Source organism: Caballeronia pedi (genome assembly GCF_001544915.2).
In the GTDB taxonomy this organism is placed as follows: Bacteria; Pseudomonadota; Gammaproteobacteria; order Burkholderiales; family Burkholderiaceae; genus Caballeronia; species Caballeronia pedi.
Window position 1 is genome coordinate 1 of record NZ_FCOE02000051.1, and the last position, 49,147, is coordinate 49,147.

A 49,147-nucleotide genomic window follows, 5' to 3' on the forward strand; every position below is an offset into this window, starting at 1 on the left:
ACGCAACGTCACATGTCCTCATCGATGACGAATCTGTTTCTCAAGGTATGCGCGGCGGGGCTCGTCGCGGCTTCGGTAGCCCAACCGGCTCGAACGCGGCGAGCCCGCCGACGCCGTCATCATGGTCGGCTATGCGCTCGATGAACTGATCAAGGCCGGCAAGGTCGCGCCCGGATCGCGCGTCGCCTCTTTCACTCCGCTGTCTCGTCTTCCCTCGCATAGATTTCCCAGGCTGACATGAAAAGCGCTGCAATGAGCGGTCCAATCACGAAGCCGTTAATGCCGAACACAGCCATCCCACCAAGGGTAGAAATGAGGACGCACCAGTCCGGCATTCCGACATCTTTTCCGACGAGCAAAGGCCGCAGCAAGTTGTCTACCAGTCCAATGACGACGACACAGAACAAGACCAGAATGACTCCCTTCGTAATCGCACCCGTAACGAGGAAATAAACTGCTGCCGGTGCCCACACGATCGAGGCGCCAATGGCGGGAAGTAGCGACAGGAAAGCCATTAGCACGCCCCAGAGCAAAGCCCCCTGAATCCCGAGGAACATGAAAATCAATCCGCCAAGCACCCCTTGCACGGCCGCAACGGCGATATTCCCCTTGACGGTCGCGCGCACGACGGTGTTGAACTTTGAAATGAGGTGCTCTTTATGATGGGACTCAAGGGGCAAGGCACGTCTGATCCGTCGCCCGATCTCCCCGCCGTCGCGCAAGAGGAAGAAGACAAGATAGAGCATCACACCAAAACTGATGACGAAATCGAAAGTGTTCTGCCCGATACTCACGGCCTGCGCTGCCGCGAACTGGCTGATGGCGGCAGCGCCGTCGGTGAGACGCTTTTGAATGCCCGCAATGTCAGTCAGCCCGAATTTACCTAAGGCCGCTTGCATCCACGAGGGCAAAGCGTGGACCGCATGTTGCAAATACTCGGTCATGTGCGGCTGGGCGGCTTTGAGCTGAGTGTATGCAAGCGCGATCTCCTGGACCATTGTTGCCGCCAGCACGGAAAGCGGCAGAATAACGATCAGTATGGTTCCAAGCAATGTCGTTAGTGCTGCCAGATTGCGGCTCTTACCAAGGCGAGCGGCTAGATAGCGCTGCATGGGTTGGAAGATGATGGCGAGAATCGTTCCCCAGAAAACTGCTCCGAAAAATGGCAGCAAGATCCACACAAGCGCACCGGTGACGACAGCCAGCAACAGGTAAAAGAACTTCTTGTGAACGGTATCTTCGGTCATGCGAGCGCCTGCATATTGAGAACCACGGGTTGAGATGTTCGGCCCCGACGCCAGAACCGTTTAAGCCATCATTGCGGCGCAAGCGCGACGTCTCCAGTTCACCTTGGGGAACAAGTTCCTTTCGGCGACTCCAAAGGCGTATGCCTTCATCTGCGGCGCGCGCGCGAAGAAGAGTAGAGAAGCCGATCGCGCGTGGTAGGCGCGCCAGGCGCTTAAACGAATGCTGCGTCTCGCACGCCGACTTAGGCGCCGACAGATTTGCGCGCACTGAGCCTTCGCAAATCGCATTCCCGCCTGGTTGGAATCGGCGCTACCAGCGAGACAAGGGAGCGACAGTCGCCCTCTGGTGCGTCACAGGCGAAAGCTTGCAATCGCGACGGCCGGGAAAGAGCAGCAGCATTTAAAAACATTAGGGCACACTGGGACTCAATCAACTGCGCCGGAGGTCTTCGCTTAACTGAAGAAACGCTTCGCGGGTGGTTTCACCGCGCGCATAGCCTTCCCGCAAAATCGCCCCGGCATTCGGCTCGTCCCAATCATGCTTTGTCGCCCCTTTGCCGACTCCACTGTCACGCGATTGCTTGACTTGCCAGACCGCAAGCGGCATCGCCTGCCACGTGTCCCCGCCTATAACTCCCGCGGGAATCGGCAATCCGCTCATTGGCTCACTGCGGCGGAGACGTTACTCCGGGTGCGACGGGAACGCCGGCGCTGGGAGGGACCCCGGGCGAGACCTGAGTCATCTGACCCGGCGTGCCAACGGCTTGAGCGTCGATTACCCGGCCCCAGGCTGTCGTCAACCCGCAGCCTTGAACGGCCAGCGTCTGCCCCGCAATCAATAGCGATGCGGCTTGCCAAGCTGCCGATGGCGGCATCCGCACGATTGTGCCGTCAGCGAGCAATGCACCGTTCACGTCACCTGCCGGTCCGTGGAGCGGTTGCAGCACTTTGCCCTGGACCGTCATCTGCTGCGCCCCTGGAGCCGCCATTCCCGGCGGTGGAGGCGGAGGCAAGAGTCCCGGGGCCGGTGGCCCTGTGTCAATCACGGTCGCACCGCTGCGGGTATCGGTGATAGACACTGCGACTACCAGAGACACTGCGGCTGCGCGATAGCCGCGCACGCTGACCGGGTCACCCGCCTTTACCGCGCTAGCGAGCTGAGATGTGAGGTGAGGCGGCAAATGAACCTCCGTGCCGTCCGTCAGAATGACGCCATCGATTTCGCCAATCGGCGTGAGGGTAAAGCGCTGAACGGTGCCGCGGGTTTCAGGCAACTGATTCGGATCCACTGTCCCGGGCGCAGGCACAAAGACCTGCGGCGGAGGCGGAGGCGGGGGTGCCACTCCGGGACCCGGCGGAACAGGCGCACCAGGCGCGGGTGGTGGGGGCACCTGCGCGCAGGCGGACACAAACACGATAAAACTCGCGGCACTTAAAGCAGAAAACTTCAGGCTGTGCTTCATGAGATCCTCCGTGACGAACGGGTCGACAAGTGTCAACGAAATGTCGTGGAGATAAATGCAATCTCCGCGCCAATTCGAAGTCCCTATCCGCCGGGCATGCAGCCGATAACGCCTTCGAAGATGTCTGGTTTCCGGACACCCGCTGTCCATTTTGTTGACGACTTCCCTCTCGTCTTCCATCTCTTCACAGATGCGAAGGTCGCGCACCAACGCGGTCCTCCTTAGTCTGGTCCACGGCCGAACCTGTCCTTCGCACGCCTATTCAGATGGCGCGCGTCATGTCCTTCCCAAGCTGCGCTCACCTAAGAAAAACAACCCCACGCGAGCTGCAATCGAAAGTATCGCGAGCACGATTGTGACCACAAGCATCCCTGGCTCAGCCCGAGACGCGCGCCCAGAGCGCTTGATCAACAGTTGAGTCTCGGCCTGGCGCGTTTGAGTAATCAAGAGTCGAATCCGGCCCATGTGCTCGCGATCCACGGTGCTTAAAATCAGTTCGCGGGCCTATCCTGTGCCTTCGCGATCGAGCGCGTCGAGCGTACTGGAAAGTTCGTCGAGTTTGTCTTTCAATGCCTGCTCGAGCGAATTCACACACGCAACCGTCACTTGATAGGCGTGTTCGATCAGGTCGCGCTGCGCAAGCAAAAATCGGTGATTGACCAAAGATGTCGCAGCCGCAAGGATCGCCGGGGCGACAAGCGAAAACACGCGCAATCGAACGTGTTGCGATCACACCGCCATCCGCGCGGAGGGCTCACGACACTCGTTCAAAAGCGCATGACGAGCGCAACTCCGGCCACCATCAGCAGCGTACCGAGAAATCGCAACCATGTGATTGGATGCTCCGCAACCCCAATCAAACCAAAATGATCAATCGCGACCGAAGCGACGAGATTCGCGCAGATGGTCAACCCGTTGAGGGTGCCGACCCCAACCTTCTGCACCAGTGTCAGACCAGCGAAGACGGCCACCGCGCCGACAATCCCTCCGAGCGGCGCCCACCATTTCATGTTGCGCAAATCGTCCAGTGTTGGAAGCGGGGTTGGTTGAATACAGAACAATGCAATGGCAATAAACGTCACCAGCAGGAAGGACACGCTAGAGGCCAGCCACGGATTGACTAGCGAGCCCTTCAGCTCACCATTGATCGGGGCGCCTGCGGCCTGAAGGATGCCGCCGATGATGATGAAGGGGTATATCCATGCAGTGCTCATTGTTCTTCTCCACTTGTTTGTTTCAATTACCCATGACGAGCCGGGCACCGAGTGCGAGCAAAAGCGCCGGCAGCATCACAGCCAGGCCAACCTTGAAGAACTGCATGAAGGTGACTTCTTCGCCTTCCCGACGAATGGACGAGAGCCAGAGAATCGTCGCGAGTGATCCCGTAATCGACAAATTCGGCCCTAGGTCCACCCCGATCAACAACGCATCAATCACGCGCTCGGGACTGTGCGCCTGTAGAGCGGTCGCACTGGCAATCAGCCCCGCGGGCAGGTTGTTGATCGCGTTACTGCCGAGTGCGATGACGACGCCCGAGACCGCTGCCGTCACCGACTGGTCCTGGTGCGTCGCCAGGGCCAACAAATGTGAGAGCCTGGCGATGACGCCCGTATGACCGAGCATCTCCACCAGTACAAAAAGACCGGCGACCAATGGCAGCACACTCCATGAGATCTCGCCTACAAGTTCGATAGGAGACTGACGCTCCTTCAAGAGCACGACCAAAGCCGTCAGAATGCCAAGGATGGCGGTCGGCAATCCGAGTTGCATGTCGAAAGCCGAGACTGCCAGCAAGGCAATCGCCGTCACTCCAATCCCCGCTAACGTAACTTTGCCGTTGGCACTGAGTTTTTGGACGGGCAAGTCACAAGCGCAGACACCTTTCAGCTCGCTGCTTTGAGTCCAGCGGAGCATTGCGAAGGTCGCGGCAATCGAGAGCACGGAAGGCAAGGCGAAGCGCGCAACCCAGAGCGCCAGGGCCGGCGTGTGATTCGCATAAAGCACGAGATTGGCAGGGTTCGAAATCGGCAACACGAAGCTCGCCGCATTGGCGATGAACGCGCACACATACAATAGCGGTAGCGGCTTCGTATCGGCCTTTTTCGCTGCGGCGAACACCGCCGGCGTCAGCACCACGGCCGCCGCATCGTTCGACAGAAACGTCGTAACAACAATGCCGACCAGATACACAAGCAAAAAAAGCTTGCGCGGTGAGCCCTTCGCATAGTTCACGGCGAGCACCGCGATCCAGTCGAACAAGCCTTCGCGGCGGCCAAGTTCAGATAGCAGCATCATGCCAATCAGAAAAAGGTAGACGTCCGTACCCTTCCCTACCGCCTCCCAAGCCAAATGCACGGGTAGAAGCCCAAGCGCGACCAGCATCAAGGCTCCGGCTACGGCCCAGATCGCCTCGGGCCATTTGAACGGGCGCAAAATGACGCCGGCAGTCGCAGCGAGCGCGATGCCCCAGGAAAGAAGAATCGGATTCATGTGGCGAGTGACGGATCGGGTGCAGAATCTGCGTGAATGCCGCAGGCTTTTTTGAGCGCGGCGCCAAAGAAGAGCCACAACGCGAGGGAGCCCATCGACACGGCGCCCAGCGCAAGAAAGGCGGTCGCATAGCCAAAGTGCTGCGCAAGCGTCCCTCCCAAGGCGGGACTGAACGCCGCGCCGAGGCCTTGTACGGTCATGACCACACCTTGACCGACGTTGACGCGGCCGGTCCCTTGCAGAAGCCGAACCACGAGCGCCGGCACGGCGACACTTTGCAGACCTGCCCCGATGCCGTCGAGTGCTTGTACCGGCCACACTCCCCAAGAAGTTATGAACATCGCGGCGACCACTCCGCGCAAGGGCAGCGCCAGAAAGGTCACGAGGATGACACCCCAATAGCCCATGCGCTGAATAAGCCGGTTCGCGAAGAATGCGGCCGCCACCATGACGAGTTGTGCCACCACAATGGTCTCCGCGGTGAAGGCGCTAGGATTACCCTTATGCGCGGCGACGACAGCGAGACCGTAGAGCGGCAACATTGCGGCATTGCCCAGGTGGAACATTGCGAGCGCGGCAGCAAGCAGGAGCAACGGCCTGCAAGTCAGCAAAACGCGAAATCCGCTTGCCTGTTCATGTTCAGAGGGCGATGACGCGCCCGCTAAGCCGCGTGCGCTATCGTCATCGATCGCGTCGCGGCGGATCAAGAGCGTGAAGATGACCGACATCACGCCGAACACGCCAGCCAATGCGAACACCGCGCCGAATCCATAGCGCCATCCCATCCACCCTGACAACGCGGCGGCCACAACATTGCCCGCGTGGTTGGCTACCTGGTTGCGCCCGAACTGCCGATCGAAGCCCTTCTCACGGACGATGCCCAGCGTTATCCCTGCCACAGCTGGCCCGAGCGCGGCACCGGTCACGGCGGTGAATATCTGTGACGCCGCGACCATCCAGTAAGTGTGGGAAATCCATAGCACCAGGGAGGCGAGTGTCGTCAGCACGCCCGCCACGATGATGATGCTGCGCTTGTGATGGGTCGCATCGACCAGCGCACCAGCGGGTGATGTGGCGAGCATGCCGGCGATGCCGCCGAGGGTCATGACCGTCCCAATCGCTTCCGTATGCCAGCCGTGAGCCTGGAGAAAGACACCAAGAAACGGACCGATGCCAGCCTGCACATCGGCCATGAAGAAGTTCAGTCCTTCGAGCGCGTATTGGGGGTTCATGAGCCGCTCACCAGTGTCGTCCGTTCTTGTTCGGTCCCAGTTGCGATCCCAAGATGCCATGCTCGGGCCACGCTTCCACCACGTGGGCGTCCGAACCCAGCGGACCTGCTTGCGGCGAGAGCCTGGAGGCGGCATGAGCGGCCGGCAGTTCGATCGAATCCTGGCCGGTTCGGCCATCGGCAGTCTGCGCGGTCACGGTCAAACGCAGCCGCTCGGACGTCGCAATCGACGGCAACGGCGCCTGCCACATCCCCGTTTCGTTGGCGTCAGGTGCGAGTGCGATCCGGACGCCGTCGAGGTCCGCTGCCACGGCGACGACCTCGTCATCCGACACCAACACGCGAACGAGCGGCTTCGCTTGCGTGGCATTTAATGCAACGCGTCTGCGATAGAGACGCCAGTCACACGGGTGCGTAATCATGACGAAGGGAGGCTCGGCATCGAGGCGATGAAACTTCCAGCTCACTGCTGCGCCGTCTACCGCGACTATCGAGAATCCAGGCTGACCCTCATCCTCTTCGATCTGTCCCGTCGAACGGGTTGCGGCGTAAATGACGTAGCCGTCGTTCAAGAGTTCGTTGTAGTGGGTGTGCCCCGTATCAACGACGGCGACATTTGCCCGGGCGAACGCGAAAGCGAGCGATTCGCCGTCGACAACGTCCCCCGGATATGCATGCATCAACACCACCGGCGCTGCCCGATCAAGGTTCGACCGGTCCAGTTCCTGATCGAGCCAGTTGCGATCCTGCGTGGACAACCGAAAATCCGGCCCTCCGCGTCCTGCCGAGACAATGTCGAGAAAGATGCATCGGTGACCCTTCACCATGCGTGACATCGGCAATCGTGTGCCGGAAAAGGCATTAAAAGCGTCGAGTTGCCCCGCCTCATAGTCGTGATCGCCCGGGATAGCGTACAGGGGCAGTTTCAGTGCGCGGAGCACGGCGAGAATCCGCTGAAACTGCTCGGTTGTTCCGTTGTTTGCATTGTCGCCAGGCAGATACGCGAAATCGACGCGGTCCGAGAAACGGCGGTTCACCTGTTCGATCATCGACTGCAGATGATTCAGACTTCCGAAATCATCATCAGACGATGCATGAAGGTCCCCAAAGTGCACCCAACTCAGCATGTCGGTTACTCCTTTGTCTTGAGCAAAGGTGAATTGCAAAGGTTGTGCCATTCGCTCGAGTTCCGACCACTCAATAACTTGCGTGTTATTTCGATCGAAGTGTGTCAAGAAACCCGACAGCATGTGTCGGGTTTGTTGACACCTGGAAGCTACGAAGCAGAATCCGACCTACCGAGGGCTTGAGTTGCATATCTTCCGGTCGCGTCTGGACCGGTACAGAAGGGTTTTCAGAAAATTAAAAGTCTCGTCAAACGTTTTCCGGTTCGCGTCCACCTTCCGTTCATCTTTAGCCACGCTGCAAGTTGCCGTAAGCAAGACAGCACAGCCTCAGGCGATCAATAGCCTCGCGGTAAGTCTGTGCGATCGACTGCCATCCACGAGACAAGGACGAGAGTGAGATGAACTTCCAGGGAATGCGAGTAAAAACCAGACTCGCGATCGGCTTCGGCGTACTCACGGGCGCACTGCTGGTTGTCGCGGCGCTCTCGATCGAGGCGCTCCACGAATCGAATCAGCGCTTCACGTCGTTTGTCGACGGCATCAACGCGCGGGCGGAACTCGCCGCGAGCGTGCGCACAGCAGTGGATCGTCGCGCCATTGCTGCACGCAACCTCGTGCTCGTCACGAAGCCGGCTGACCTCGAGGTAGAAAAAGCCGCCGTCGTACAGGCGCACGAGGACGTGCAGCGCGATCTGCGCAAGTTCAACGAACTGGTTTCGAGCGCGACGGATGTGCCGCCGGAAGTGCGCGCGCGCGTCGCCGAAATCAATCGTGTCGAGTCGCAGTATGGACCCGTCGCGCTCGACATTGTCGATCTCGCACTCAAGGGCAAACACGCCGAGGCGATCGCACACATGAACGACGAATGCCGGCCGCTGCTCGCCGCGCTCGTCAAGGCAACGCAGGAATACTCTGATATGACGCACGCGCGCGAAACACAGCTCGTTGCGGAATCGGCGGCGCATTACGCGTTCTCGCGCATGCTACTGCTCGGCGTGTGCGCGCTCGCGGTGTTCGCGGCGATATTCGCCGGTCTTGCGATCACGCGAAGCATCCTGCGCGCGCTCGGCGCGGAGCCCGACACGCTGAGCGACGTCGCGAAACGCGTTGCGGACGGTGACCTCAGACCCGTCGCGGACGCGGGCAAGGCGCCCGCCAACAGTGTGCTCGCGTCGATGAGCACCATGCAGTTGAACCTCGTGGAGCTTATCGGCAACGTGCGTGCTTCGGCCGAGAGCATCGCGACCGGTTCAAACCAGATCGCTACAGGCAACGTCGACCTGTCGACGCGCACCGAGGAGCAGGCAGCATCGCTCGAAGAAACTGCGGCGAGCGTGGAGCAACTCACGTCCACGGTGCGGCAGAACGCCGAGCACGCGCAGCATGCCAACACGCTGTCCGCCGATGCGTCGGCCATAGCCCAACAGGGCAACGCCGCGGTGAGCCGCATGATCGAGACGATGTCCGATATCAGCGCACGCTCCGGGCAGATCGCGGAGATCACCGGCATGATCGAAGGCATCGCGTTCCAGACCAACATTCTCGCATTGAACGCGGCCGTGGAAGCCGCACGCGCAGGCGAGGAAGGACGCGGCTTCGCGGTGGTCGCGGCGGAAGTGCGCAGCCTCGCGCAGCGCTCGTCGAGCGCCGCGAAGGAGATCAAAGAGCTGATCAACGCTTCAGTGGGCCGCATCACGGAAGGTTCCAAATTCGCCGGCGACGCCGGAGCGACCATGACTGACGTGTTGCACGCCGTATCGAAGGTGCGCGACATCATGAACGAGATCGCGGCGGCATCGAACGAACAGAGTCGGGGCATCGAGCAACTGAGCCAGGCGATCGCACAAATGGATCAAGTGACGCAGCAAAATGCGGCGCTCGTCGAGGAAGCGGCAGCAGCATCGCAATCGCTCGACGATCAGGGGCGCCGCTTGACCGACGCTGTGTCGTTCTTTCGTCTCGCGACACACTGATTCACCGAAGAGCAACAAAAACAGCGCCCGCCGGATTTACATGCTCTGCGGCGGGAATTGGACACCAGCGTATGGAAACGCCAACGCATGCCTTCGGCGAAGCGAGCGAAAATTGAGTGCACCGAGACGCCCCCTTCAGAACAGGCCCGTCGCGTAGTAGACGGCGATGACAAAACCCACCGCGAGCGTCTTGATCAGCGTGATTGCGAAGATCTCCCGATAGGACTGCCGATGCGTCAGGCCAGTCACGGCAAGCAACGTGATCACGGCGCCGTTATGCGGCAGCGTGTCCATGCCGCCGCTCGCCATCGCAACCACGCGATGCAGCACATCCATCGGAATGTGCGCAGCCTGTGCGTTTTTGATCAGTAAATCGGATGTGGCGGCAAGCGCGATGCTAATGCCACCCGACGCGGAACCCGTGATTCCGGCCAATGTGCTCACCGACACGGCGGCATTGACGAGCGGATTCGGAATCGTCTTTAACGCATCGCTGACCACCACGAAACCCGGAAGCGCCGCGATCACCGCGCCAAAGCCGTATTCCGATGCGGTGTTGATCGCAGCGAGCAAAGCGCCAGCCGCCGCCGCCCGGCTGCCGTCCGCAAGCGCCGCGGACACGCGGCGAAAGGCCGTGCAGACAACGAGTGCGATTCCGAGAATCAGCGCAGCCTCGACCGACCAGATGGCGGTCACCGTCTTGATTGAAGTCGTTACCGGGACGTGCACGCCGGGAAGCACCTCCGGTGCAACGGTGTACGAAGGCCCATACCAGAGCGGAATCCACTTCGTGAAGCAATAGTTCGAGACGCCGACGAGGATCAGCGGCATGATCGCCAGCACCGGATGGGCCAGCATGCTCTCCGCCACGCGCTCCGGTTCGTTGACCAGCGACGTGCCGTAACCTTCGCCCTTTGCCATCGCGCTCTTTCGCCGCCATTCGAGATAGATCAATCCGATGACGAGCATGAATACAGAACCGCTCATCCCAAGCGCAGGTGCGGCCCAGCCGGTGGTCTTGAAAAATGTGGACGGGATGATGTTTTGAATCTGCGGCGTGCCGGGAAGCGCATCCATGGTGAAGCAGAACGCGCCGAGTGCAATGACGCCTGGCATGAGCCGCTTCGGAATATTGCTCTGCCGATAGAGTTCCGCAGCGAATGGATAAACTGCGAACACGACGACGAATACCGACACGCCGCCGTAGGTCAGCAATGCGCACACGGTGATGATCACGAGGTTGGCGCGCGAACGACCGATATATCGGATGGCGGCGGCGACAATGGCGGCTGCGAATCCCGATATCTCGATCAACTTTCCGAATAACGCGCCAAGCAGGAACACTGGAAAGTAGAGCTTCACGAAGCCAACCATCTTCTCCATGAAAATGCCCGAGAATACTGGCGCGACGGCTGCGGGGTCTGTGAGGAAGACCGCTCCGAGCGCGGCGATTGGCGCAAAAAGAATGACGCTGTAGCCGCGATACGCCGCGAGCATCAGAAACGCCAACGAACAAAGAACAATTACCAAGGCCATACCTGTCTCCGGACTCGACTATCTTTTTCGGTTTTGATTTTCAAACTATCTGTAAAAACTTCGGCTGTTTCAAAAATATCGTCTCTTTATTATTTAGCTATGCGAATTTAGTAGGAGTGAGATAGTGCGTCGAGCACTACGAGCTGGAGTCTCGCTACCTATTCCGCCCGCTTGTCGAAACGCTCATGCGATATCGACGTTTCCGCCCCGGTTTCCAGACACCGCATTGACAACTACATGCACGTTCGCGATGGACACCTCGTCGGCGCGGCCACCCTCGATCTCGATGCCCATCACGAGATCGAAAAGCCGCCGTCGATTGCGAAGATTTGCCCTGTCGTCTTCCTCGATTCGTCCGATGCCAGGAACAGCGCGGTCATCGCCACTTCGTCCGGCTCGACGAGGCCGAGCAACTGACGCTCGCTCGTTTCGTTCATCACCTCCGGTTGCGTTTCGATGAGACCGAGCACGCGTCGGGTCGTCGTTACCGCTGGCGCGAGCGCATTGACGCGGATGCGATGGGGCGCGTACTCGACGGCCATCGAACGCGTAATCGAAGCGATGCCGCCCTTGGCGGCCGTATACGCGTCCTTTCCTCGCGTGCCGACGAGCGCAAACACGGAGCAGCTATTGATGACCGACCCTCCGCCGGTTTCAAGCATGGCCGCAATCCCATACTTGCAGGCGATCCATGTGCCGAAAAGATCGAGTTTCACCGCTCGCCAAAACTCCTCGGCCGGGCAATCGGTGACGCGTGCGTCGATCGCGCTCGATCCTCCTGCGTTGTTATAAAGCACGTCGATCCTTCCGCCAAATTCGACCGCCGACTTGATGGCTTCGCGCACGCTATTCTCGTTCGTGACGTCGGTCCGCACGAACTTCGCCTTGCCGCCGTGTCTGAGGATGGTTTCGGCAACGGCTTCACCGCTGTCTGCATCGAAGTCCGCAATGATGACTGCCGCGCCCTCCAGTGCGAACCGCTCGGCCGCGGCCCGTCCAATGCCCGCGCCCGCGCCGGTGATGAACGCCACCTTTCCTGTGAGTCGGCCTTTCGCTTCGATCATTCTGCCTCCGGTTATGTGCGCAATGAGTTCCGTTCGTCGATAGAACTAGCGCAGCGTTCGTGTGCGTTCAGTTCGTACCGGCGAGACACATGACTCGCGCATCTGCATTACGTAGTCGTAGCGGCAGGATGTCCTGATAAGCAGTCGATGCATACCATTCTTGCGCGCGTTGGAGGCTTTCGAATTCAAGCACGACAATCGTGCCGCCATCCATTGTTCCTTCCAGCACGTTTTGCGTTCCGCCGCGAATCAGGAACACGCCGCCATATGCATCGAGTGTTGCCTGAACCTTGCTGCTGTATTCGTTCCACTCAGCGTTGACGGAGTGGATATTCACTTCGGCAAAGATATAGCCTTTGGTCATTTGGAGTTCCTCTGCGTTCGACATGTCGTTCAACGTTGGGAAGCGAAAGCCTCGGGCGGGTCGCACGCCACCGTGCCCATCTTTGCCGGCACGGACACTTCGAGAAGCTCAAAGTCTTTCGAGACGGCGATCTCGTTATGCTTGAGCCCGCCAGGAATAAGCAGCGATTCGCCTGCGCTCACGCGAATCTTGCGTCCATCCTCGATCAGGAGATCGACCCAGCCTCGCAACGTGAAGATGAATTGGGACTCGCACAAGTGGTAGTGCCAGCCGGTCTGCTGCATATCGCCCGTGGCAATCGTGAGTTGCGCGCGCATGCGGCCGCCCGTGGCATCAGTGACGCCAAGATCGCGATATCTGAAGAATTCGCGGCGCCCGGGCACCAGCGGTGCGGTCTCCGGAGTGGCATAGGCAAGTTTCGCAATCGGCTCGGCGGTGTCGCTGGCTGTCGCGGGAGAAGCGGCTTTATCGCTGTCGACGGAATTCATGATTTTCTCGGTTGGGTTCGAATAGTTGAGTGACGTAATGGAGGCGGCCCTTGGGGTTATCGTCGTGGTACGCCACGAACCGTCACGCCGCCTCGCGCTTCCACGATTTTGAGGATGGAAGTGAAGTCGTCGCTTCTCCGGCCTTGTTCGATGGCGCCGTGCCAGAGGTTTCGCGCTTCATGCAGCACAGGCACCGGGACATCGAGCGCTTTTGCTTCAGCAATGGCGAGTTCCACGTCCTTCGCCACGATCGACATGTGCGCACCGAAGTCGAATGCCCCGCAGATGGCGAAGCGGGCGAGAATATCCGCGGCCACGCTGTGGCCGGTGCTAGACCGGATCACCTCGACCATGGCGTCCGCATCGAGTCCCGCCTTCGCGCCGATCGTGAGTGCCTCGGAAGCCACGGCCATGTTGGCTGCGAGCATGATGTTGTTCACGAGCTTCATCGCCTGGGCCTGGCCGGGCTGTTCGCCAAGCCGGCAGATTGTCTTTGCGATGAGTGTGAGCCACGGCATGGCGGTAGCGACGACCTCGTCATTGCCGGACAGCATGATCGACAAGGTGCCCGCGCGCGCCGCAGCGGGACCGCCGCTGACTGGCGCATCGATGGTCGAGATGTTCGAGGCAGCGAGCCGCTTCGCATTCGACGAAACCACGGTCGGCCCTAGCGTGGACATCTCGATGTACGTTCGCACGGCCTCGCCCGCAGCCACGGCATCCTCTCCGAACAGTACGCGTTCGCACACGTCGCTGTTCGGCAGACAGGCCATGACAACGGTCGCTGCATCCGCCACTGAGCGCGGGCTGGCATGCGCGATCGCGCCAGCTTCGACGAGCGGCCCGACCGCTTCCGGATTCGGGTCGAACACATGTAGCGTCGAGCCTGGATGAATGAGCCGCAGGGCAATCGCGGCGCCCATATTTCCGAGGCCCAGAAAGCCGAGATGCGTGATATCGCTCACGATGTTGAGTCTCCGTGATTTGTTCAGATGATCAGTTCGATCAGGAAAGGCCCGTTCTGCTGGAAGCTTTGCTTCATCAGGTCCGCGCACGCTTCGAGTGTCGTTGCGCGTGCTGCTTCCACGCCCATGCCATTGGCGAGCTTCACCCAGTCGAGATCGGGATTGGAGAGATCGAGCATGCCCATCGCGGTCGGGCCAGGAATGGCGCCGACATTCTGGTATTCGCCAATCAGGATGTTGTATTTCCGGTTGCTGAGAAGGATCGTCGTGCACGGCAGTTTCTCGCGGGCCTGTGTCCACAAGGACTGCAACGAGTACATCGCCGAGCCGTCCGCCTGCAGGCTGATGACGCGCCTCGAACCACCGCTCGCCACCGCCGCGCCGGTCGCTACAGGCAGGCCGTCGCCGATGGCGCCGCCCGTCAGTTGGAGCCAGTCGTGCGGCGCGGCCCCATGAGTGAGCGGGTAAAAGCCGCGCCCGAACGAGATGCTCTCGTCGGACACGATGGCGTTCTCCGGCATCAGCGCGGCCAGCGTCTGCGCGAGGCCTTCCTGCGTCGGCGTGCCCCGGCCCGCTTCGGGTCGCGGACCGGCATCAGGCATGGCGGCAGGCGGCGCATCCAGCGCGTCCGCGAGCGCCAGCAATGCGGAAACGGAGTCCTGATCGACCCGCGACAAGGTGTGAATCTGCGCCGTGCTCGAATATTGAATGGAAGGCTTGCCGGGGTACGCAAAGAACGCGACGGGTGCTTTCGCATTGACCAGAATGATGTGCTGGAACGGCTCCAGCAGCTTGATGGCCTGATCGGTGTTGTACGGCAGGCGCTCGATCGGCAAGCGGCCACGTCCGCGTGCGACGCGCCCGTTCACATACTCGTACTTCAGTGTCGCGCCCGTCGCGCTCGCGATCCGCCATGCCAGCTCCTGCGCTTGCGGCATCGCGCTGTGTCCGCCGAGCAGAATCAGCACGTTCGAGTTGTGCCGCAGGATGCGCGCGGCCGTCTCGACCGCGAACGGATCGATGGCGGGCGCAGCGGGAACGGCCATCGCGCGCGCGGCGACGCCGCCCGCGTCCCACGACGTATCGGATGGCAGAATGAGTGTGGCGATCTGTCCAGGCGCGGTGCGCGCCGCAGCCACCGCCGCCGCTGCATCCCTGCCGACATCGGCCGCATTGCGGCTCGTGCGCACCCAGCGCGACACGGCACTTGCGAGGCCAGCGGTATCGGCGGTGAGCGGTGCATCGAACGGCTGATGATAGGTCGCCTGATCGCCCACGATATTGACGATGCCGCTATTGGCCCGACGCGCGTTGTGCAGGTTGGCCCAGCCGTTGGCGAGTCCCGGTCCGCAGTGCAGCAGCGTGCTCGCGGGCTTGCCGGCGACACGGTAGTAACCGTCGGCCATGCCGGTCACGATGTTTTCCTGTAGGCCGAGCACGCAGCGCATGCCCGGGATCTGATCCAGTGCCGCAACGAAGTGCATCTCACTGGTTCCCGGATTGGCGAAGCAGGTGTCGATGCCCGACTCCAGCAGTGTGGTTACAAGACTCTCAGCGCCATTCATGCCGTGCTTTCTCCAATTCAACGATATGCGACCAGGCCGGCAAGGCACGCCTGCCCGGTTCGCGATTGCAGCAGTGCCGCTCTTTCATACGATCGCGCGGTTGCGTAGCGCCTCGATATCGCCCGCACGCATCCCGCAGAGCGATGCGAGCACCTCGTCGGTGTGCTGACCGAGCGTCGGCGGCGGGGTGTCGTAGGTCATGGGGGACGCGGACATGCGGATAGGACTCGCCACGCTCGGCACGTTGCCTGACAACGGGTGCGCAATGTCCACCCGCATCTGCCGATGCTTCACCTGTGGATGCTCGAATGCCTCCGCGATGGTGTTGATCGGCCCGGCGGGCACGCTTTTCCGGTTGAGCTGGACGGTCCACTCGTCCACCGTGCGCGTGCGCATGATCTCTTCGAGTATCGGGATGAGCACGTCGCGATGAGCCACGCGTCCGGCGTTGGTCGCGAACCTCGGGTCGGCCGCGAGATGAAGGCAGTCACCCGTCTCGCAGAACTTCGCGAACTGGCTGTCGTTGCCGACGGCGATCACCATTTTTCCGTCCTTCGCGTCGAACACCTGATACGGCACGATGTTCGCGTGTGCATTGCCTTGCCGGCGCGGCGTCGTCCCCGAGACGAGGTAATTCAGGTTCATGTTGGCCATCGTCGCCACCTGAACATCGAGTAACGCCATGTCGATGTACTGCCCTTCGCCCGTTGTGGCCCGCTGCGCGATGGCCGCGAGTATCGCGACCGTCGAATACATGCCGGTCATGATGTCCGCAAACGCGACGCCGACCTTCTGCGGCCCGCCACCTGGACACTCATCGCGTTCGCCGGTGATGCTCATGAGGCCGCCCATGCCTTGCACGATGAAGTCGTAGCCGGCCATCCCGGCGAGCGGTCCGGTCTGCCCGAAACCCGTCACCGAGCAATAGACGAGACGCGGGTTGAGTTTCCGCAGGTCTTCGTAAGACAGACCATAGCGGGCCATGTCGCCCACCTTGTAGTTCTCGATGAATACGTCGGCCTGTGCCGCGAGCTGACGGACGATGGCCTGACCCTCCGCACGCGCTAGGTTCAGTGTCACGGACTTCTTGCCGCGATTGGCGGCGAGATAGTAGGCGGCTTCGCTCGTGGGTTGACCTTCGGGGTCCTTCAGATAAGGTGGCCCCCAGCCGCGCGTATCGTCGCCGCTTCCGGGCCGTTCGATCTTGATGACTTCTGCTCCCAGATCCGCGAGCGTCTGACTCGCCCAGGGTCCGGCGAGCACGCGCGACAGATCCAGCACGCGTACACCGGATAATGCTTTGGACATCGCTTGTCTCCTGCTTGAGTCGTGTTGCTGCATGGAACAGTCTTCAGGCATGCGCCCAGCCGGATACTGCCTTGACCTCGAGAAACTCTTCGATACCCCACACGCCACCCTCACGTGCGCGACCCGATGCCTTGATCCCGCCGAAAGGCGATCCGGCTCCACGCGGTTTGCCGTTCATCTCGACCATGCCGGAGCGCAGCCGCGCGGCGACGCGATTGCGTTTCTCGCCGTCCGTGGATTGCACGTAGTTGGCAAGGCCGTAGGGCGTGTCGTTGGCAATGGCGATGGCTTCATCCTCGGTATCGAACGGGATGATCGACAGCACCGGCCCGAAGATTTCTTCGCGCGCAATGGCCATCCGGTTATTCACGTCGGCGAAGACGGTCGGACGAACGAAGTAACCCGCCTCGTGTCCGTGTGGGCGCCCGGGACCGCCCGCCACGAGTCGCGCGCCTTCGTCGATGCCCTTTTCGATCATCTCCTGGACTTTCATGAACTGCGCCTCGGACGCAAGCGGCCCCATGTGCTTGCCCGGCTGATACGCGACGTCGACGGCCACGCTTTGCGCGATCTCGCGCGCTTGCTCGACCACACGCTCGTAGATCGACCGCTCGACCAGCATGCGCGTGGGTGCGTTGCAGCTTTGTCCCGTGTTCTTGAAGCAATGGAGCACGCCGCGCTTCACCGCGCCTGCATCTGCGTCTGCGAAGACAAGATTCGCGCCTTTGCCGCCGAGTTCGAGCGATACGCGCTTGAGGGTCTGCGCCGCCGCGATCGAAATGGCGATGCCCGCGCGCGTCGAACCGGTGAAGCTGATCATGTCCACATCCGGATGGGACGAGAGCCGTGCGCCCGCTTGCGCGCCATCGCCATTGACGAGATTGAAGACGCCTCGTGGAAAGCCGGCTTCGTCGACATACTCCGCGAAAAGCAGCGACGACAACGGAGCGATTTCCGAGGGCTTGAGCACCGCGGTGCAGCCCGCGAGCAATGCGGGCACGACCTTCAGCGCGACCTGGTTCATCGGCCAGTTCCACGGCGTGATGAGGCCCGCTACGCCGATCGGTTCCATCAGGATGCGGTCATTGGGAGCGTGCGGTCCCAACGGGCGTTCGAACCGAAAGTCGCGAAATGCGGTGATGAAGTTTTCGATATGGAAAGCACCGGCGCCGACGTGATCGTTCGCGGCCAGGTCGATGGGCGCGCCCATTTCCAGGCTGATCATCTTCGCCATCTCGGGCGCGCGACGCTTGTAGATCGCGAGGAGCTGCTTCGCGAGCGCGAGGCGCTCGTCCGGCGCGGTGCGCGACCAGTCGGCGAAGGCACGGCGCGCCGCATCGACTGCACGATCGATGTCGCGTTCATCGGCGGCTGAAATGATCGCGCAGGGCTGTCCGGTCGATGGATCGAGCACGGGAAGCGCGCGCGCCGTGAGCGGCTGGACCCAGCGCCCGTCGATATAAAACTTTCTTTTTTCAAGCACGATTTCTCTCAGGCGGCAGATTGCAAAATCGACGCTTCCCGCGATAAACGCATGCTCTCGATCGATACGAAGGAAGGGCGGGAAGTACCAATGGCCGAACGGTAAGCTCGCTCTTTCATCGTTGCAAATAGGGATAACCCGTTGTCTATAGGACAACGTTTAAGATGCCCGTCGGCCGGTCGTTTCACCGTGCCCAACATGGTCGAGTCGAACCAAAAGGAAACGCGGAAAACCGCCATTCCGCGAGAAAAGCGGGCCGCGCGCCGCGGAATCGAGGCAGCGCGCGGGCATCTCTGCATCGAACACCCAGCGTGCCGAGTTTTGCGAGTTCGTCAGGGAGGAAGCCTGGAAGGCGTCAGCCGGAGGAGATCGCCAAGGGGACAGCCTTCGTCATCGGCAGTGCTCGCGCGACGGGCGAATGCGCGCGCGAGCGTACCCTGAAGGGCGGCATCGGCCGGACCGGACAGCGTGGTGCAAATGGTAGAGTTAACCGCGCTCGGGCGCGGATCCCCACGTTACCCCGGCGTTTGCCGAAGCCCGTCCGCAAGAGGTCTCTTCGTTTTCCACTGGCCGAGGGACTCGCCCGTCGGATCAAATCGACGATCTGAACCAAGGAAATAACCGCATTGCCCACAACGAAAAGACGAGCCACGCAGACCTCGACGCCATCCAGGCAAGAATTGTCTTCCGGGTCCGCCGAGGGTGGCGGCGGCCGACGTCGCATCCAGTCGGCGGACAAGGCGACGGAAATGCTTCTTGCGCTCGTCGCCGCTGGAAAGGCTGCGCCGTTACGAGAGCTAGCGCGTGCGGCAGGCATGCCGAACAGCCTTGCGCATCGTTATCTCGCCAGTCTGACTGCGAGCGGTTTGGCGGTTCAGGACGAAATCACCGGACTTTACGACCTCGGTCCCGCTGCGATTCGCATCGGCGCGTCCGCGCTCGGACGGCTCGATCCTTTGAGGCTTGCCGGCGAAGCCATGCCGCAATTGGTCGCCGACACAGGTCTTCCTACTCTGCTCAATGTTCTCGGTGATCGCGGCCCAACCATCGTCCGCTGGGAGCGCAGCTTTGTTCCCTTCATCACGACGCTGTCTGTCGGATCGACATTCCAGTTGACCAACTCGGCAACGGGGCGCGCGATGCTCGCGTTCATGCCCTCTCAGATAAGAGATCATCTGATCGAACTGGCTGTATCGAAGAATCACGAAAAGCCGCCGTCAGATCTGCTCGACCGTCTGGCAACGGTTCGTCGGCGTGGGTATGACGAAGCGGAGTCCGTCCTCATTCCGGGCCTCGCCGCCATAAGCGCGCCAATTCTCGATGTGCAGGAAGAAGCAGTTGCCTGCCTGACGTTGATTGGCGCGAGCGTCGAAGTATCGTCGATCAAAGAAATGGCTATCGCGCGGCTGGTCGAAGCGAGTTCGCGCGTATCGCAGGCTTGCGGAAGCCGGTTCTCGCTTGGAGGCGGTGGAGTCGCGGACCTTTGACCCGCAGTAGCCGGCGCTCATCTGTGACATCGATCGGAATGCCCCGACTTACTGTTACGGAAGAGCTTCGAGGGGCGTGAGCACTGCACGAATGGTTCACGTGGGGCGGGGCCAACGGGCGGCAATTGCTTCGGACTGTTTCTGCACCGCAGCGATGAACGCCGTCATGCACTCGGCGCGTCGAAGTCATTCGCCTTCCTTCCGGGCTTTGGGATTCTCGGGTCGCCAACCCGTGCGCCATCTGGAACGTCACCGTGATCGACCTGAGCGCGTCGCTCGCCTCGTTGTGATGTTTTGGGATTGCACTCTGAACGTGAAGCCCGGTCTATCGCTTGCGACCAAAATTCGGCGGCCATGCACATCTTCTGCCACTCCCGCCATATCAACGCGATTCGTCGAAGGCAAGGTGCATATCGTGTGCACCATGTGGTAGATCACGACTGAACACCGCGTTGCGCGGCGACAGGAAGTAGCGTACATACGCGATCGCCGCGACTTGCCGGTCGCGCCCGGGCGTCACATTGAGATCGGCGAGCGCACCGATCTGCCAGTGCGCGGCCACCCGCAATGCCGCCGCGAACTGCACGTGTGCATACGGACCGCGATCGGTGCTGCCGCTGCAATCGATGGCCGGACCGGTATGCGCAAATGGGCTCACCGGGCAGGATCCCGCCGACTGCCTTGCGTAATTCCATCCCGTCTCTATGTTGCCCGAGACCTGCCAGGAACGCCCTTCCTGCGACAGAAACTGCAGCGCCGCACCCGCGCTGGTCGACATCTGCGGACTGTAATAGCCGCCTTGTGTGGGCACGAAGAAGTTTTCGTTGCGCCGGTATCCGAGATAGTGCAGCGCAGGCCCGATGCTCAGATAGTCGAATCCCGGCACGCGCAGATCGTAGCTCGCGGCGAGGTCGACGCCGAGTCCTTCGTTGCCGTCGACCTCATGGCCCGTCAGCCAGTCGAAGTGCCCGCCCGCACTCACGTTCCAGCGCGAGCCGATCTGCCACCGCGCGCTGCCGCCAGTCGTCGCGCGCGTGACACGTCCCCATTCGAAGGTTCTGCTGGCGTGCGCGCCAGTGGCCGGATCGACGCCGCTGTAGAGGACGCTCTCGCCGCGCCACGACAGCAGCGAATCGCGCACAGGCAACGCTGCCGCGTAGGCGGACCATGCGCCCCACGACGTCGTTTGCGCGACGCCCGCCTCGCCCTGCATCGAAGCGCCGAACGGCCCGCCCTGCGTAACACCGGCAATCGCGTGGACATCGAGCGTGCGGCCGTCGTCCAGATGCACAGTCTGCGTCAGCTTGCCCTGCAACTCCTCGGCGTTGACGGTGTTGATGCCATTGTTCAGGAAAAGTTGGCGGTAACGCATTTCGTACACACGCGACGCGTCGAACCATTCTGCGTCGAGCGTCGGCGAAAACACCGTCAGACGGTTCTCGCCCTTGGTCCCAGCGTGATTGACCCAGCCAGAACCGCCGGTGACCGACGGCGCGTCGATTCCGGTCAGATCGGCGGGCAGGTAGTGCGCGATGCGCTGTGCGTCGGCAGTGCCCGAGACCGCGTTGCGCCACGTGCGCTGCGCTTCGACGAACTGCTTCTCGTAGTACAGATTCTGCGCATCGACTGCCGCAATGTACGCAGGTAGCGGACCGGCGGGCGATGAAGGACGATGACGTCCCTGGGCCTTCACGCTCAACGCGATGCCCTCGGCGCTGTCGTCGTCGTGATGCTGTTGATAATGCGCGTCGAACACACGTTCCGCCTGCGCGTAATCGCCGAGCGCGAAGAGGTTCCAGCCGCGCAGCGGTTCGACTCGCTCATCGGACACACCCGCGTCGCGCGCGCCGTCGAGCGCCGCCAGACTGTCGCGATAGCTGCCCTGCCGATAGGCTTCGCTTGCGCGCGACATCGCGATTTCTCCGCGCAACGCACGCGTGCGCGAGTCATCGGCGATTGATGAGCGCGCAAGCAGGCCCTCGGCCGCATCGAGATCGCCTTGCGCGACGCGCACCTGGGCGAGACCTAGCGTCGCATCGTCCGACGTCCCTTCGCCGTACGCTACCGCGAGCTCGAACCATTGCGCGGCGGCTGAGTAGTCATGCAGCGCGAATTCGAGCCACGCCGCGCGTATCGCCGAAGCGCCATCACGTGAATCGCGAATCGATGGCGCGAGTTCTGCGAGCGTGCGCCTCGTGCTCGTTTCATCGGTCGCCCAGTTCGTCGACGCATCGAGCACACGTGCGTTGCGCAAGCGCGCAAAATCGCTTGCGGCCGCTTCGCCGCGCGCGCCCTGCTTCCATTCGACATCGATCAGCGCATCGGCCTGCGCAGGCGGCAACTGCTTCGCCGCGCGCTGCAAGGTCACCACGCGATTCACGTCGGGCTCACATGCGGCGACGATCGGACGATAGAGTGCATAGACCGCATCGGTATCGCCCGCTGCGGCGAGCAGATCCGCCGCGCTCCATGTGCGTTCGATATGCGCGCAGCCGAACGCGTCCGGGTCTGCTGCGATCTGCGCGCGCAGCAGCGCGACATCACCGGCGAGCGCACGCTGGATCTGCATGTCGTGCTGTTGACGAGTGCGCTCCGCGACGAGGCTCGCCGGAGGCGTCCAGGTCGGAAAGCGCCGCTCGACACGCGCGAGCATCGCGTCGAAATCGACGAGGCGCTTCGCGTGCAACAGATTCCAAAGAGGACGTTCGTCGGGCGTCGCGGGCGCTTTGGCAGCGGGCGCGCGCCCGCCGGAAGCGCCTGTCTCGACCGTAACGTCGGATGACGCGCGCGGCATCTCTGGCGCCAGCACGTTCGTCTGCACGCGCTGCTGGACGCCTCGAATCGCGTTCGTCGCGCCCGTACCTTGTTGCACGACGCCCTGCGCCGCGCCGCGTTCGGCCGACACCACGTTGCCCTGTGTGACAGCCGCATCGACGTGCGACGGCAACGCGGCCGCGCACAGCAATGCCGTCGCGAGCCGCCCGCCGCCGCGCGCTTCGCGCCGGTCAGCTCGACGAGTCGCCATGGTGCTTGCGGTGATAGCGGCGCAGCAGTACGGCCGTGAGCGCCGCGAGCACGGTCAGACACGCGGCCAGCACACCATAGGCGATCCACGGATGCGCGGACACCTCATAGCCTATGTGATCGAACGCGCCGATTTCCCCGACTTCATAGCGTTGGCCGACACGTGTCGTCCAAAGCGCTTCACTGTCGAGGCTGACCACGCTCACGTCGCCGTCGAGCGATTCCCAGTTCTGCGGCGCGACCAGTTGCTGCATGCCGCGCAGCAACTCGGCGGGCGTCTCTGCGGTCATCAGCGTGGCCGTCGCGCTGGCAGCGTTGCGGTACTGCATGACGAGCAACTGACGCGATAGCTTCATGTCGCCCTCGATCACCGTGTCGGGCGAACCGTTAGCCGCGTACGCCGGCTTGCCGAAGACGCTCTTCACACCCTCCCACAGGTTCGCCGGTGTCTCGGATTCGCCCTCCGCACGCACGCCGGCCGCGAGCCGCATCGACCTGCCGGGCGCCCACGGAGCGCCTTCGAACGCCGCGCGCGGCAAGTCCGCGCCCGCTGCGACGATGATCGTCTGCCGCCCGACGCCCGGTACGCCCGCGGTGATCTGCGCGCTCGTCAGGGGCCTGCCCTGCTTCTGCGCGAGCTTGCCGAGGAGCGACCACGCGGCGTTGAGCGTGTCGTTGTCGCGGGCGTTGAGCTGGATCGCGAGCTCGGCGCCGTCAGCGCGTCGCGTGTACGGAAAGCCGCTTTCCGCAAAGCGCCGCAGGTCCGGCAGATTCGTGAAGTGCAGCACCGGCGGCAGCTCGATGGTTGAATCGTCGAACACGGACAACTGCAGATTGCCCGACTGGCGCAGTTCGCATCGATCGGTGACGAGCGGCACCAGCACCGGACGCAGCGACAGCACGTTCGCGCCCGGCAGAAAGCGCCGCAAAGGCACGGACACGCGATAGCGATTGACCACCGCGCCCTGCTGCTGATCCAGCGCGACCGCCTGCACGAAGCGATCGTTCAGATACAGATTCAGCACCGAGTCCGCACGCATCTTCGCGCCTTCTGCGAAGTTCAGCGTCAGGACGGCCTGCGCGTTTTCAGGCGCGTAGACGTCGGCGGGCAGCGTCAGCTTCACGTCCGCGCTCGCGCCTACGCCGAGCGTTGTGCTGCGAAAGCCGAGATCGCGCAGACGATACGGCTTCGTGCCCGACAGCGCGTCGCGGCCCGTCGCGTCGCCGCTGCGTGCTTCGGCGAGCGCGTCTGCGTTCATCTCGTTGCGGCGCGGCAGCGGCACTTCCGCATGCGAGAACACGCGCGCGGCGAGATTGACTTCGTCATCGGTGCGGCCCGCGACGATCAGCACGAAATGACGCGGATCGCCGGGTTTCGGATAGACGCCGAGAAACGCGCCGCCGATGCGCTCGAGCGTGTGCGCGTCGAGGTATGGCGCGAGTGTGTCGAGCTTGCCGATCAGGAGCACGTCGGCGTCCGCGAGCGGCGTGAGATCGAGGCCGGGCAGCATGCCGCCGCCCTCGCCCGTTTGCGCGTCCTGTACGCGCAGATCAGCGCTCTTGTAACGCAGCCGCAACGCGACGCCTTGCGCGAGCAGGCCGCCGCTCGCGAGCTGCGTATCGGTTACCGGATGCGCGGCATGGACGATCGCGATCGCGCGCGGCGCGTTCTGCTTCGGATCGATGAGTTCATCGAGTCTGGCGAGCAGCGGCGGCGTACCCGTCAGTGGGCTCAATTCGGTCTGGATCGCAAGCGTCGATGCGCTCGTGTCGACTTCAGTCCACAGTTCAGGTGAATTCGGCTCTTCACAGTTTTCGGTCGAATGCTGCGCGACCTGAAAGCTGAGGGTGTTGTAGCCGGCGCGCAGCAACTCGGCGGGCACGCGGATGTCGGCGGTCAGTTCGGGCTGACGCGGCGACAACTGGAATTGCGCGATCGCGCGGTCATTGACGCGCACGACGAGTTGCGAGCGCTCCCCCAAAAGCGATACCGAGTTCGACGCGACCAGATGCAGCGTTGCGCCGCGTACCGCTTCGCGCGCGGATACCGGCACGCTGATCGAACGCGACGCGGACGCGCCTGCAATACGCATCGGCCCGGACAGATTCGCGTAAGTTGCGAGCGATACAGCGGTTGCCGCCGTCGCACCGGGATTCACCGCAGAGGCCGCCGCCGGCGCGGACGCACTCTTCCCGGCATACGTCGCAGCCTGGGCCATCGTGCTGAAAATCGCGCAGGCCGTCCAGCCGGCAATCATGGTTTTTCTTATGACAGACATGGAGAACATCCAATCAAGACTTTGCAGGTGTCACGACGCGGCGCAACGCGTGTCGTCGACTCGCCAGCCGATTCAGGACATATCGCAGCAGCGCGGTGAAAAAGGTCCGATAGTGCGCGAGCGCGTGCACGGTGCCGAGCCGCACGACGAGGCCTAATCCGCGCCGGATACCGATGCGCTTGTTGCGCCGATCGCGGAAGCTGCGCCAACGGCCGCTGTCGCCATAGACGAGCGACACGCGATCGCTCAGTCCCTCGACACTGCGATCGGAGAACTCGACGCCGACCGCGCACGTGCCGTCGCCGGGTTCGAACACCCCGCGCACGACCACCGGCAATTGGCAGTGGCAGCCACGCGCCGCGTTGTATGCATCGAGCGTGGCAGTCGACCCACGTGGAATCGACGATTGCGCGCCGAGTGGCACGATCAGCTTCGCGCCGCCCGCCGACAGATCGACGATACGGCAGTCGAACGCAGGCGAGAATGCGCGGGCGGGCGTTGCGCCTTGCTCATCCGCGACGTCCGATAGCAGCAGCGTACCGGCGATGTCCGCGGGCACGCGCGGCGCGACGCGGCGCTGCCGGCGTTCGTACAGCACACCGATGCACGCATTGAGAAGCACCAGGTTCAGCACGCTCCACGCCACCGACGACGCGATCACGCCGCGCTGCATGTCGCCATCGATCAGGCGCCACACACCGACGATTGCCGAGATCAGCACCCCGAGATACACCGCGTAGAACGGCCCGGCGAGCTCCGAAATCTGGTCCGCGTCGCTTTGCTCGCCTTTGGGCGTCACGTTGAACGTCGGCGCGCGCGGATTGAGCAGCACCGCGACGACGCCTCGCAACGAGAACATCGAGAGCAGCATTTCGTAGACTTCTGAAATCAGCGTCCAGCGGTACTTGCCGAACAGGTAATCCGTCGTGAGGATCACGCCAACCATTTGCGGCAGGCCATACGCGAAGAACTCTGGCAAGGTCGCGTTATAGAACTGCAGACCGAACAGCAGATACAGTGCGGGCGCGAGCAGGAACACGACGCGCGCATAGCAGAAGAACCAGAAGAACGCGTTCGAGAAATAACAGAGGCGCTGGGCGAGTTTCAGCCCCTTCATACGCAGCGGATTGCGGAACATCAGAAGCTGGATCATCCCTTGCGCCCAGCGCACGCGCTGCACGACGAAACTCGCGAACGTCTCGGGTTGCAAACCGGCGATCAATGGCTCGTTCAGATACGCGCTGCGATAGCCCCGCGCGTGAAGCATCAGCGCGGTTTCGGCGTCTTCGGTGATCGACGTGCCGGTAATGCCGCCGATTTCCATCAGGCACTTGCGGCGCAGGACAGCCGCAGAGCCGCAGAAGAACGAGGCGTTCCAGAAATCGAGGCCGCGCTGGATCACCGAATAGAACATCTCGTTCTCGGGCGGCATCTTGCCGAACATGCCGAGGTTCTTTTCGAGCGGGTCCGGGTTGCTGAAGAAGTGCGGCGTCTGCAACAGGAATAGCTCGCTGTCGCGCTGAAAATAACCGATCGTCTTTTCGAGGAAGTCAGCCGTCGGCACGTGATCCGCGTCGAAGATCACGATCAGCTCGCCACTGGTTTTCTCGAGCGCTGCGTTGATGTTGCCTGCTTTCGCGTGCTCGTTGCGCTCGCGGCTCAGATAGTGTGCACCGTGCCGCGCGGCCAGCAGCGACAGTGTCAATGCGCGCTCCTGCGCGGCGGCTGCTTTCACGGGATCGGCCTGCGTGCGCTTCTGTTCGGTACCGCCGTCGTCGAGCAGATAGACATTCACGCGATCGCGGTCATAGCGCATGTCAAGCGCGGCGCGCAGCGTGATTTCGAGCATTTCGGCCGGCTCGTTGTACGACGGAACGTAGACATCGACGGTGGGCAGCGGGCCGGCCGTGCGGATCAAGGGCACGCCCTCGCGCTTGAGCGGCCGGCTGTTGACGAACAGGCCACCGAGCGTCAGCACGATGCCGTACAACTCGGCACCGTACATCATCATCATCAGGATGAAGTCCGCGAAGCCGTTGTAGCCGAGCGTCGAAGTGGTGCGCCAGCAAACGTATCGGATCGACAGGAATGCCGAACATAGGAGGAAGAACAGCCGCGTGCGCTCGACCAGACCGGAACGGCGCAACACGATCATCACGGCAAGCGTCATGAACGCGAGGCAAAACTGCGCCTGAAGATCGATGCGAACCATTGCCAGAACGGCGACGACCGCGAACGCCATGCACCAGGCGCAGCCTGCCGCCCACGTCCGCCAGTCTGTGGGCTGGCGTGGCGGCTCGTGTTCGACGCCGACGCCGGGCGGCTCCTGAGCCGGCGACCGCAGCACGCGCGGCGCAAAAGCCAACCTGTTTGTCACGCTCATCGTTCTCGCCCGCGTCGTTGGATTCAGATCGCGAGGCCATGAGACCCGCGTTACCCGGTCGGCATCAGCATGTTCCAAATGCCTCGCGATTGGGTTTGCGGGGAACAGAGCGCCTGCTATTCATAACGGCAGTCCAAGACAAATCCTGAGAGGGATGCGCTTGTTGTCCATCAGACTTACGTTCTGATGACAGGAATGCGGACAAGACGAACGGTCGTTTCGTCTGGCCAAGCAACCCTAACCTCCACGGGCCATATACGTTTTCGGCGATTCAAGGCAGAAAATTCGATAGTTCTCGACTTCTTCACTTCAGCAGGCAAAAGTTCATGCCGTTATTCACGAATGGACACCTGCTACAACGCTGTTGGCGCGTTCGAGCTTCGTATGATCGACGCTGACATAGCCCACATCAGACTCGCGATTGCTACGATCTCTCACGAGCCGAACGCCGTTTTGCCTTCTGCTTACTGGCGTCATCGGCTGGAGCATATGCTGCGAGATCGTCACCTTCTTCACCATCAGTTCTCAGCCGTAACTGATATGTTGGCGAGGCTCTAAAACGATGGCAAAGATTGATATTGGCTGGGTTGAATCCGCGAGGCGTCCAGGCGGTGTGCCCTCATGAGCGCCCACCGTGCAGGAAAGCATCGGTGGGATTGAGACGCGGCTTGCCATGCGCAACTGGATTCTGCGTTCGCACGGCGCAATCCCCTGGAGCTGAATCATCGGAACCTGCCGTGCAGCAGGACTCATGCTTTAACGCATGGCGACGGCCGCGCGCCGGTTCGACGAGGCCATCACCGGGGTGATTAGCCGCCGATGCGTGCAGCTCAATGCGCGCGACTGAGCAGCTCGTAGCTCGCGTCGTCCGCCGCGCTGGAGCGTTGGCCACGACCCCAGCCGATCGCCTGCCGATAACTGCCGGCGAGCGTCGCCACCGCGTCGCCACCTGCGCCGGCAATCGTCCGCGGCGCGACATATAACGCATCCTCCGGACAGTACAGTTCGCACATGAAGCAGGTCTGGCAATCGTCCTGCCGCGCGATGGATGGCGCGCCATCCGCGACGCCCGAGGTATCGAACACATTGGTCGGACACACGCGCACGCAGATGTCGCAGCCCGTGCAGCGTTCGGTATCGACGATTTCGATCATGCGGCCACGTCCTCTCTCGCTTCGTTGCGTACGTCGTGACGCGCGACCCAGACTTCATCGAGACCGCCGCTCAGCAAGCGGTGCCGCTGCGACGGATCGGGCGCCGCGTGATCCTGCCGCCGCGCCATGCCGCGCGTCTCCGTGCGGGCAAGCGCGCTGCGATACATCCAGCGCGATACCGCGAGCATGGCGACGGCCTCGCGGGCGCGCACCACATTCTTCCGGTCCGATGGAGCCGCGCCGCGCACGCGATGCCATAGCGTATCGAGCCGTCCGAGCGAGTCTTCGAGCAGATCGGCGCGGCGCGTCCAGTTGCGTTGCGTCGGCAGCACTTCGTCCTGCACCGCGCGCACGAGCGCGGCGGCGTCGAACGGCGCGTTCGCGCCGCCGTCGCGCAGAGCCGCGCCGCCCGCGCGATGCAGCACGCGTAAGCCTCGCCCCGCGCGCACCGTACGTGCGTGATCGGCTGCGCCCGCACCCGCCCAGAAGCCCGAGGACATCGCCCAGGCGGCATTGTGACTGCCGCCGCCGGTGAAGCCGCCGCAGATCAGCTCGCGCGTGGCGGCGTCGCCCGCTGCGTAGAGGCCGGGCACGGAGGTCGCGCACGTGGAGTCGGTCACATGCAGCCCGCCTGTGCCGCGCACGGTGCCTTCCAGCCGCAGCGTGACGGCAAAACGCTGTGTAAACGGATCGATGTTCAGCCGGTCGAACGGCAGAAAGAAGTTCGGCTGCGAGCGGCGCATCCATGCGCGTATGTCGGCATCGGTACGGTCGAGACAGGCGAAGACCGGCTGCGATTCGAGCGTCTTTGCGATGACCCCGCGCCCGTGCGACGAACCCGCGCCAGGAATCGCAGCACCGCCCGCATCGTAGAAAGTCGCCCAGTTGTAGAACAGCGATTTCGTCACCGATGAGAACGCCGGCCCCAGCCCATACGCATTCGAAAACTCCATGCCGGATAGTTCGGCGCCCGCTTCCACCGCCATCAGTTGACCATCACCTGTCAGCACGTTGCAGCCGAGCGCGTCGCTGAGAAACGCGCAACCGCCCGTCGCGATGACGACGCTGCCCGCGCGCACGCTCCACGTCTCGTCCGCCTGCCGATGCACGCCCGCCGCGCCCGCCGCGGCGCCGTGTTCATCGACGAGCAGCTCCAGCGCAGGGCTATGGTCGAGAATGCGCGCGCCCGACTCCTTCACGCGCTTGCGCATCAGGCGCATGTATTCGGGGCCTTGCAGCGAAGTCCGGCGCGCGTTGCCCGAATCGTCGACCGGAAACGGATAGCCCCATTCCGCCAGGCGCTCGCTGTTGAGCCAGGTCTGCTCCAGCACGCGATCCATCCATGCGTGTTCGGCGAGTTCGCCGCCGAGCGCATAGCGGCTCGCCCTGGCGCGTTCGCGGGCTTCGCGTTCGCGCGGCACGTACCAGACGCCGGTCCCCGACGGCGCCGTCGCGCCCGATGTTCCGCAAAAACCCTTGTCCGCCAGCACGACGCGCGCGCCGTTGGCGGCTGCGCTGATCGCGGCCCACGCGCCCGCGGGTCCGCCGCCGATGACGAGCACGTCGGCGTCGTAGTGACGTTGTGAATTGGCTGCGTCAAAGCGCTGCTTCATGCCTGCTCCTTCCATGCGGCCAGCCGCTTCTCGGCGAACAGCACCGTCTGATTGAACGCCAGCCCGAGCAGCGCCAGCGTGATGATGCCCGCGTACATCTTCGGAATCTCGAAGGTGAACTGCGAGTAGTTGACGAGATAGCCGAGGCCCGCTTTCGCGCCGACCATCTCGGCCGCGATGAGCACGAGAATCGAATAAGCGCCTGCGATGCGTATGCCCGTGAACACCGACGGCACCGCCGCCGGCAACACGACTTTCACGAAAAGCTGAACGGGCCTGAGCGCCATCGAGCGCGCGGACCGGATCAGAAGCGGATCGACGTTGCGCACGCCGCTCACGGTATTGAGCACCACGGGCCAGATGCACGAGTAGACGACCATCGATACTTTCGATGTTTCGCCCATGCCGAGCACGAGCACGAACACCGGCAGCAAGGCGAGCGGCGCGGTATTGCGAAAGAGTTCGAGCAACGGATCGAGCACTTCGGCAAGCGTGCGATACCAGCCGATGAACAGGCCCAGCGGCACGCCGAGCGCAACCGCGATGACGAAGCCGCTCAATGCGCGCGCCGTGCTGGCGAGCAGATGCATCCAGAGTTCGCCCGTCAGCGCCATCTCGTACAGCGCGCGCAGCACGACCGAAAACGGCGGCAGAAAGGTCGCGTCGACCCAGCCCAGACGCGGCAGAACCTCCCACAACGCCACGAACGCGACGATGGCGACGCTCGAACGCGCCGCACGCGGCAAGCCCCATGCGCCGCGTCCAGGCGCCGCGATGACTGTGCTCATCGATTCCCCTTCGAAGATGGATCAGGCCGCCTGCGCGACCTGAAGATGTCCCGCGCCGGAGCGCGAGCGGATCAGTTGCCAGATCTCGTGGCGCAAGCGGACGAACTCGGGCGTCGCGCGCACGTCCTCGCCTGCATCGCCCTTCGGCGCGTGTACCGGCAGTTCATGCGTGATGCGTCCCGGCGACGCGGCCATCACCAGCACGCGCTGACCGAGATAGATGGCTTCGTCGATCGAATGCGTGATGAACACGATCGTCGTGCCCGTGCGCTTCCAGATGCGCAACAGCTCGTCCTGTAAGCCTTCGCGCGTTTGCGCATCGAGCGCGGCGAACGGCTCGTCCATCAGCAGCACGTCTGGCTCGTAGGCGAGCGCACGGGCAATCGCGACACGCTGCTTCATGCCGCCCGACAACTGATGCGGATAGCGGTCGGCAAACGCGCCCAGGCCGACGAGATGGAGAAAGCGCCGCGCCCGCTCGATGCGCTCCGCCTTCGCGATGCCCTTCGCCTCCAGGCCGAACGCGACGTTGCCGAGCGCGGTCTTCCACGGAAAGAGCGCGTACTGCTGAAACACGATGCCGCGATCGAGGCCCGGCCCCTCGACTTTGCGCCCGCCGATCAGGATCTCGCCGGCATCGGCCTGCGCGAGCCCGCCGATCAGATCGAGCAGCGTGGTCTTGCCGCAACCGCTCGGGCCGACGAGCGACACGAATTCGCCCGCGGCTACATCGAAGGAAATGTCATCGAGAACCGCAAACCGGTCGCGCTGACTTACGCGATAGCCTTTCGCGACGTTGCGCACATCAATCGATGCACTCATTGCTGTGCCTCCGGAAGCATCAGTTTCTGGCCACGGCCTGATTAAATGGATTGAACTGGTTCGAGTACACCGCCTCCGGCGTGACCTGTCCGGGCTTGAGAACGCCGTTCTTCACGTACCAGTCGATATAGGTGGTGAAGTCCTCGGCTGCGATGACGCCGCCCTTGCCGCCCACGCCCGGCGACTTCCAGTAATCGACGATCGACGTGTCCTCGTTGCGACGCCGCGCTTCGACGATCTTCTTGAGACGCGCGACGACCTGATCGCGCGGCGTCGTGCGCGTCCATTCGATCGCGCGCGCGGTGCCTTCGACGAACTTGCGCACCGTCTGCGGATTCTGCGCGATGAAGCGGTCGGTGAACAGATAGCTCGCGTAGCCGTACGAACCGAACTGCGCGTAGTCGGTCGTGAGCAGCCGCGCGCCGCCATCGGCGATCAGCTTGTCCTTGATGATGTCTTCGAGGAACACCGCGTCGAGCTGCTTCTGCTTCAGCAATTGCGCGAGGTTCACCGGCGGCGCGGGCACGAAGGTCACCCGATCGATCTCTTCCTTCGACAGCCCCGATTTCTGCAGATAGGCGGTCACGAGATACTGCTGATACGCGCCCGGCGTATTGACGCCGATCTTCTTGCCGATGAGATCACGCGGCCCCTTGATCGCGCTGTCCTGCACCACGAACAGGCCGCCGTTGGTGTCCTTGTCCGTGCCGACATACGACACCACCGCCTTCACGGGAGCATGCGCCGCGACGAGCTTCACGATCGAACCGTTGAACGCACCGCCGAAGTCGACATCGCCGGTCACGGCCGCCTGAATGTCCTGCGGCCCGCTGATCGTGTTGCCGACCCACTTGAGTCTGATCGGGGCGAGATAACCCAGATCCTCGGCCAGTTCCGGATACAGCACCTTGCTCGCCCAGCCCTGATAGCGCAGTTCGAGCTTCTCGGGCGTCTGCGCGTGCGCCGTCGCGCTCGCGGCGAACGCGACGGCGGGCAACACGCCATGGATGAACCGTTTGATGACTGTCACGCGTTCGCCTCCGGTCAGAACACGCCGTCGTGTTCGAGTGTGATGCGATGGATGCGCCGCTTCGCCGCGCCGTAATCGCGCGCCGCGTAGTGCTGAACCTGGCGGTTGTCCCAGATCGCGACGTCGCCCTGCTTCCATTCGAAGCGCGCCTGCACCTCCGGCGTCTTGATGAGATCGTAGAGATAGTTGAGCAGGCTCTGGCTCTGCGTCTTCGACACGCCGAGAATATGGCTCGTATGTCCTTCGTTGACGAACACGAGCTTGCGTCCGTTCTCGGGATGCGTCTTGATGACGGGCACTTCGATCGGCGGATGTTTCTGCGCGGCGTCATGCACGCGCGCGAGTCCCGCTTCGACACTGGTCTCCTGCGTGCCCTCGGGAATCTCATAGCCGCTCAGCAGCTCGGCGAGCGCGGCCTTTTTCGGCGATGCGATAAAGGTATTCACCGCCGTCAGCTTGTCGAAGTAGCGGGCCAGATCGGGATCCAGCAGGTCGTAGACTGCCGCCGACGAGGCCCAGATCGTGTCGCCGCCACCGCCTTCGGGAATGTCTTGCGCATGGAGAACCGTGGCCTTGGGCGGCTGATGCTGCCACGAAACGTCGACGTGCCAGTTATCCGTGCCGCCCGAGCGGGTCTTGTCGCCGCCGTGAGCGATGACCTCGATTTCAGGAAAGCCCGCGACGGCTGGCAGATATACGTTCTTGCGGATCGGATTGCCGAAGATGCGCGCGAGCGCCACATGCTGATCGGATGTGAGCGCCTGTTCACGAAAAAAAATCACGCCATGGTCGACGAGCGCCTGGCGCAGCGTCTGCCGGTTCGCTTCGCTGAGCGGCGCGGCGAGATCGACATTTTCGACGACCGCGCCGACGAGCGGCTTGTAAGGCCGCACGCGCAGGTCCTGATGGGCTTCGGTTTGCGCCTGCGCTTTCGGGTTGTCCAGCACCGTGCTCATGAGCTTTCTCCGTGGTCGTTGAGTCATCGAATCAGAGCATTGCGGCGCCGCTGCCCGCAACGAACCATTTCGAGCAAGCGTATGAGCGCATCCGTCATTCGCATCGGTGGCGCAGGCTCGTATGCTTCGCGCGATGCGTTATTTCCGGACGCCTCGCGGATGTCCTACCTTCTGAGGTTCGGCTTCCTCGGCGCGCAGGCGCTGATAACGATCGAACGATCCGTTCGTTTGACCGGACGATGCGCTGCCGTATCGTGCGAGATCGAGCCGAAAGCAAAAGGCAGGCCTCTCAGATCGATCCTCTTTGAACGGAACACCATGACACGATCCGCCCGACAGTTCGCCCTCGGCGCATTTCTGATGCAGACGGGCCACCATATCGCCGGATGGCGGCATCCCGATGCACAGGCCGATGCCGGCAGCAACTTTCGCCATTACGTGGAACTCGCGCGTCTCGCCGAAGCGGCGAAGTTCGATGCGGTCTTTCTCGCCGATTCCTCTGCTGTACGAAGCACGGATCTGCCGTCGCTCGCGCGCACGGCCCGCAGCGACTTCCTCGATCCCGTCACGCTGCTTGCGGCGCTCGCCGCCGTCACCGAACGGATCGGCCTGATCGCAACCGTTTCAACATCGTTTCACGAGCCGTTCAACGTGGCGCGCCGCTTCGCCACGCTCGACCAGATTTCCGGCGGGCGCGCGGGCTGGAATCTCGTCACCTCGACCAGCGCGGCGGAGGCGCAGAACTTCAACCGTGACGCGCTGCCCGAGCACGCCGTGCGCTACGAGCGCGCCGCCGAATTCCACGACGTCGTGCTCGGCCTCTGGGATTCATGGGAAGACGACAGCTTCGTGCGGGACAAGAAAAGCGGCATCTATCTCGACGCCGACAAAGTGCACGTGCTGAACCATCGCGGCAAGCACTTTCAGGTGCGCGGGCCGCTCAACGTCAGCCGTTCTCCGCAGGGTCGCCCGGTGGTCGTGCAGGCCGGCGCGTCCGAGGACGGCCGCGCGCTCGCCGCCCGCACGGCCGAAGTGATCTTCGTTGCGCACCAGACTTTCGACGAAGCCCGGGCGTTCTATGCCGACATCAAGGGGCGTTTGCCCGCCTACGGCCGCGAACCCGACGACGTGAAGATCATGCCGGGCATTTTCCCGGTGGTTGGCCGCACGCAAGCCGAAGCGGAGGAAAAGTTCGAGGCGCTGCAATCGCGGGTCGATCCGGTGGTCGGCGTCGCGCTGCTGTCCACGGTAATCGGCGGTGTGGATCTGTCGGGCCATGACGTCGACGGTCCAATTCCCGAGCTGCCCGAAACGAACGGCCCGAAGAGCCGTCAGCATCTGCTGGTGGAACTCGCGCGGCGCGACAGGCTGACGATCCGCCAGCTCTATCAGCGTATTGCGGGTGCGCGAGGCCATCAGCAAGTGATCGGCACGCCGGCGAGCATAGCGGATCAGTTGCAGCAATGGTTCGAGGAAGGCGGCGCGGACGGCTTCAACATCATGGCGCCGTGGTTCCCCGGCGGCCTCGCGGAATTCATCGACCTGGTCGTGCCCGAACTGCGTCGGCGTGGGCTCTTTCGTACCGAATACACCGGCCGCACGCTGCGCGAGCACCTCGGCCTCAAACGTCCGGAACACGCGACGGCCACGCACGGCTGAGTCAGCTCTGCAACCACGCGTCTGCCGGCATCGAATGGAAACCGAAGAATTCGCCCATCGGCGGGGAGCCGGGCTGAACCAATCGGCCTCGACGCGACGATTTCGCCTTAGCTTCTGAAAATTCGTCGTTTAGCGCCAGCGCGGTCGTTGCTGATAATCGTCGTTTCACGAATCACGCACACGCACCATGTCATTTGATCGCAATGCTCCCCTGCCTCCGGGCATCGTCGTCGGCGCAGCCTGGGGGCCCGGACCCACGGACAATTACGCCGCGCTCGCCGCGCCCTTTCGCCCGATTCTGGCGCGTATCCGCGAGCAAAGCGTCACGCGCGAACTCGAACGACGTCTGCCCGCCGAAGAGATCGCGTGGCTGCGGGACGCCGGCTTCACCGCGCTGCGCGTGCCGCGCGAGCATGGCGGCAGCGGCGTCCGGCTCGTCGAATTGTTCGAATTACTGATCGAGCTGTCGGAGGCCGACTCCAACATCACGCAGGCGCTGCGCGCGCATTTCGGCTTTACCGAGCATGCGCTGGACAGCCCCGTCGAACGTCGCGAGCGATGGCTCGCGCGGCTCGGCAAGGGCGCGATCGTCGGCGCGGCATGGTCCGAGACCGGCGAAGCGCGCCAGAGCCAGTTCGCGACGCGCCTCACGCAAAACGCGAGCGGCTGGCATCTGAACGGCGCGAAGTTCTATACGACCGGTTCGCTCTTTGCCGACTGGATCCACGTCGGCGCAACCGATGCAGACGAAGCGCAGATCTCCGTCACGGTGAATCGACATGCCGACGGCGTCGAAGTAATCGACGACTGGGACGGCATGGGCCAGCGCCTGACCGCGAGCGGCACGAGCCGCTTCAACCACGTCAAGGTCGATGAACGCGAAATCGTCGCGGGCCGCGCGCCGTTTCCCTACTCCGAGGCGTTCTATCAGCTCGTGCATCTGGCGACGCTCGCGGGCATCGGCCGCGCGGTGGCGAACGATGCCGCCGCGGTGCTCGCCAGCCGCAAGCGCAGTTATAGCAATGCCGTGACGCCGCGCGCCGCCGAAGATCCGCAACTGCTGCAAGTCGTCGGCCGCGCCCGCGCGCATGCCTGGACGGCCGGCGCCATCGTCGCACAGGCGGCGCGCGCGCTCGAACGCGCGGCGGCGTCCTTCGAGCGGCCCGACGCACTCGCGATCATCGCGGAAACCGAAATCGAAATCTGGCAGGCACAGACCGTGGCGTCGCAACTCGTGCTCGATGCAAGCGCCAGTGTGTTCGACGCGCTCGGCGCGTCCGCGACGCTGCGCGCAGCCGGACTCGACCGCTACTGGCGCAATGCGCGCACCATCGCGTCGCATAACCCGCGCATCTACAAGGACCGCATCGTCGGCGACTTCGCCGTGAACGGCACGCTGCCGCCGGGGCAATGGCGCATCGGCGTGGCTTGACTCTCACCGTACCTTTCCGTTCGACGCACGTCCTCCCATGAGCAAGAAGCACATCATTCTGAACGCGTTCAACATGAACTGCGTGGGCCATATCAATCATGGCCTGTGGACCCATCCGCGCGATCGCTCGACGGATTATCGAAAGCTCTCGTACTGGACCGATCTCGCCAAGCTGCTCGAACGCGGCCTGTTCGACGGGCTCTTCATCGCGGATATCGTCGGCGTCTACGACATCTATCGGCAATCGGTCGACGTCACGCTGAAGGAATCGGTGCAGTTGCCCGTCAACGATCCGATGATGCTCGTCTCCGCGATGGCCGCCGCCACGCAGAACCTCGGCTTCGGCATCACGGTGAATCTCACCTATGAAGCGCCCTATCTGCTCGCGCGGCGCTTCTCCACGCTCGATCATCTGACCGATGGGCGGATCGGCTGGAACATCGTGACGGGCTATCTGGACAGCGCCGCGCGCGCGATGGGCGGCGCCGAAATGATTCCGCACGACGAGCGCTACGATCGCGCCGACGAATATCTCGACGTGCTATACAAGCTGTGGGAAGGAAGCTGGCAGGACGACGCGGTGCGGCGCGACCGCGAGGGCCGCGTGTTCGCCGATCCCGCGAAAGTCCGCAAGGTGCGGCATCGCGGGCGCTATTACGACGTCGAAGGCTATCACCTGTGCGAGCCTTCGCCGCAGCGCACGCCGGTGCTGTTCCAGGCGGGATCGTCAGGGCGCGGTCAGGCATTCGCCGTGCGTCACGCCGAATGCGTGTTCGTGTCGAGCCAGAGCAAGGAAGGCACGCGCAAGCTGGTCGATGCGCTGCGCGCTCAGGCGGTCGCCGCCGGACGCGACGCCGGCGATCTGAAGATCATCATGGGCATCACCGTGGTGGTCGGCCGCACGCAGCGCGAGGCAGAAGAGAAGTTCGCCGAATACGCGCGGTATGCGAGCCCCGAGGCGGGATTGGCACATTTCGCGGCTGGCAGCGGCATCGACTATTCCACTTACGCGCCCGATGACGAACTCGCCCCGCCGGGCGGCCACAAGGGACGCGGCATCGAATCGTCGGTGCAGCGCGTGACCGATGGCAAGCGCGGCGTCACGGTGCGGCATCTGCTCGACCAGATGCAACTGGGCGGACGCTACACGACCATCGTCGGCGATCCGGTGCAGGTGGCCGACGCGCTGCAATCCTGGGTGCAGGAAGCCGGCGTCGACGGCTTCAATCTCACGCGCACCGTGACGCCCGAGAGCTATGAGGATTTCATCGATCTCGTCATTCCCGAATTGCAGTCGCGCGGCATCTACAAGACTTCCTATGCGCAGGGAACGCTGCGTGAAAAGCTTTTCGGCGATGGCGCGCGGCTCGGGCCGCGTCATACGGGCGCGGGCTTTCGCGATCCGTCGAACGAAGCGGCGACGCAAGCGCGATGAGTGATTCGACGCCCCTGCTCCAGATCGACCAGCTGAGCGTGGCCTTCGGCGGACATGCCGCGGTTCGCCCCTTCGATCTGACGATCCGGCGCGGCGAGATCCTCGCGCTCGTCGGCGAATCCGGCAGCGGGAAATCCACCGTCGCACTCGCGACTATCGGCCTATTGCCGGACCGGGCGCGTGTACAAGGCGCGATCCGCTTCGAGGGCGAAGCGCTCTTCGGTCGAAGCGAACGCGAATGGAGCGCGCTGCGCGGCAACCGCATCAGCATGATCTTTCAGGAGCCGATGACCTCGTTGAACCCCCTTCAGCCGATCGGCAAACAGGTCGCGGAAGCCTTGACGCTGCATCGGCCGATGTCGGCGCAGGCCGCGCGCAAGGAAGCGCTCGACCTGCTGGAACTCGTGCGCCTGCCCGAGCCGCAACGCCGTTTCGGGCACTATCCGCATCAACTGTCGGGCGGGCAGCGGCAACGCGTGATGATCGCAATGGCCGTCGCCTGCCGTCCCGGCCTGCTCATCGCCGACGAGCCGACCACCGCGCTCGACGTCACCATCCAGGCGCAGATTCTCGAACTGATCGACCGGCTGCGGCGCGAACTGTCGATGGCCGTGCTGCTCATCACGCACGATCTCGGCATAGTCGGGCGCTGGGCGGATCGCGTCGTCGTGATGAAAGACGGCGCGAAGGTCGAAGAGGCGGCAAGCGCGAAACTGTTCGCCCAGCCTTCGCAGCCGTACACGCGCGCGCTGCTCGGAGCCTCGCTGCATTTTGGCGCGGGACTGCATTATCGCGACGTGCGTCTCACGGACACGCCGCGCGCGGAAGCGCCGCGCGCCGCAGCCACGCACCCCCGCGTGCTGCTGGAAGCCCGCGATATACGCGTTGTTTACCACGGCGTGCGCGCCGTCGACGGCGTGAGCTTCGACATCCGCGCCGGCGAAACCGTGGGCCTCGTCGGCGAATCGGGATGCGGGAAGTCATCGCTCTCGCGCGCGCTGACGCGGCTCGTCGAGCCTTCCGGCGGCAGCATTGTGTTCGATGGCGAAGACGTCACGCATCGCACCAGGCGCGCGCTGCGGCCCTATCGCCGGCGAGTGCAGATGATCTTTCAGGACCCCTACGGCTCGCTCAATCCGCGTCATACCGTCGAGCGCACGCTCGGGTATGCACTCGCGATTCACGGCGTCTCCAGCCGGCGCGAACGCGACGCGAGGATTCGCCGCATCGTCGATGCGGTCGGTTTGCCGGCATCGGCGCTGCGGCGTTATCCGCACGAATTCTCGGGCGGGCAGCGGCAACGCATCGGCATCGCGCGCGCGCTCGTGCTCGCGCCGGAACTCGTCATCTGCGACGAACCGGTATCGGCGCTCGACGTCTCCATTCAGGCGCAAATCCTCGATCTGCTCGCCGACCTGAAGCACGAACTCGGCCTCGCGCTGCTGTTCATCTCGCACGACCTTTCGGTAGTCCGCTATATCGCGGATCGCGTGCTGGTGATGCAGGCAGGGCGCATCGTCGAGAGCGGCGATCACGCCTCCATCTGGACCTCACCGCAACACGCCTACACGCGCACGCTGATCGACGCCGTGCCGTCATCGCTCGCGCCATTCTCATTCGATACAAGGAAAATTGATCGTGACTTTCAAGAGCAAGCCGCAGCCGACTTCAACCTCGCCGCTCCTGTTCCGCGATGATCCGCTGGGCGCCGCGGTTGCCGATCTGAAGCGCCGCAAACTGCTCAAGGGCGCGGGCGCGCTGCTCGCGGGCGCGGCGACGCCCTTCGTGTTCACCGGTAACGCCTGGGCCGCGACCGAAACGACGCCGATCACGCTGAACGGTGCGAAACGCGGCGGCACGCTCACAGCGGTCATCCATCCGGAACCGCCGACGCTTGCCTTCTTCGTCAATTCCGCGACGATGATCGGCGCGGTGGCAAGCAAGGTCTTCGATGGGCTCGTCGAGTACGGCCCGGACCTGAAGCCGCGTCCCCAGCTCGCCGAAAGCTGGACCGTCTCGCAGGACGGCCTGACATGGACCTTCAAACTACGGCAGAACGCGCTGTGGCACGACGGCCAGCCCTTCACCTCCGCCGACGTGAAATTCTCCGCTGAAGAGGTGTGGCTCAAGATCAGTCCCGCGTCGCGGCGCGTGCTGCAATATTTGACGAAGATCGATACGCCCGATGCGCATACCGTCGTGCTGCATCTGTCGAAATCGACGCCCGCGACCTTCGGCATTCTCGACTCGCTCGGCACGCCGATCCTGCCGAAGCATCTCTACGAGAACACGGACATCCGCAACAATCCGTACAACAACAAGCCGGTCGGCACGGGCCCGTTCAAGTTCACGGAATGGGCGCGCGGCGACCGCATCGTGCTGGACCGCTTCGAGAAATACTGGGCGCCGGGCCAGCCCTATCTGGATCGCATCACCTGGAAGATCACGCCGGACGTCTCGGGCCGCGCCACCGCGCTCGAAACCGGCGCGGCGCAGTACGGCGAACGCAACCCGGTAACTTTCGCCGATGCCGACCGGCTCGCGAAGCTGCCCGGTCTCATCGTCTCGCGCGAGGGTTATAACGGCTACGCGGCGTGGCTCTGGCTGGAGCCCAATCTGCGCGACCCGATTCTCGGCAAGCTCGAAGTGCGTCAGGCCATCTCCCATGCGATCAATCGCGACGTGCTGGTCAAGACGGTCTGGGGCGGCTACGCGGTGCCGGCGACAGGGCCTGAGTCGTCGCTCGTGAAGGCGTTCTACACGGCGGATACGCAGCAGTATCCGTACGATCCGAAGCGCGCCGAAGCACTGCTCGACAAGGCCGGCTATCCGAAGAAGGCCGACGGCTGGCGCTTCAAGCTCGACCACGATTTCATCCCGTATGGCGACGACTATCGCCGCACCGGCGAATTCGTGCGCCAGGCGCTGCGCCGCGTGGGCATCGACGTGAATCTGCGCGGGCAGGATCTGCCGACCTGGATCAAGAACGTCTTCACCGACTACAACTTCCAGCTCATCAGCAGCTGGGGCACGGACGGTCTCGATCCGCAGATCGGCATCGAACAGCATTACTGGTCGAAGGCGGCGTCCAACGGAACGCCGTGGTTCAACGCGTCCGGCTATGCGAGCCCGGAAATGGATCGCGTGATCGAAGCCGCGCAGACGGAGACCGATCCGGCCAAACGGCGCGATCTGTATCTTCAGTTGCAGAAGATCGCGCAGCGCGACCTGTCGCTGATCAATCTGTTCGAGTTCCGCTGGTTCGGCGTCTGGGCAAAGAACCTGCGCAACGTCACCGACACCGCGAGCCATTCGCGCGCCAACTTCGCGCGCGTCTGGTTCGACAAGGCGTGATCGTCATGCAACTCACCTCGGCGCTCGCTTCGGGCAAGATCGGGCGCAGGCTGCTTCAGCTCGTGTTCGTGCTGCTCGGCACCACGGTGCTCAACTTCGCGCTGCTCAAGCTGATGCCCGGCGATCTCGTCGATGTCATCGCGAGCGAGAGCGGCAACGTGTCTCCGCAATACGTGGCGCAATTGCGCGAAGCGTATGGCCTGAATCACGGGGTCGCGTGGCAACTGCTGCACTACGTGGAACATGCGCTGCGGCTCGATCTCGGCTTCTCGTTTCGCTTCGGCGAGCCGGTCGCTGTGCTGATCTTCGCGCGTCTGCCCGCCACGCTCGCGCTGATCGGCACGGCGCTCGTCGTCTCGGTGAGCCTCGGGCTGCTGCTCGGTGTGCTCGCCGCGCGCCGTCCGCATGGTTTCGTCGATACGTTCGTGTCCACGCTCGCGACTCTCGGCTATTCCGCGCCGATGTTCTGGACCGCGCTGATGCTCATCGTGGTGTTCGGCGTGCATCTCGAATGGCTGCCGATCGGCGGCGTCGCCGATACCAACGTCGCGCATCAGGGCGCCGCGCTGCTGCTCGATCATCTGCGCCATCTCGTGCTGCCTGCCGCGACGCTCGTGCTGTACTACGTCGCCATCTTCGCACGGCTTGCGCGTGCGTCGATGATCGAGACCTTGCAGGAAGACTTCATCCGCACGGCGCGTGCGAAAGGCGCACGGCCGTGGCACGTGACGACGCATCACGCGCTGCGCCACGCCGTGCTGCCCGTGCTCACGATGCTCGGTTTGCAAGGCAGCGCGCTGATCGGCGGTTCGGTGATCGTGGAGACCGTGTTCGGCTGGCCGGGCCTCGGGCAACTGTCGTTCGAAGCGATCAGGAGCCGCGACGTCAATCTGCTGGTCGGCGTGCTCCTGCTCTCCGCGTTTCTGGTGGTCCTGCTCAATCTGATCGTCGATCTGCTTTACGGACTCGTCGATCCACGCACGAGGTCGCGTCGATGAAACTGCTTCATTTCCTGCGCCAGCCGTCCGCGCTCGTCGGCGTGGTCTTGCTCGCGCTGGCGTTGTTCGCGGCGTTGTCGGCGAACCGGCTCTTTCCCGGCGATCCACTTGACATGGTCGCCGCGCCCTATCAATGGCCCGGCGCCGATCACGCGTACCCGCTCGGCACCGATCTGATGGGACGCGATCTGCTCGCCGGACTGTTCCATGGCGCGCGCGTCTCGCTGTACGTGGGCGCGACGGTGGCCGTCATCGCGCTCGTGCTGGGCGTGCTGATCGGCGGGATCGCGGGTTATTTCGGCGGCCTCATCGACCAGACGCTGATGGCGATCACTGAGTTCTTCCAGACCGTGCCGCCGTTTCTGCTCGCGATCATCCTCGTCGCGATACTCACGCCCTCGCTTGCGACCATCGTGTTCGCGCTCGGCGTGACGGCGTGGCCGAGCATCGCGCGGCTCACGCGCGGCGAATTCATCGTGCTGCGCGAGCGCGAGTTCGTCAGCGCGAGCGTGGCGCTCGGCGCGAGCGATGCGCATCTGATCTTCATCGAAATCCTGCCGAATGCGCTGACGCCGATTCTGGTTTCGACAGCGCTGCTCGTCGCCAACGCGATCCTCTCGGAAGCGGCGCTATCGTTTCTCGGGCTCGGCGATCCGAACGTGGTGAGCTGGGGTTCGATGGTCGGCACGGGCCGCGAAGCGCTGCGCACCGCGTGGTACATGATCGCGGTGCCCGGCTCGGCGATCGCGCTGACGGTGCTGGCGCTCAACCTGCTGAGCGATGCGCTGCATGCGGCGTTCAATCCGCGCCTGTCGAAAAATCGCCGTGACGATGCCGCGCCGCGACTGGAAGCGGTGGAAGGACTGCGCCCTTGAACGCGCGTGCGATTCCCGGCCGCGGCGCGAGGCCGCGGCCTGCCGCGTCAGTTGGCCGGCTTCGAGAAGCCCGCGAAGCGCTGATCGATCACCCGCCTGAACTCCGCCGATTGGTACGCGTTGGCGATGTCCGTCACATACGGCTTGTTCAGATCGGCCGTGCGCACCGCAACGAGGTTCAGGTAGTACGCCGGAATCTTCTCGAGCAGCAGCGCGTCCGTGAGCTTGAATCCCGCCGCGAGCGCGAAGTTGCCGTTGACGAACGCATAGTCGACGTCATCCAGCGAACGCGGCAGTTGCGCCGCTTCCAGCGGCACGAGCTTGAGCGTGTGCGGATTCGACGCAATATCGCGCTCCGACGACTTCACCGGATCGATGCCCGGTTTGAGCGTCACCCAGCCGAGTTGCTGAAGCAGGATGATTGCGCGCGCCTGGTTGGTGACGTCGTTGGGCAGCGACACGGTCGCGCCGTCCTTCAGCTCGTCGAGGCTCTTATGCTTGTGGCTATAGAGCCCGATGGGCGCGGTCGGCACCTTCACCAGCTCCGACAGCGCGAGCCTGTGATCCGCCGAGAACTTCTTCAGATACACCTCGTGCTGGAATGCGTTGGCGTCGAGTGCGCCGTCGGCGAGCGCGAGATTCGGCTGAACATAATCGCTGAACTCGACGATCGTCACCTTGTAGCCTTCCTTCTCCAACTGCGGCTTGATACCGTAGCGAATCTGGTCCGAGTACGGACCGGCTGTCGCGCCGAAACGGATCTCCGGCTTGTTCGGATCGGCGCCGAAGGCATGCGACGCAAACGCTGCGCTCAACGCGATGGCCAGCACGCCGGCTCGCGATCGGCGAAAATTTTTCATAGGGCTCTCCTCTTTCGGCTCGCGCCTGCGATGGGCGCGAAGCAGTGGTCGTCGATGAAGCGTCACAAGCTTACAAACGAGCCACCAAAAGCCAAACCAACGAATCAATCTATGGTTTTCTGCATCGGCGAAACCGTCACCATCAGGAGAAAAGCGCAATGAGTCGTACCGAAGACGCCGCATGGCGCGAGCCGCTGAACGCGGTATTAATTGAATGGGCGAAGACCGCCGCCGCGCGCGACAAGACCGGTGGCACCGCTTTTCACGAACGCGACCTGCTGCGCGAGAGCGGCCTGCTCAGGCTTTCGATTCCGGTGGCGTTCGGCGGCGACGGCGCCGACTGGTCGACGACCCTCGATGTCGTGCGCCGCATGGCGCAGGTCGACAGCTCGCTCGCGCATCTGTTCGCGTTCCATCACTTGCAACTGGCGACCATCCGTCTGTTCGGAAGCGACACGCAGAATCGCCGCTGGCTGGGCGAGACCGTCACGCAGGGCTGGTTCTGGGGCAACGCGCTCAATCCGCTCGACAAGAGCACGCGCGCCCTGCCCGATGACTCCGGCGGCTATGTGTTCGACGGCCGCAAGAGCTTCTGTTCCGGCGCGCGCGATTCGGACCAGTTGCTCGCCTCCGCATTCGACGCCGACGGGCGCCTGCTCATCGGCGTGACGCCGACCAATCGCGCGGGCATTACCGTGCTCGACGACTGGGACAACATGGGGCAGCGTCAGACCGACAGCGGCACGGTGGTGTTCGAGCGCGTGCCCATTGCGACCGGTGAACTGCTGCTTCAGCCGGGACCGCTCTCCAGCCCGTTCGCGACGTTGCGGCCGCTGCTCGCGCAGTCGATCCTGTGTCACATCTATCTGGGCATCGGCGAAGGCGCGTTGCAGGCCGCGCGCGACGCGACGCTCGCACAGACGCGCCCGTGGATCGCATCGACCGCCGAGCGTCCCGCCGACGATCCCTACGTGCTCGCGCACTACGGCGACTTCTGGATCGCGCTCGAAGGCGCACGGCTGCTCGTCGAGCGCGCGATGCAGGCGTTCGATCACGCGTGGTCGCGCGGACTCGACCTGACCGAACAGGAACGCGGCGAAGTGGCCGTGGCGGTGGCGACATCGAAGGTGGCGGCGGCGCGCGCCGGGCTGGAGGTCGCGCATCGCATGTTCGAAGTGACGGGCGCGCGCTCGACGACGGCGGCCGCGCGCCTCGACCGCTTCTGGCGCAACGTACGCGTGCATACGTTGCACGATCCGATCGACTACAAGGTGCGCGAACTGGGCGAGTGGGCGCTCAACGGACGGATTCCGAAGCCTTCGTTTTATTCGTGAGCGAAAACGCGGCGCCATGTTCTTGCGGCATGGCGCGCGGTCCAGCAATTGCATCGGCGGGCCGCTGCAGGGCGCTCAGGGCGGCATAGCACGGAAACGCATATGCATCGCAGGAACGCTTGTTTTGCGGGGGCGCGGCGCAACGATAAGCTGATGGCCCGCCCGCCGAACCCGCAACGCTCGCCGCGAACTCATCATGACGACATCCGCCGAACAAGCCGCCGACTGGCTGCTCTCCGGACTCGAACTGCGCAGCACGCTCTTTCACGTGGGGCGCTATTGCGGCGCGTATCGCGCATCGACAGCGGGGCACCAGCGCGCGAGCTTTCATCTGATTCTCGAGGGCGCCTGCTGGCTTCATCTGCCCGCCAAAGCCGGGCGCGCAGCGACGAGCACGCGTCTCGTCGCGGGCGACGCCGTGTTCCTGATGCGCGACATGGCGCATTGCCTCTCGCCCGACCCCGCCGCGCCCGGCCGCGACGATTTCGCCATGCGCATCGGCGCGATGACGCCGCTCGATGCCACGCACGCGCCGGCCGACAGCGTGGCGCTCGCCTGCGGCTTCTTCGAATTCCGCTCCGATCTGGGCGACGCCATCAACGGCCTGTTGCCCGATCACATCGTCGCGCGTCACGACGATGCGCGGCTCGCGGGCGCGCGTGCGACTTTCGATCTGATCCGTGCCGAAGCCGAGCGCACGAAAGACGCACCCTCGCCGCTCATCAATCGTCTGACCGACGTGCTGTTCTTCTACGCGCTGCGCGCCGTGGCCAGCGCGGACGATTTCGCGCCGGGTCTGTGGACGGTGATGCGGCGCGCGGAGTTCGCGCCGCTCGTCAGCGCGATCATCGAGAAACCCGGTGACGACTGGAGCACTCACGCGATGGCGGCGTTTTGCCACATGTCGCGGGCGCGCTTCTGCAAGCAGTTCGCCGAGGTTTGCGGACAGCCGCCCGCGCAGTTCGTCGCGCTGCTGCGCATGAAAGTCGCGGCGGAGATGCTGAGGCACGGTACGTCGACCGTGAACGCGGCGGAACACGTAGGCTATCAGTCCGAGTCCGCTTTCGCGCAGGCGTTCAAGCGCATCACCGGCCTGCAGCCCGGCGCGTGCCGCCGCGAAGGCGTGGGCGCGCCTGAATCGCGCGTGCACTGACATGAGACGAATCCGCAGGAACGCGAGACGCTGACGCATTGCCGGGGCATGTTCGGCCACCGACAATGAAGCTTTCCCCGTTCGAGGAAGTCATGAGCCGCCTGCCCTTGCAAACCATCGAAAGCGCTCCCGAAGCAAGCCGTCCGTTCCTGCAAAAATCACTGGCCGCCAACGGCTTTCTGCCCAACCTCGTGGCCGCGCTCGCGAATGCGCCAGTCGCGCTCGAAACGTATCTGACCGTCGGCGAAATCAACGGCAGAAGCGGCCTCACGCTGGCAGAACGCGAAGTCGTGCAGATCACCGCCGCCGCCATTCACGGCTGCGGGTTCTGTGTCGCGGGCCATACCGCCGTTGCGCTGAAGAAGGCCCAGTTGCCCGAAGCGCTCGTCGATGAAATCCGCGCCCAAGGCACGCTGTCCGATGCGCGCCTCGACGCTGTCGCCGCCTTCACGCGCGCTGTGATCGCGACGCGCGGCGCCGTCTCCGACGAGGTCCTCGCCGGCTTCAAGTCCGCTGGCTACACCGACGCAAGCGCGCTCGAAGTGATTCTCGGCGTGAGCCTCGCCACGCTTTGCAACTTCGCCAACAACCTGGCGCGCAACGAGCTGAATCCGCAGCTTGAAGCGTATCGCTGGGAACCGAAGGCGCAGGCCGCATGAACGCGACCGCCTGCTTCGAGTCGCTCGCCGCCTGGCTCGACACGCATGCGGATGCGCTCGACGCGCAAGCGTCGCGTGCATCGGACGTGCTGCCGCAACTGGTGCACGGGCGCGTGGTCGGCGTGGGCGTGCCCGAGGCGCTGGGCGGCGCGGGCGGCACGATCGCCGACGCGATCGACACCGTGGCGGCCGTCGCGGAGCATTCTCTTACCGCTGCTTTTGTGCTCTGGGGACATCGCACGTTCATCGAGTATGTTCTGCAGAGCGACAACGACGCGTTCGACGCGGACATCTTGCCGCGCCTGCTCGATGGCGGAATCGCCGGCGCAACGGGTCTTTCGAACGCGATGAAGTATCTGTCGAACATCGAAGCATTGCAGATGCACGCGGCTCGCCACGCGGACGGCTTTGCGCTGAGCGGCGGGCTGCCGTGGATCACCAACCTGCGGCGCGAGGGCTTCATCGCGGCTGCGGCGTTCGATCACGACGACGGCTCGCCGCCTTCCATCTTCGCGATTCCACACGATAGGTCGGGCGTCGAGCGCAGCGACGATCTCGACCTCATCGGACTGCGCGCGAGCAACACGGCGGCGCTCACGGTGAAGAGCACGGTGCTCGACGCGCGTCATCGCATCACCGCCGATGCACGCAACTGGCTCGTGCGTGTGCGCCCCGCGTTTCTCGGACTGCAGTGCGGCATGTCCATCGGATTGGCGCGTAGCGCGCTGCTCGCGACGTCGCAGGCGGGCGCGGCGTCGCGTGAGTCGATCCGCGCAGAGACCGGCGCGCTCGAAGCAACGCTCGCCGAGCAGACCCTTCGATTGAAGCAGGGCGTCGTCGACGGAACCTTCTTCGAACGCCCCGCCGCGCTGTTCGAACTGCGGATCGCGCTCGTCGAAACGGTCACGCGCGCGCTGTCGCTCGAAGTGCAGGCGAGCGGCGGACGCGGCTATCTGCGCAATCAGGGCGGCACCGCGCGGCGCGTGCGCGAGGCGTCGTTCATTCCGATCGTCACGCCGAGCCTCGTGCAATTGAAAGCGCAACTGGCGCAACAGCGCCTCGCGAGCGCTGCATGATGCGCTCCGGTAAGCGCGGCGCACACATCGACGCGAGCGGCATCATGCTGCGTTACGCGACGCGCAGCGTGCTGAGCGGTGTCGATCTGAGCGTCGCGCCCGGCGAGCTCGTCGCGCTGCTCGGGCCGAGCGGCTGCGGCAAGTCATCGCTGTTGCGGATCATCGCCGGATTGACGCGGCCGAGTTCGGGCAACGTGCGCATCGATGGCGAGGCCGTCGGCGGCCCGCGCTCGGACGTCGCGCTCGCGTTTCAGGACCCGTGCCTGCTGCCGTGGCTCACCGTCGAGCGCAACGTCGCCTTCGGGCTGACGTTCGCGCGGCAGCCGCATCTCGCGCGCGCGAGCCGCAAGGCGCGCGTCACAGCGGCGCTCCAGGCCGTGGGGCTCGAACATGCGCGTAGCTGGCTGCCCGCGCAACTGAGCGGCGGCATGGCGCAGCGTGTGGCGCTCGCGCGCAGTCTCGCGCGCGAGCC

The 49,147-nt window shown here is 63.6% G+C and carries 38 protein-coding genes and 1 pseudogene; 15 read left to right on the forward strand and 24 right to left on the reverse strand.

Features of this window, described 5'->3' with window-relative positions; translation table 11 throughout:
• Positions 1–79: 79 nt before the first annotated feature.
• Positions 80–184: pseudogene (locus tag AWB80_RS45155) on the forward strand (substrate-binding domain-containing protein); the annotation flags it as partial.
• A gap of 7 nt (positions 185–191) precedes the next feature.
• On the opposite strand, the gene AWB80_RS37990 reads toward AWB80_RS45155, so the two are convergent.
• The 6 genes from AWB80_RS37990 to AWB80_RS38020 all read right to left on the reverse strand — a co-directional run bounded on the left by AWB80_RS37990 (position 192) and on the right by AWB80_RS38020 (position 7,609).
• Positions 192–1,247 (reverse strand): AI-2E family transporter, encoded by a 1,056-nt coding sequence (locus tag AWB80_RS37990; RefSeq protein ID WP_061179774.1) that lies wholly within the window; start codon positions 1,245–1,247, stop codon positions 192–194.
• A gap of 1,967 nt (positions 1,248–3,214) precedes the next feature.
• Entirely contained in the window at positions 3,215–3,418 is a 204-nt protein-coding gene (locus tag AWB80_RS43685; RefSeq protein WP_143328226.1) for a hypothetical protein, read from the reverse strand.
• A gap of 59 nt (positions 3,419–3,477) precedes the next feature.
• Positions 3,478–3,924, reverse strand: coding sequence for a DMT family transporter (locus tag AWB80_RS38005; RefSeq protein WP_061179777.1), 447 nt, complete (start codon positions 3,922–3,924; stop codon positions 3,478–3,480).
• A 22-nt stretch (positions 3,925–3,946) separates the two neighbouring features.
• Complete coding sequence (locus AWB80_RS38010) at positions 3,947–5,200, reverse strand: arsenic transporter (RefSeq protein ID WP_061179778.1); 1,254 nt, start codon at positions 5,198–5,200, stop codon at positions 3,947–3,949.
• On the reverse strand, positions 5,197–6,432 hold the full coding sequence (locus tag AWB80_RS38015) for an MFS transporter (RefSeq protein WP_061179779.1): 1,236 nt from the start codon (positions 6,430–6,432) through the stop codon (positions 5,197–5,199). The genes AWB80_RS38010 and AWB80_RS38015 overlap by 4 nt, the downstream gene beginning before the upstream one ends.
• A gap of 7 nt (positions 6,433–6,439) precedes the next feature.
• Positions 6,440–7,609 carry a metallophosphoesterase family protein gene (locus AWB80_RS38020; RefSeq protein ID WP_244206963.1) on the reverse strand — a complete coding sequence of 390 codons (1,170 nt, stop codon included), beginning with the start codon at positions 7,607–7,609 and terminating at the stop codon, positions 6,440–6,442.
• Between the two features lie 347 nt (positions 7,610–7,956).
• Between AWB80_RS38020 and AWB80_RS38025 the strand changes: the two genes are divergently transcribed.
• Positions 7,957–9,531, forward strand: a complete 1,575-nt coding sequence (locus AWB80_RS38025) for a methyl-accepting chemotaxis protein (protein ID WP_087131925.1) — start codon at positions 7,957–7,959, stop codon at positions 9,529–9,531.
• A 135-nt stretch (positions 9,532–9,666) separates the two neighbouring features.
• Here AWB80_RS38025 and AWB80_RS38030 read toward each other — a convergent pair whose 3' ends face one another.
• From AWB80_RS38030 to AWB80_RS38065, 8 genes are all read right to left on the reverse strand, one after another.
• A complete protein-coding gene (locus tag AWB80_RS38030; protein ID WP_061179781.1) occupies positions 9,667–11,067 on the reverse strand; it encodes a GntP family permease in 1,401 nt (466 codons plus the stop codon).
• Between the two features lie 293 nt (positions 11,068–11,360).
• Positions 11,361–12,131, reverse strand: coding sequence for an SDR family NAD(P)-dependent oxidoreductase (locus AWB80_RS38035; protein ID WP_061179782.1), 771 nt, complete (start codon positions 12,129–12,131; stop codon positions 11,361–11,363).
• Between the two features lie 67 nt (positions 12,132–12,198).
• Positions 12,199–12,495: a DUF1330 domain-containing protein gene (locus tag AWB80_RS38040; RefSeq protein ID WP_061179806.1), complete on the reverse strand. Its 297-nt coding sequence runs from the start codon at positions 12,493–12,495 to the stop codon at positions 12,199–12,201.
• Positions 12,496–12,524: 29 nt separating this feature from the next.
• Positions 12,525–12,983 carry a cupin domain-containing protein gene (locus AWB80_RS38045; protein ID WP_061179783.1) on the reverse strand — a complete coding sequence of 153 codons (459 nt, stop codon included), beginning with the start codon at positions 12,981–12,983 and terminating at the stop codon, positions 12,525–12,527.
• A gap of 56 nt (positions 12,984–13,039) precedes the next feature.
• A complete protein-coding gene (locus tag AWB80_RS38050) occupies positions 13,040–13,948 on the reverse strand; it encodes an NAD(P)-dependent oxidoreductase (protein WP_061179784.1) in 909 nt (302 codons plus the stop codon).
• 23 nt (positions 13,949–13,971) lie between these two features.
• Positions 13,972–15,513: an acetolactate synthase large subunit gene (locus AWB80_RS38055; RefSeq protein WP_061179785.1), complete on the reverse strand. Its 1,542-nt coding sequence runs from the start codon at positions 15,511–15,513 to the stop codon at positions 13,972–13,974.
• 84 nt (positions 15,514–15,597) lie between these two features.
• The gene (locus AWB80_RS38060) at positions 15,598–16,821 is read right to left on the reverse strand and encodes a CaiB/BaiF CoA transferase family protein (RefSeq protein ID WP_061179786.1); all 1,224 of its coding nucleotides are present in this window, start codon (positions 16,819–16,821) and stop codon (positions 15,598–15,600) included.
• Between the two features lie 43 nt (positions 16,822–16,864).
• A complete protein-coding gene (locus AWB80_RS38065) occupies positions 16,865–18,304 on the reverse strand; it encodes an aldehyde dehydrogenase family protein (protein WP_061179787.1) in 1,440 nt (479 codons plus the stop codon).
• Positions 18,305–18,984: 680 nt separating this feature from the next.
• On the opposite strand from AWB80_RS38065, the gene AWB80_RS45680 reads away from it, so the two are divergent.
• A complete protein-coding gene (locus AWB80_RS45680) occupies positions 18,985–19,791 on the forward strand; it encodes an IclR family transcriptional regulator (RefSeq protein WP_425266932.1) in 807 nt (268 codons plus the stop codon).
• 382 nt (positions 19,792–20,173) lie between these two features.
• On the opposite strand, the gene AWB80_RS38075 is transcribed toward AWB80_RS45680, so the two are convergent.
• The 9 genes from AWB80_RS38075 to AWB80_RS38120 all read right to left on the reverse strand — a co-directional run bounded on the left by AWB80_RS38075 (position 20,174) and on the right by AWB80_RS38120 (position 33,840).
• The gene (locus AWB80_RS38075; RefSeq protein ID WP_061179789.1) at positions 20,174–22,816 is read right to left on the reverse strand and encodes a cellulose synthase subunit BcsC-related outer membrane protein; all 2,643 of its coding nucleotides are present in this window, start codon (positions 22,814–22,816) and stop codon (positions 20,174–20,176) included.
• Positions 22,797–25,094, reverse strand: coding sequence for a cellulose biosynthesis cyclic di-GMP-binding regulatory protein BcsB (locus AWB80_RS38080; RefSeq protein WP_061179807.1), 2,298 nt, complete (start codon positions 25,092–25,094; stop codon positions 22,797–22,799). The genes AWB80_RS38075 and AWB80_RS38080 overlap by 20 nt, the downstream gene beginning before the upstream one ends.
• A 13-nt stretch (positions 25,095–25,107) precedes the next feature.
• Positions 25,108–27,477: a UDP-forming cellulose synthase catalytic subunit gene (gene bcsA / locus AWB80_RS38085; protein WP_087131930.1), complete on the reverse strand. Its 2,370-nt coding sequence runs from the start codon at positions 27,475–27,477 to the stop codon at positions 25,108–25,110.
• An 830-nt stretch (positions 27,478–28,307) separates the two neighbouring features.
• On the reverse strand, positions 28,308–28,631 hold the full coding sequence (locus AWB80_RS38095; protein WP_061179792.1) for a 4Fe-4S dicluster domain-containing protein: 324 nt from the start codon (positions 28,629–28,631) through the stop codon (positions 28,308–28,310).
• Complete coding sequence (locus AWB80_RS38100) at positions 28,628–30,244, reverse strand: FAD-dependent oxidoreductase (RefSeq protein WP_087131931.1); 1,617 nt, start codon at positions 30,242–30,244, stop codon at positions 28,628–28,630. The genes AWB80_RS38095 and AWB80_RS38100 overlap by 4 nt, the downstream gene beginning before the upstream one ends.
• Positions 30,241–31,032 carry an ABC transporter permease gene (locus AWB80_RS38105; RefSeq protein ID WP_061179794.1) on the reverse strand — a complete coding sequence of 264 codons (792 nt, stop codon included), beginning with the start codon at positions 31,030–31,032 and terminating at the stop codon, positions 30,241–30,243. The genes AWB80_RS38100 and AWB80_RS38105 overlap by 4 nt, the downstream gene beginning before the upstream one ends.
• Positions 31,033–31,053: 21 nt before the next feature.
• Entirely contained in the window at positions 31,054–31,854 is an 801-nt protein-coding gene (locus AWB80_RS38110) for an ABC transporter ATP-binding protein (RefSeq protein WP_061179795.1), read from the reverse strand.
• A gap of 19 nt (positions 31,855–31,873) precedes the next feature.
• Entirely contained in the window at positions 31,874–32,884 is a 1,011-nt protein-coding gene (locus tag AWB80_RS38115; RefSeq protein ID WP_244206966.1) for an ABC transporter substrate-binding protein, read from the reverse strand.
• A gap of 14 nt (positions 32,885–32,898) precedes the next feature.
• Entirely contained in the window at positions 32,899–33,840 is a 942-nt protein-coding gene (locus AWB80_RS38120; protein ID WP_061179796.1) for a TauD/TfdA dioxygenase family protein, read from the reverse strand.
• 318 nt (positions 33,841–34,158) lie between these two features.
• Between AWB80_RS38120 and AWB80_RS38125 the strand changes: the two genes are divergently transcribed.
• The 7 genes from AWB80_RS38125 (at position 34,159) to AWB80_RS38155 (ending at position 43,593) form a co-directional block, all read left to right on the forward strand.
• Positions 34,159–35,499, forward strand: coding sequence for an LLM class flavin-dependent oxidoreductase (locus AWB80_RS38125; RefSeq protein WP_061179809.1), 1,341 nt, complete (start codon positions 34,159–34,161; stop codon positions 35,497–35,499).
• 187 nt (positions 35,500–35,686) lie between these two features.
• Positions 35,687–36,931, forward strand: coding sequence for an acyl-CoA dehydrogenase family protein (locus AWB80_RS38130; RefSeq protein ID WP_061179797.1), 1,245 nt, complete (start codon positions 35,687–35,689; stop codon positions 36,929–36,931).
• Between the two features lie 37 nt (positions 36,932–36,968).
• Positions 36,969–38,366 carry an LLM class flavin-dependent oxidoreductase gene (locus AWB80_RS38135; protein WP_061179798.1) on the forward strand — a complete coding sequence of 466 codons (1,398 nt, stop codon included), beginning with the start codon at positions 36,969–36,971 and terminating at the stop codon, positions 38,364–38,366.
• Positions 38,363–40,063, forward strand: coding sequence for an ABC transporter ATP-binding protein (locus tag AWB80_RS38140; protein ID WP_061179799.1), 1,701 nt, complete (start codon positions 38,363–38,365; stop codon positions 40,061–40,063). The genes AWB80_RS38135 and AWB80_RS38140 overlap by 4 nt, the downstream gene beginning before the upstream one ends.
• Entirely contained in the window at positions 40,005–41,720 is a 1,716-nt protein-coding gene (locus tag AWB80_RS38145) for an ABC transporter substrate-binding protein (protein ID WP_061179810.1), read from the forward strand. The genes AWB80_RS38140 and AWB80_RS38145 overlap by 59 nt, the downstream gene beginning before the upstream one ends.
• Positions 41,721–41,725: 5 nt before the next feature.
• Positions 41,726–42,718 carry an ABC transporter permease gene (locus AWB80_RS38150; protein ID WP_061179811.1) on the forward strand — a complete coding sequence of 331 codons (993 nt, stop codon included), beginning with the start codon at positions 41,726–41,728 and terminating at the stop codon, positions 42,716–42,718.
• Positions 42,715–43,593, forward strand: a complete 879-nt coding sequence (locus AWB80_RS38155; RefSeq protein ID WP_061179800.1) for an ABC transporter permease — start codon at positions 42,715–42,717, stop codon at positions 43,591–43,593. The genes AWB80_RS38150 and AWB80_RS38155 overlap by 4 nt, the downstream gene beginning before the upstream one ends.
• A 47-nt stretch (positions 43,594–43,640) precedes the next feature.
• Here AWB80_RS38155 and AWB80_RS38160 read toward each other — a convergent pair whose 3' ends face one another.
• Positions 43,641–44,453 (reverse strand): MetQ/NlpA family ABC transporter substrate-binding protein, encoded by an 813-nt coding sequence (locus tag AWB80_RS38160; protein WP_061179801.1) that lies wholly within the window; start codon positions 44,451–44,453, stop codon positions 43,641–43,643.
• Positions 44,454–44,611: 158 nt separating this feature from the next.
• Here AWB80_RS38160 and AWB80_RS38165 point away from each other — a divergent pair, with 158 nt between their 5' ends.
• The 5 genes from AWB80_RS38165 to AWB80_RS38185 form a co-directional block, all read left to right on the forward strand.
• Entirely contained in the window at positions 44,612–45,787 is a 1,176-nt protein-coding gene (locus tag AWB80_RS38165; protein ID WP_061179802.1) for an acyl-CoA dehydrogenase family protein, read from the forward strand.
• Positions 45,788–45,983: 196 nt separating this feature from the next.
• Entirely contained in the window at positions 45,984–46,940 is a 957-nt protein-coding gene (locus AWB80_RS38170; RefSeq protein ID WP_061179803.1) for an AraC family transcriptional regulator, read from the forward strand.
• 92 nt (positions 46,941–47,032) lie between these two features.
• A complete protein-coding gene (locus AWB80_RS38175) occupies positions 47,033–47,599 on the forward strand; it encodes a carboxymuconolactone decarboxylase family protein (RefSeq protein WP_061179812.1) in 567 nt (188 codons plus the stop codon).
• Positions 47,596–48,675, forward strand: coding sequence for an acyl-CoA dehydrogenase family protein (locus AWB80_RS38180; protein WP_061179804.1), 1,080 nt, complete (start codon positions 47,596–47,598; stop codon positions 48,673–48,675). Before AWB80_RS38175 ends, AWB80_RS38180 begins: the two co-directional genes overlap by 4 nt.
• Positions 48,672–49,147: ABC transporter ATP-binding protein (locus AWB80_RS38185; protein WP_425266933.1), on the forward strand; the 476-nt coding region annotated here is incomplete at its 3' end. The genes AWB80_RS38180 and AWB80_RS38185, both read left to right, overlap by 4 nt.

Excerpts from the sequence above, each read along its gene's own strand:
- AWB80_RS38045 (WP_061179783.1), bottom strand. The coding sequence starts at position 12,983 with ATGAATTCCGTCGACAGCGATAAAGCCGCTTCTCCCGCGACAGCCAGC.
- AWB80_RS38035 (WP_061179782.1), bottom strand. The coding sequence starts at position 12,131 with ATGATCGAAGCGAAAGGCCGACTCACAGGAAAGGTGGCGTTCATCACC.
- AWB80_RS38075 (WP_061179789.1), bottom strand. The coding sequence starts at position 22,816 with ATGGCGACTCGTCGAGCTGACCGGCGCGAAGCGCGCGGCGGCGGGCGG.
- AWB80_RS38160 (WP_061179801.1), bottom strand. The coding sequence starts at position 44,453 with ATGAAAAATTTTCGCCGATCGCGAGCCGGCGTGCTGGCCATCGCGTTG.
- AWB80_RS38180 (WP_061179804.1), top strand. The coding sequence starts at position 47,596 with ATGAACGCGACCGCCTGCTTCGAGTCGCTCGCCGCCTGGCTCGACACG.
- AWB80_RS38005 (WP_061179777.1), bottom strand. The coding sequence starts at position 3,924 with ATGAGCACTGCATGGATATACCCCTTCATCATCATCGGCGGCATCCTT.
- AWB80_RS38110 (WP_061179795.1), bottom strand. The coding sequence starts at position 31,854 with ATGAGTGCATCGATTGATGTGCGCAACGTCGCGAAAGGCTATCGCGTA.
- AWB80_RS38165 (WP_061179802.1), top strand. The coding sequence starts at position 44,612 with ATGAGTCGTACCGAAGACGCCGCATGGCGCGAGCCGCTGAACGCGGTA.
- AWB80_RS38175 (WP_061179812.1), top strand. The coding sequence starts at position 47,033 with ATGAGCCGCCTGCCCTTGCAAACCATCGAAAGCGCTCCCGAAGCAAGC.
- AWB80_RS38040 (WP_061179806.1), bottom strand. The coding sequence starts at position 12,495 with ATGACCAAAGGCTATATCTTTGCCGAAGTGAATATCCACTCCGTCAAC.
- AWB80_RS38120 (WP_061179796.1), bottom strand. The coding sequence starts at position 33,840 with ATGAGCACGGTGCTGGACAACCCGAAAGCGCAGGCGCAAACCGAAGCC.
- AWB80_RS37990 (WP_061179774.1), bottom strand. The coding sequence starts at position 1,247 with ATGACCGAAGATACCGTTCACAAGAAGTTCTTTTACCTGTTGCTGGCT.
- AWB80_RS38080 (WP_061179807.1), bottom strand. The coding sequence starts at position 25,094 with ATGTCTGTCATAAGAAAAACCATGATTGCCGGCTGGACGGCCTGCGCG.
- AWB80_RS38155 (WP_061179800.1), top strand. The coding sequence starts at position 42,715 with ATGAAACTGCTTCATTTCCTGCGCCAGCCGTCCGCGCTCGTCGGCGTG.
- AWB80_RS38135 (WP_061179798.1), top strand. The coding sequence starts at position 36,969 with ATGAGCAAGAAGCACATCATTCTGAACGCGTTCAACATGAACTGCGTG.
- AWB80_RS38015 (WP_061179779.1), bottom strand. The coding sequence starts at position 6,432 with ATGAACCCCCAATACGCGCTCGAAGGACTGAACTTCTTCATGGCCGAT.
- AWB80_RS38055 (WP_061179785.1), bottom strand. The coding sequence starts at position 15,513 with ATGAATGGCGCTGAGAGTCTTGTAACCACACTGCTGGAGTCGGGCATC.
- AWB80_RS38025 (WP_087131925.1), top strand. The coding sequence starts at position 7,957 with ATGAACTTCCAGGGAATGCGAGTAAAAACCAGACTCGCGATCGGCTTC.
- AWB80_RS38060 (WP_061179786.1), bottom strand. The coding sequence starts at position 16,821 with ATGTCCAAAGCATTATCCGGTGTACGCGTGCTGGATCTGTCGCGCGTG.
- AWB80_RS38140 (WP_061179799.1), top strand. The coding sequence starts at position 38,363 with ATGAGTGATTCGACGCCCCTGCTCCAGATCGACCAGCTGAGCGTGGCC.
- AWB80_RS38170 (WP_061179803.1), top strand. The coding sequence starts at position 45,984 with ATGACGACATCCGCCGAACAAGCCGCCGACTGGCTGCTCTCCGGACTC.
- AWB80_RS38150 (WP_061179811.1), top strand. The coding sequence starts at position 41,726 with ATGCAACTCACCTCGGCGCTCGCTTCGGGCAAGATCGGGCGCAGGCTG.
- AWB80_RS38130 (WP_061179797.1), top strand. The coding sequence starts at position 35,687 with ATGTCATTTGATCGCAATGCTCCCCTGCCTCCGGGCATCGTCGTCGGC.
- AWB80_RS38095 (WP_061179792.1), bottom strand. The coding sequence starts at position 28,631 with ATGATCGAAATCGTCGATACCGAACGCTGCACGGGCTGCGACATCTGC.
- bcsA (WP_087131930.1), bottom strand. The coding sequence starts at position 27,477 with ATGAGCGTGACAAACAGGTTGGCTTTTGCGCCGCGCGTGCTGCGGTCG.
- AWB80_RS38020 (WP_244206963.1), bottom strand. The coding sequence starts at position 7,609 with ATGGCACAACCTTTGCAATTCACCTTTGCTCAAGACAAAGGAGTAACC.
- AWB80_RS38100 (WP_087131931.1), bottom strand. The coding sequence starts at position 30,244 with ATGAAGCAGCGCTTTGACGCAGCCAATTCACAACGTCACTACGACGCC.
- AWB80_RS38105 (WP_061179794.1), bottom strand. The coding sequence starts at position 31,032 with ATGAGCACAGTCATCGCGGCGCCTGGACGCGGCGCATGGGGCTTGCCG.
- AWB80_RS38125 (WP_061179809.1), top strand. The coding sequence starts at position 34,159 with ATGACACGATCCGCCCGACAGTTCGCCCTCGGCGCATTTCTGATGCAG.
- AWB80_RS38030 (WP_061179781.1), bottom strand. The coding sequence starts at position 11,067 with ATGGCCTTGGTAATTGTTCTTTGTTCGTTGGCGTTTCTGATGCTCGCG.
- AWB80_RS38010 (WP_061179778.1), bottom strand. The coding sequence starts at position 5,200 with ATGAATCCGATTCTTCTTTCCTGGGGCATCGCGCTCGCTGCGACTGCC.